We start from the raw sequence: 47,708 nt of genomic DNA, 5'->3' as shown, positions 1-47,708 counted from the left end.
AACATCACCCGCAGCCGCCTCGGACGCCTCACTCGCCAAGGCTTCCTCACCCAACCCGAACGAGGCCGCTACCAGAAACGGACTTAACGTCCACTCAACTTCGCTGAATATGCGGTTCGAGAACCTCCTGCAGGGCCTCCACGACTGGAGCGAGCTGTCTGCCCGCATGCGCGACGATGTGGTCGTGGCCGGCAGTCATGACTGAACTGAACAGCCCGCGCGATGCTGTCAGGGGTCCTCATGTGCCGTCCTCACAGGACGGTCCCACCGGGCCCAGCTCGCGTCGGAGGACACTGGTGGCCGTGTGGACGTGCGGCCCGCAGTCGAGCGGGCAATCCTGCCGCCGTACGATGAACAAGGCGCTGGACCGTGCGCGCCAGGGGTATCCACCGTCCGAGACGCTCGTTAGAGTGGCGGGCCGGTCTGCTGAAGAGGAGTGTGAGGTGCGTGGCTGCCACAGCTGACCACCTCAAGGCACTCCTCAACGCCCACGCCGCCGGCGACGAGGACCGCTTCTACAGCATCGCCCTCCAGGTGGCCGCGAAGTCTGCGCGCCAGGGTCACGGCAAAATCGCCGTCGAACTCCGCGAGATCATCGACGCCGCCCGCGCCGAGAAGATCCCCAGGGTCGCCCCGACCCCGGTCGTCCAGCCTCGGGGCGAACTCGCCAGCCTCCTCACCGCCGGCTACCCCGACGTTTGCCTTGACGACATGACCCTCGCCGACGACGTCCGCGTGCCCTTGGAGAAGGTCCTGCACGAGCAGCGCCAGCGCGCCCGCCTGGAGCGTTTCGGATTCACCCCCGTGCACCGCATCCTTCTCTCGGGGCCGCCCGGGACCGGCAAGAGCATGACCGCCGCCGCACTGGCCAAGGAACTCTCCCTGCCCCTGTTTACCATCCGCCTCGATGGACTGATCAGCCGCTTCATGGGAGAGACCGCCGCCAAGCTCCGCACCGTCTTCGAAGCCGCCGCCGAGACCCGCGCCGTCTACCTCTTCGACGAGTTCGACGCCCTCGGCGCCGAACGCACCGCCGGCAACGACGTCGGCGAAGCCCGCCGCATCCTCAACTCCTTCCTCCTCTTCCTCGACGAAGCCCCCTCCGAGAGCCTCGTCGTCGCCGCCACCAACCACCGCCACCTCCTCGACCGCGCACTCTTCCGCCGCTTCGACCTCGTCGTCCACTACGCACCACCCTCCCCACAACAGGCGATAGAGATCCTGCAACGACGCCTAGCCGCAATGGACACCACCGGCGTACTTTGGTCCGACCTGATCACCAAGGTCGACCAGCTCAGCCACGCCGAGCTGGTCAAGGCCGCCGAATCCGCGGCCAAACGCGCCATTCTCGGAGGCAACGACGTGGTCGACCAACACCTCTTGACCGAAGGACTGGACGAGCGGCACGCGCTGCGCCATGCCTGACCCGGTCCCGCCGCGGTTCACCCCGCACCTCCTGGTCCCCTGGAACCCGAAGACCCTCACCCCGCGGCCCAGCGGATCCCGTGCCCGCAGCGGCCCGTTCGTCGACCGCTCCGCAGACCGGCAGGGCCATGTCGATCGCCTTCTCGGTGGGCTCGAAGAGGCCCAGCACGCCGCCACAGCAGACCGCCGGACGGTGGAGGAAACCGAGCGGGCGAGCGGCTTCGCGATCCGGGTGGAGGCTGCCGGCGGGCACGACCTCGACGTCGACAAGCTCGCCAACTCCGGCCTGACGCTCATGAGCGTCAGCAAGGCCACCGACAACAGCCCGCAAGAAGCCGTCATCTGGATCCCCGATGACCGTGTCCAGGCCTTCGCCGACAAGATCAGCCAGTTCACCCAGGACACGACCGGCGGCAACCCGAGACAACAGAGCGCCGTCGCCAACGCCGAACGCATCCGGCACGCCCTCCTCAGCCAGCTCTGGCAGGAGGAGGCGCCTCTGCCGGAAGAGAACGAACACCGCTGGTGGGAACTATGGTTCAACCCGGACATCACTGACGCGGACCAAGTCGCCGCCCTCCACCGCATCGCCGCCGCCAACGGCTGGCCGATCGCTGACCGCTCGATCACCATCGGCGAGTACCGGGTCGCCCACGTCGCCACGACCAGCGCTCAGCTCAAGACCCTCCTCGCCACCAACGCCTGTCCCTCGGAAGTCCGGCGACCCAGCTTCGTCGAACAGATCCACTCCACCGCCCGCTTCCTCCAACGGGACTTCACCGCCGACCTCGCCGACCGACTGGAGCACGCCCCCGCCGACGCGCCCGTCGTCTGCATCCTCGACACCGGCATCCACCAGGAGCACCCACTCCTCAAGCAGGCCCTCGCCGGCCGCGCGCAGAGCGTCGTCCCCTACGAGGGACCCGACGACAACAACGGTCACGGAACCAACATGGCCGGCCTCGCCCTCCTCGGAGACCTCGCCACCGCCCTCGAAACGGGCGACACCATCCGACTCTCCCACGGCCTGCAAGCCGTCAAGATCCTCCCCAAACGAAGACACCACGGCGCCACCCCGCGCAGCCACGCGGAAGTCGCCGTCAACGCCGTCTCCAGCGCAGAAACCGGCTCGGCCGACCAGCCGCACGCCCGGGTCTTCTCCATGGCCGTCACCGACCACTCCACAGCCGAACGCAACGGCACCGACGGCCAGGCGACCCTTTGCTCCGCCTCGCTCGACGCACTCGCCGCCGGAACCGGCATCGCGGTCCACGACGACCGCATCGAACTCCTTGGAGCGCCCGATCCCGAGGCATCACGACTTATCGTCGTCTCGGCTGGCAACGTCCGCGAACACCCCATCACCCATCTCCGACAGGCAGACGGAAGCCTGCACCACCTCGGGCTCTGTGACATCTCCCGGATAGAAGACCCCTCCCAGGCATGGAACGTCCTGACCGTCGGCGCCTACACCGACCTGGCTCAACCCCCCCAGGACACCGACTTCGACGGATACCGGACCCTCGCCGCCGCCGGCGAACTCTCACCCTTCAGCCGCACCTCCGTCACCCTGCCGGCCAACACCCCGATCAAGCCGGACATCGTCCTCGAAGGCGGCAACCTCCTCGTCGACGCCGACGGCACCCTTACCGACCAGCACGACGTCGTCAGACTCACCACCACCCACAACGGCCTCGACCGACCGCTCACCACAGCCAACGCCACCAGCGCAGCCACCGCCCAGGCCGCACGACTGGCAGCCATGGCCCACGCCGCCTACCCCGCCCTCAGGCCTGAAACCATCCGGGCACTCCTCGTCCACGAGGCACGCTGGACCGCCGCCATGACCGACGGCATCCTCAAACCGAACGGCCGCCGTCACAGCGGCAAGGGCAACGGCACCAGGGACTTCGCGCTCAGCGTGCTGCGCCGCTACGGCTGGGGCGTGCCAACCGAGGAACGGGTCCTGTCCAGCGGGGCCAACGCAGTCACGATGATGATCCAGGGATCGCTCGTCCCTTTCCGTAAGGAGAAGAACGGCGTCCACCTGGGCGAGCTCAAGCTCCATCACCTGCCCTGGCCTCGCGAGCAGCTCCTCGACCTCGGCGCCACGCCGGTCGAGCTGCGCGTCACCCTCTCGTACTTCGTCGAACCGAATCCCGGCCGGCAGGGCGTCCTCGGCCAGCACACCTACGCGTCCCACCGGCTGCGGTTCGCGATCAAGGGTGTGGAGCACCTGGCCGACTTCGAAGCACGCGTTGCGAAGGACGCACAGGCCGAGGACGACGGCATGACCACGGTCGGAAAGTTCGAGGGCGACAAAGCCTGGCTCGTCGGCTCCAAAAACCGCAACCGCGGCTCCCTGCACGCTGACATCTGGCGCGGCACCGCGGCCGAGCTCGCCGACTGCGGAGCCCTGGCGGTCTACCCGACCGGCGGCTGGTGGAAGTCCCACAACAGATCCGACCGCGTCGGCGAGCCGGTCTCCTACGCCCTCCTCGTGTCCCTCACGACACCCGAGGTCGAGACCGACCTCTACACCCCGACCGCCGTTCGGCTCGACGTACCCATCCCGGCGGTCCTGGCCGCGCGAGTAGAGACAGCCTCCGGAGTCCCAGTGCAGCTGTCCCTGGGCTGGTAGACCGCAGCAGTGGTCTGGCGGCCCGGAGGGGCAGCCAGCCGCGGGGCTGAAGCCTGCCCTCCTGGGGGGACGCCGGCCAGGAGCGGCCTCGCCCGCCCGGGGAGGGATTCCGCCCGCGGCTGCCACTACGCCGCGAGCGGCAGGTCGTCGTCGTCACGGGGGACAGCCCGGAGCTGTCCTGCCTGGGCTTGGTCGAGTGCTCGGGCGAGGGCGTTGACGGCCTGGTCGGCGGAGTCTTTGAGGAGGTGGCCGTAGAGGTTGATGGTGACGGCGATGGTGGAGTGGCGCAGGGTCTTGGAGACGACGGCGATGGGGATGTTTTCGGCGATCATGATGCTGGCGGCGGTGTGCCTCAGGTCGTGAAGGCCGATGCGGGGCAGGCCGAGGGCGGTGGTGCGCTTGCGGAGCTGCTCGAGGACCCACTGGGGCCGCAGCGGTGTTCCGCCCGGGCGGGCGAAGACCAGCCCGTCCAGCCGGCCGTCAGGGTGGGCGTTCATCTGGAGGGCGGCCTGGCGGTGGAGGGCGGCCATGACTCTGGGGGAGAGGCTGATCCAGGCGCGGCTGGCCTCGGTCTTGGGCTCGCGGAGGTGGATCTTTCCGTTGTCGATGGCGGCGAGGGTCCAGCGGACGTAGAGCTTGCAGTCCATGAGGTGGACGTCCGACCAGTGCAGGGCGAGGACCTCGCCGCGGCGCATGCCGGTGCCGAGCATGACCTCGAACAGGTCGGTCAGCTGGTCCGCTCTGGTAGACCCCGCGCAACTCACCGTCCGGCACCGCCGCCATCTCCCACGCCGCCTTGGCACGGCTGCCGAAGCCGCCACGGCGCCGGACCCTGCGCCGGCCCGCCTTTGGCCTGAGGCGGGCGGCCGATCGTGCGTAGCGTGGTCAAGGGCAGCCGACAGGGCGCTGACTGCCGGCTGGCGGTCTCCCCACTTCTTGACGCGGTGATTCCATGATGGTGTCATTGATTCGTGCTGTATTCCCTGCCTGAGCTCGAAGATGCCGACCTGACTGTCCTTGCGGAGATCGAGGACATGCGGGATCGGCTGCGCCTGCATCTGCGCACGCCCCGACGATGGGAGGGGCAGCTGCGGCGCAACCTGACCGCGCGGGCGATCGCCGGGTCGAACACGATCGAGGGCTACGCGGCGAGCGTGTCGGACGTCGAGGACATCATGGTCGGAGAGGCCCCGATCGATGCGAGCGATACCGTCGCGGTCGAGATCGAGGGCTATCGGCAGGCGATGACCTACATCCAGCGTCTTGCCGAGGCCGGTGAGGACTTCGCGTACAGCAAGGGGCTGCTCAACGCGCTGCACTTCATGATGCAGGGCCACCACCTGGTCAAGCGGCCCGGCTGGTGGCGCACCGGACCGGTGTACGTCACGTCGGCCGAGGATCCCACCATCGCGGCCTACACCGCGCCGGACGCCGGCCTGGTCCCGGTGCTCACCGGTGAGCTGGTGGAGTGGCTGAACGAGCGTGACCTCGACGCGCCCGGACTGGTACGGGCGTCGATGGCGCACCTCAACCTGGTGGCGATCCACCCGTGGCCCGACGGCAACGGGCGGATGTCCCGCGCCCTGCACACCCTGGTCCTCGCGAGGGAAGGGATCATGGCACCGGAGTTCTCCAGCATCGAGGAGTGGCTCGGCCGGGCCCGCAACACCTACCGCTACTACGACGTCCTCGGTGAGGTCGGCGGCCCCGTCTGGACCCCCGAGCGCGACACCCTCCGGTGGGTCCGGTTCTGCCTGCGCGCCCACCACCAGCAGGCCCAGAGCGTCGAGCGGCAGGTGAACAGCACCCGCGAGGTCTGGACCGCACTCGACGAAGCCATCGAGCAGCGCGGCTGGCCCGACCGCATGCTCTACGCCCTCTACCCCGCGGCCATGGGCAACCGCCTGCGCCGGGCCACCTACCAGGCCGACGCCGAACTGAGCGAGCAGCAGGCCCAGCGCGACATCCGCGAACTCGTCCGCGCCGGCTGGCTCGCCGCGAAGGGCGAGGCCCAGGGCCGCTACTACCTTGCGGGCCCGGACCTCCCGGAGGAGATCACACGCGGAGTCCGTGAGCCCCGGCCGCTGCGCGATCCCTACGCGTGACCCGGCAGGGCGGAGGTGAAGCCGCCTCACCAGCCAGGCCTTTCTCACACCCTCCACCGCCCGCTATCACCGGCGCTCTGTTGCCATGTGGCCAGTGTTTCTCGGCGCAGCCCGGAGCTGTCACCGGGAACCGGGTGGCTTGGGCCACGCCGTTCCGTCTGCGGCGGCCGTGAGGATGTCTCCGAGGCGGAGCCAGGCGTTGGGGCCGGAGTTGCTGATCGGGCTGTCGGCGAATCGCTGCCAGGCCTCGTGGTCGTCTCCGAGTGCTGCTTCCACCAGGGCGAGCACGGTGGGATGTGTGCTGTCGTAGTGGTGCCCACGGGCCTTGAGTGCCGTCCAGGCGGGCAGGGCGAGGATGGTCTCGCTGGGATAGTCGGGTAGGGCGAGGACCTGCCGGGCCCACGCTTCGCGGTTGGCGGGGTTGCCGCCGAGCCGGCGGCGGAGCTCGCGGGTGAGGGTGTGGACGGCGTGGCGCGGATCGGAGTGGCGGGCGAGGAGTGAGGCGAACGCCGGTTCGCTGCGGTGGCCGTGCCAGGCGAAGGACAGCAGTGCCTTCTCCACGAGCGCGTCGTCGCCGGCATGCCGGTTAAGGTACGCGTCGAGCACCTCCGCGGTGACGGCGGACAGGCTCCGGACCGTCACTTCTTCGGGGTTGCCGAGGGCCGTGCGACGGGTCGCGGGCGGCTGCGGGGCGGGGTCGGCGACGATCCGCGTGATCGCGTTCAGGAGTTCGTCGAACTGCCGCCGGTCCTCCTGAGACTTGTAGTCGTACGACTGGGGGCCGGACCGGCCGCGGCAGGCGTCGCGGATCACCAGTCGAACGGTCGCTTCGACGGCCGGTGCGAGCTCGGGCAGGTGGACCAGCATGTCGCGGACCCAGCGCAGGTCGGACGCCGTGCTGATTCCGTAGAGGTCTTTCGGCTTCCAGGTCCGGAGGGCCTGCACGGCCGTTTCGGCGAAGTTCAGCCCCAAGTCGGCGAGTTCGTCCGCATGGCTTCGCCATGGATGGGGATCGCCGTAGGCGGGCTTGGCCTCGGCGGGGTTGAGGATGAGGCGCCAGCGTCCGTCGGCCGCGTGGCTCACCCAGGAGACGGCGGAGTCGGTGCCCCAGTCGGTGTCGAAGCCGTCGTCCCGTAGGTACAGGAACTCGATGTCCCTTCGATCGGCCTCGTCCAGGGCGGAGAGCTCGGCGGCGAAGTTCTGCCGGGCCTCCTCCTTCGAGGAACCGTCCTGGAGGAAGCCGCAGATCCGGGTCGTGAGCATGGCGGCGCCGAACCTGGAGAGGTCATCCAGCGCGATCTGCCTAAGGAGTTTCGGCTCGACCGTCCACGGCACGCTGCCGAGCAGTTGGTCGCGGATGACCCGGTTCGCCGTGGTGCCGGCGGTCCTGTCGATGAGCTGGGAGTGCCGGTCGGGGTGCTGTTCGAGCACGGCCGACCACATGCGGCCCCACGCGTCGAACGCTGCCCTGATCCGGTCGGACCAGGCGCCGGAATCCTCGTCTTCCAGACGCGTGCGGTCGGGGCCGTCGGGCAGGAGAGCGACGGCGGCCTCGAACACGGCGTCGTGGAGGCGTCCGGTACGCAGAACCACCTGTGCGGGCGTTGGCTCCTTGAGCAGTTCGGGCGTCATGTGCGGTGGTTGCGGTACCCGCCTGCGCAGTTCGTCGGCGACGGCCGCGCAGAGGTCGGCCGGCCGGTCGGCGGTGCCGAGGGAGCCGAGCCGGCGGTCGGAGCAGCGGCGCAACGCGTCGGCCCGCAGAGCCGGATCGCAGTCGGGGTGGATGAGCGCGAGGACCACCAGCGACGTCGACCCGGTGAGGTAATCGTACTCGCTCTCGCTCTGCCGCAGCCCGTTCGCCACCGCGGCCTCCAGCAGCCAGGCGGGTGCCGAATCCCGGTAGGACCTGGCAAGCAGCGCCGCGAGGAGCGCCCCGCCCTGCTGGCTGTCGGCCACGCCACGAGCCTGTTCGGCTGCCATCCGGGCCGCCGCGGACCCGGGATCGGCACCGGCCGCGAGTGTGGCCAGGAACTCCACAGGCAGCCGGGTTTCGTCGGTGGCCATTCCTTGCTTCCCTCTCCCAGGTGACTCGTCAGAGCCCATCCTGCTCCATCGGTCGGACAACCTGGGGGCGAACGACCCCGAGAGCGGCGCATCGGTCCCGTGGAGGACAACTCCTGGGCGTCTCAGGTACGGTGTCGGACAGGACCAGGTCCGGACCGCTGACAGCATCGGCGGAACCAGCTGCGGTCAGCAGACTTCCTCACCGTCCGGAGGCGCGTCAGCAGCGCGCCCACCAGCGGAACTCCACCCTCCTCGGCGCCGCCCTCCGTATGGCGCGCCTTCCACCGCACCGGAGTTCCCCGCATGCCAGAGCACCAACTCACTGCCTCACCGAGCGACTTCCTCTGCGAACACACCCCCAGCAAGAGCCGCGTCCTCGCGCTCCTTTCCCATGACGACGGGCCGGACTCCCTCCAGGCCGTCCTCACCTGCCGGGATGCCGAACTCGCCCACCGCGCGGCAGAACTGCTGCGCCGGACCCTGAGCCGGGCGGCGGGTGCCCTTCATACGGAGTCCGTGGACGGGCTGTGCGGGCAGCTGCCGGACGCTCCTGCGTCCTCACTCCGGCAAGCCGTGGCCCACGTGCTCGCCGGCACCTGGCCGGCCGCTGCCGGAACGCTCATTGCCTGGCCCGAAGGATCCGCGCACGAGGAACCTGGCCGGGAGGACGGCGCCGGCAGTGAGGGCGGCGACAACGACGAGGCCCCGGAGCCTGGCGGTCCCGCACCGGGTGAGGCGCGGCTGCGTGATCTGCCGGGCCAGGTCGTACGGATCACTTCGCTCCGTGAGTTCCACGTCCACGACCGGCAGGCCCTGCTGGACGCCGCGGGCGAACAGGGATGGGAACCGATGCCGGCCGATCAGCTCGACGATGACGACCCGCACGACGTGGTCGGCGCGGTCATGTGGCTCGCGGACCCGCCTGCCGACGTCGACGGGGCGGACGCCCTGACCGATCGCAGCCATCTTTCTCTGCTGCGGCGGAACAAGGGCGACGAGGTCGCCGAGTGGAGTGCCGAGCCGGTCGTGGCGGACTTCGGCCCCGGCCCGCGTGCCGCCAAGGCCGGGGAGCCTGCTGAGCACAGCCGTGGGGAGGAACTGCCCGATTTCGCGGCGCTCTTCCCTGTGGAGCCTCCGCACTGCGAGGACCCGGAGTGTGAGAAAGAGAGCTGCTTGTGGCAGCTGACTCCCCGCACGGCCGACCTTCTCCACACCGCGCTGTCGCTGCTGGCCGACGAGGCGTACGACGACGCCGAGGAACTCGGTGACGGGCGCCTCGTACCGGATGAGCACGAGGGCGGTTGGGGTGTGTTCCCGCGGCTGCCGAAGCTGACGTTCGCCACCGACCTCCAGTGGCGGCGCCGCTTCGCCCGCGCCGCCGACGACCTCGCCGACGACCTCGAACGCGGCCACTGGCCGCGGCCGACCTGCACCGCCGAGGAACTCGCCCTGCACCTCGCCATCGCGGACGCCGGCGACAGCGCCGACGAGCTCGGGGACGACTCCGACGGTACCGGGCACGGCGCGCACAGCACGCTGCCGGTCCACCGCGACGACTACGACTTCGGCGCTTGCACGGACATGTTCTTCCAGGACACCGACGTCCTCATGCTCTACAGCTCCCGCTTCGACGGCATCGAGGATCCCGACGGCGACGCCAACCGGCAGCTCGGTGTGGGGGACCTTCGCGCGCAGGCCTGGTTCGAACCGTTCGGGAACGTCACGGCCCGCGACCCCCACCGCGGCTTCCGCCGCTGAACGGCCGAGCCCGCGCCGGACGGCGGGCGGAGGCACCTTGCGTGCCTCCGCCCGCGGTCCGCGGCAACCGGAGAGGAAAGCCGACAGCGCATTTTCGGCCCGGCACGGCAGGTCGGGCGACCGGCCGGGCGGCTATGCGACGAGCGGCAGGTCGTCGTCGCCGCGGGGGACGGCGCGGAGCCGGTCCGTCTGGGCTTGGTCGAGGGCTCGGGCGAGGGCGTTGACGGCCTGGTCGGCGGAGTCCTTGAAGAGGTGGCCGTAGAGGTTGATAGTGGTGGCCAGGGTGGCGTGGCGCAGGGTCTTGGAGACGATGGCGATGGGGATGCCTTCGGCGATCATGATGCTGGCCGCCGTGTGCCGCAGGTCGTGCAGCCCGATCTTCGGGAGGTCGAGTTCGGCGGTGCGTTTGCGGAGCTGGTCGAGGACCCACTGGGGCCGCAGGGGCGATCCGTCCGCGTGGGCGAAGACGAGGCCCACGAGTCGGCTGTCGGGGTGGGCGGTCATCTGGAGGTCGGCCTGGCGGTGGAGAGCGGTCATGACTCTGGGGGAGAGGCTGATCCAGGCGCGGCTGGCCTCGGTCTTGGGCTGGTTGAAGTGGAGGTCGCCGTTGTCCACGGCGGACAGGGTCCAGCGGACGAACAGCTTGCGGTCGATGAGGTGGACGTCCGACCAGTGCAGGGCGAGGATCTCACCGCGGCGCATGCCGGTGCCGAGCAGGACCTCGAACAGGTCGGCCAGCTGGTCGGCGTACTGCTCGGCGTTGTGCCTCAGGAACGTCGCAGCCTGCGCCGGTGTCCAGCACGTGCGCTCGTCCGCGCGGGGCTTGGTGGGCACGCAGTGCTCGGCCGGGTTGAACTTCAGCCGCCAGGAGCGCACCGCGTGGTTCAGCGCGTTGCGCAGCGTCGAGACGACCCGGTACAGCGTGACCCGGCCCCGGCCGGCCTTGCGCTGCGCGGCCATCCAGGCCTCGATCTGCTTCGGCCGCAGGTCCAGCAGCCGGCAACGCCCGAACGCGGGGATCAAGTCCCTCTCCACGTAGGCCTTGTACCCGGCGTAGGTGTTCGCCGTGAGTTCCTCCTTCCGCGCCGTCAGCCACTCCCGCAGGTACTCCGCCACGGTGGTACGACGCTCCTCGTACGCCCCGCCCAGTTCACCCTCCAGCACCGCCGCCAACTCCTGCGCAGCCTCCGCCTCGGACGCGAACCCTCCCCGCCGCCGGGTACGCCGCCGGCCGTCCTGCGGCGCCAGATCGACGCAGTACGTCCACGACCCGTGCTCCGCCTCCTCCAGCAACCGCACACACCACGCACCCAACTGCCGCCCGCCCTCGCCCCGGCACCCACACCGCCGGTACACCCTGCCCCGCTGCGCACGCTGTTCCATGAACTTCCCCTTCTCCCGGACTGCCTGGTGGATCTGGGGCAAGAGTGGCTGCTGTGTCGGGTGTGGCGGCAGAGCGCGTTGGGCGGTGCGCGAAGCACTCAGAACCGCATGGCCAGGACACGCTCAAGACGACACACCGTCCGGAAGATCACTATCCGTATCCAGTGGGTAGTCGACCCTGATCCGACCGGACCGCCTCGTCTGGCCAAGGGCGATGCGCGACGGGCTGCGGCGGTCGGCAGAGGGGTCCTGCTGAAGGGCCGACAGATTGCTGTCACTCGCGGTGACGAAGGCGGCCCTGGGGACCTGGGGACCATCTGGGGACCAGTTTGGGACCGCGCCTGGTGAGCGCCTATGAGCGCCCGTGGGCGATAGCGGGCATCTATGTACGAACTTGAACCCACCTGGGCACCCGGCGGGTTCCGGCTCTGCCGATCGTGGATCTCCATGACGAGTTTCAACTTCCCTTGTTTTCAGTGCACTTGAGCAACAAAAAAGCCGAGGCCGTGAGGCCTCGGCTGTCGACACTAGTTGAACCCCTTGACTGGGGGTCAAGGGGTCGCAGGTTCAAATCCTGTCGTCCCGACAGTGATGTCGGAGCCCCGCTGACTGGACGGAAGTCCAGGCCAGCGGGGCTTTTGCCGTTTCCGAGGGCGGGTCAGCGTACGAGCCGCAGGTGGCGGCCGGGGGACTCCGGCGGGACCAGTGCGGGACCAGGGGCCGGGCGAGGGCCGCTCGGGTGCGCGCTCGGCGCGTCGCCGGCCAGCTCGATCGAGCGCCGGCCGGGGTGTAATGGTGGAGTCGGGTATTGAAACTGTCCGAATGCCTGCCGCATCAGGGATCCCAGGGGGACGGTTCGAGGTGTTGACGGCCCAGTTGCCGGCTGATGCTTCCTGGGCAGCCGGCAAGTTCACGCGATCGCTGTCGGCAAGTGATGCGAGACTCGGCCCCACGAAGCCCAATGATCCTAAAGATGACCTGCACCGCTACCTCAAAGGAGCCCGGGAAGCCATCATCTGGAAGCTGGACGGATATCCGAGTACGACATCCGCCGCCCCCTGACGCCGACTGGCACCAACCTCCTCGGCCTCGTCAAGCACCTCGCCGGCGTCGAGCTCGGGTACTTCGGCCCGACCTTCGGCCGCCCGCACAACGAATCCCTCCCCTGGCACGAGGAAGGCGCCGAGCCCAACTCGGACATGTGGGCACCCATCGACGAGTCGCGCGAGGACGTTCTCAGCCTCTACCACCGCGCCTGGGCGCACACGGACGCGACGATCGAGGCGGTACCGCTGGACGCGATGGGCCACGTCGCGTGGTGTGGCGACAGCGGAGACGTGACTCTTCAGCGGATCATGCTGCACATGACGACCGAAACGAACCGGCACGCCGGCCACGTCGACATCGTTCGCGAACTGATCGACGGCAAGGTCGGCATGCTGAAGGACAACAGCAACATGGATGGCGGCGACGAGGCGTGGTACCAAGATTACTGGAACCGACTGGAGGCGTCCGCCAAGGAGGCTCAGGCCAAGCAGAGCCGAGGTCGTTCGGGGACGCTGTGTCATGACGGCGTCGTCCCTGGCTGTTGTCGAGCGAAGCGGCGTGTGACGTCGGCGGCGTAGGCGGCCCAGTCCCCGGCGGCGGCTCGCTGCCATTTGACGGCGACGGTGATGTCTGTGCCGAGGGTGCGGGCGAGGACTGCGGCGGGCAGCTCGGTGGCGAGCTGGAATAGGGGGCGTTGAGCGCGTCTCCGCGAGTCGGATGCCGAGTTTGCGGAGGCGTTCGCCCATGGCCCAGGCGCTGATCGGGCGGCCGGGCTGGCCGCCAGGGAACAGCCAGGGCGAGTCCGTGCGTGCGAGGACGGCGTGGCTGCGGCGAAACGTGGCCTGCAGGATGGCCAAGTCTGCTACGAGTTCGGGCAGTTGGACGGGGACATCGCCGAGTCGGATGCGGACCGCTCCGTCGGTCTGCTCGATGTGGTCGACGGTCAGGCGGGAGATCGCTGCGGGCCACTGGGCATAGAGGAGCAAGAGCAGGCCGGCGAGGCGGTCTTCGGTTCGGATGGTGTCGTCGTGCAGCAGTCGGCGGGCTGTGCCCAGCGGGCCTCGTCGTCCATCGGCCGCGACGGGCCATTCCACCTCACGGCTGGGAAGCTGAGGTCGCGGGCGATCTTCTGGGAGAGGGCCCAGCGCACGAAGTTGCCTGCTTCCCGGCGGTGGCGCACGTCGTCGCTGGTCATCCAGTGTTCGAGGTCGATCTGGCGGCAGGTGGCGAGAGTCAGGTCCTGGTCGTCGAGCCAGTTGAGGAGGTGGACGGCTGCCCGCAGGTGCTGGCGGACGACTGTGAGCTGGGTGTGGGTGATGTCCTTGCCGCGGCAGCGGCGGCGAAGGCGGCGCAGGAGGTGCCAGGTCGCGTATCGGTGCAGGACTTTGCGTCCTTCGACGGTTGCGCGGGAGGCGACGAGATCTCTGACATGTCGTTCGAGGCGGACCAACTGCTCGTCCCGCTGCGGGTGGGTGCCGGTGGCCACGAGCACGCTGCGGATGTGCTCGACGACCTTGTCTTCCGGGAGTTCGTCCAGGGCCTCATGGGTCAGTGGTCGGCGGCCGGAACCGAGATCGGACCGGACGGTGGCGACGATGCCCTTCGAGAGCCAGCGCATTGCGGTGCCAGCGCGTTCGGTGCCAGCCAGAGCGTCGTGGAGAGCCTGCAGTTTCGGTGATATGGCGCCCGCATCATCGGCGAGGAGTTGGTGGGTCCGGTGCTTGAGAGTGCAGCGAGGACATGCCCTTGCTCGTCGCGGGTCGCCGGTTCGCGCCGGGCACCGCAGCGTGCGCATTCCTCGACACGCGACTCGGCGATGCAGTTGCGGCATACCCGCTCCCCGTCCAACGGCTTGTCGACGCGGACGACCCGGTGGCAGCGGGGACAGGCCGGCCGGACGACCCCGGCGACTCCCGCCTCATGCAGCAGGTCGATGAACTGCAGGATGGCGCGATGCGGTGCGAGACGGCCCTCGCCGGCGTAGGCCGGAGCCCCCCCGGGGACACCGCTCGGTCGCGTGTCAGCCTGGGCATGCAGAATGCGTCCATGATTGACAACTACCGGGCCGGTGACGTGCTGAAGCTGGAGTGCCCGTTCACCGAGACCACGGTCACCGAGGTCTCCCGCTCCTACGTTTCCGTGTGGTGGCCGTGGTTGGAGGTGGACCCGCAGGCCAAGAACATCAGGTGGAACGGCCGGCGGGCGATTCCAACGCCCGAGGCCGGCGAGTGGGAGATCTTCCGAACGGAACCGGCGGAGACTGCACTGAGGAAGGGTGACACGTGCCTCGTAGGGATCCCCGCGACCGTGGTGCACGTCCAGGCGGTCTATCACTTCGATCCGCCCCAGGTCACCGGCATGCTGCCGCGGCCCGCGTCCTACCTCGACCTCCTGCGGCAGGGTGACACCTATGACCCCGAGCTTGAGGACCAGACTTACGCGCTCGATCCGGCCGGCGGCGAACCGATCCGCATCGAGCTGCTTTTCCGCCCGTACGCATTCCTTGAACCAGGCGATGAGGTAGCCGACCGAAACGGGCGCGTCTGGCGGTTCGATGCGGCCTGGGACTGGCACCCCTTCGACGGTGAGCATTCGGGAACCCCGGCCTGGCCACTGGCTCTGCTCTCCCGCAACGGTGAGCCGACGCCGGAGGAAGTTGCGGCGGTTGCCCGGGCGACGGCGGTAGGCAGCCACGCGGAGGCGCTGGAACAGTGGACTGGACTCACTCTCGCGCAACCAGCTGCCCATCAGCAGTAAGCGACAGGACAGCGGGCGCTGGGCTCCGATCCGCTCGAACGGGCTCGCGGTGACAGTTCGGACTGCGACGTGACAGCTATCGCTGCGAGGCACGCTGCTCGGGCGGGCTGATGCGAGTCGTCCCGGCGCGTTGTCCACCGAGTGCGCGGGCGAGTTGGTCACGGAGTTGCTGGTTCTCCTCGGTAGGGCGCCGGATGCGGGCGTTGGCGGCTTCAAGGCGCCGCAGCAAGGATCCGTCGGAGGTGCGCTGACGTGCAGGAACCGGCGAGCCGGGGTCGCGGCGGTGTGCTGCCCGCAGCCGCTCGATCTCCTCTCGCAGGTCCGGCTGGGCATAGAGCCAGGACCGGGACACTGCGGCCCGCTTCGCGACGGTCTCGAAGGTCACCGGCTCGCCCGCCAGGTCGAGGGAACGGAGGGACTGGACGGCCTTGGCGCGGGTGTACTCGCTGCGGCGACGGGCGGCGTCGACGATGTGCTGGCTGTTGTCAGCTCGTATCGGCGCTCCCCTCCGGCCGTCCGAGGTCGTCTTCCGAACTGGTGATGATCTTCTCCAGATTGTTGAGGACTTGGCGGGTCATCTCGACCACGCGGGCTTGGCCGCGGGCCTCGGCGGCGGAGACGATCTGCAGCAACTGCTGCTTCTGCTCGCGGTGCTGCGGCAGGGACTCGGGGGTCGTGACGAACATCGGGCACGTCAGGCACGCGTTGGCATGCGGACAGGTCCGTTGCACCGGCAGGCCGCAGTAGCCGTTGGGCAGGGCCTGGGTCACGCGCCCGAGCCGCTGCTTGGCCCAGGTGGCCTCAGCAAGAGGGCCGTCGGGATCGACGGTGACGCTCTCGCCCTTGATGTTGACCTCGCGGGCCTTCTCCCAGTGCCGGCGAACCGTGGAGTCGTGCAGCCGGGCATAGTGGGCGGTCATCTCGCCGGAAGAGTGATCGAGAAGGGCGCGTACGACTTCCTGCGGGACGTCCCGGTTGATCAGCCTGGTTCCAGAAGTGTGGCGCCATCGGTGGGGCGTCAGATGGACCGGTCGGCCGTGTTCGTCCTGGACGTCGCATCGCTCCAGCCGGCGGTCGAGCCGGCCGCGGCAGGAGTGCGTGGTCAGTGGCCGAGTGCCGTCGGGGTTCATCCGGGGCGCCGGGAACAGCCATCGGCTGCCGCCGGGCCAACGCTCAAGGACGCGCTGCTGCTGGGCGGCGATGTCGCTCCCGGCCTCCTCGCCGATGGGGACCAGGGCTTCGCGTTTCATCTTCCGGTTGAGGTAGCGCAGGTGGGCGGCGCCGTCGGCGTCCCGGCTGATGCAGTCGAAGTCCAGGTGGCAGGCGTCGCCGACCCGCAGCCCGCAGCGCATGAGGATCAAGGTCAGGACACGGCCGTCGGGGGTGCAGACTCGCTCGCCGCTGTCCTCGACAGTCGGCAGGCCGGCCACCCACGTTCTCTTGTCGGGCTGGCTCGCTCGCTCCCAAAAGCCGTGGTGGCGCACGCACAGACCCTGCCGGCCCGCCCCGAAGCGACATCCGGCGACGGCGCACGCCGTCAGTTCCGACCGCCCGAGCGGATCGGGCCCGGGATCGGTGATGAAGGCTTCGACGTCCGGTTACCCTCGCCGCTGCCAGCGGTAGTAGTGGCCCCGGCAAAGCTGGCGGGTGCGGGGCTGGCGCGGACATCCAGGAACCCGGCACGAGCCCAGCCCGAAGATCAGTTCACCGGGCGCGGGGATGAACACGTCCACGCGGAACTCCGGCCGGACGGCGGCCATCAGCTTGCCGAGCAGGCCGACGCCGGGGGCCGGAGCGGCAGACATCGCGTCGCTCACCAGCACACCTCCCGGCCGGTCAGGAATCCCGCGGCCTCCAGGGCTCGGCGGGCGTCCTCCGCGGACAAGTGACCGTAAATGTCGTGCGTGGTGGCGATCGAGGAATGTCCGAGCAACGTACTGACCACTTCGATCGGCACCCCCTGCCGCAGAAGCAGGGTGGCCCGGGTGTGCCGGAACCAGTGGGGATCGAAGTCGAACCCAGTGTCCCGCCTCAGCCGCAGCACCAGGTCGTAGACGGAGGCGTAGGTCAGCGGATGACCGTAGGAGCCGCTCCACAGGTTGACGAACATGTAGTCGCTGTCCAGGTCGCCGTACTCACCGTGCAGATAGTCGGCGTAGAGCCGCACGATCTCGGGACCGACGGGAACGGTGCGGGGCGAGGCGGACTTGGCCCGTGCCCGGTTGTCGTTGACGCGCGGCGTCACGGTCAACGCGCCTTGCGCCACGGCCAGGTCCTCGTGCCGCAGGCCCAGGGCCTCGCCTATCCGGATCCCCGTCTCCCACAGGAGCGCGAACAGGAACCGGTCCCGCAGCCGGGTGCAGGCGTCCAGGATCGTCCGGGCCTGGGTGGCGGTCAGGAGCTGAGGACTCAAGAGAAGCTGGATGAAGCGACGGTCCACCCCGTCCTCGGTCAGGTGCGTGACGTACGAATGCCGCAGAGCGTGCGGGACCAGCTCCTTCGGCAGCCCGAGGGCGTCCCGGGACGACTCGAACCGATCGTTGATCGAGCCGGGCTGAAGACGCCCTCCCCGCTCCGTGATCCACAGAGCCGGGTGATCGGGGAACCCGAAACGCGGGCGGACGTCCTCGACGTAGTCCGCGACCGCATCGACCGCCCGGTCCGTCACCGACAGCACGTTCCTCCGGCGCGGCGGCTGACCCTTCTTCGCCTTGCCGTAGCGGACGTTGAGCGTGCCGTACCCGCCGAACTGGCGGGCCTGCGGGTTGCGTCCGAAGTCGACCACGTCGAGTTTGGAGGTCTCGGTCCGCCGAAGCCCCCATCCGTAGATGACCTTGAACAGCGTGGCGTCGCGGTAGGCCACCAGGGCGCCCTTGCGCTTGGCCCGCACCGCCCGGTCGGCCTGGTCGTCGGCGTAGTCGAGGAAGAGCTGCAGCTGTTCCCGGATGAACGGCTTCGCCTCCGGGACGCCCTCGTAGTCGGTGAGATGGGCGATGGTGTTCCACTCGTGGCAGACCGCCACCGGGAACGTGCCGAAGGCCTCCTCGCAAGCCGGCCCCCAGCCGCAGCGGCCGTCGATGAGGAACTCGCTGAACAGCCGCAACGTGCCCTGGTAGCTGCGGATCGTGGACGGCGCCAGGTGCTTCTCACCCGTCAGGGAGAGCGACCACTCGTCCACATGGGCCGGTACCCACTGCCACGGGTACTCGTTCGCGAAGTCCATGAACCGGCGTATGAGCCGTTCCCGGTCCTCAACCGTCTCGTTCTTCGGGCCCCGCGACTTCTGCTGAGCACGCCAGCCCCGCAGTCCAGGCCCTTTGCGGCAGCGGCGGCGCGGATCTGGGCCACCGTACCCATCTCGCCCGGCCGCACGACCTGGTGCTCGTCCAGCAGGAACACCGGCACCCGGGCGGTGTCGATCAGTTCCTCGATCTGGGGCTTCCCCGTGCGCTGCGCGGCCCGGGTGCAGCGGTTCGCCGACGTCTCCCGGATCCGGTGGGCCTCGTCGCAGATCAGGACGTCCAGCCCGGTGCGCTCGGCGGTCATGAAGCCGGCCACCTTTCCCGCGAGCAACTGGTCCGCCCCTACCTGCCGGTGTTCGGCGCGCTCGCGCAGCCTACGCCGGGGGTGGGGGGAGTCAGTGGCAGAGGGCTGCGTCCAGGGTGTCCGCCATGTGCTGTGCGCCGACCGCGTCGGGGATGGTGGTGACCGTGATGGCGGCGGCGCGGCCGTCGTCGGTGACGCCGTTGCGGGAGCGGTAGCCCGGGGAGGTTCCGCCGTGGCCCCAGGCGAGGCCGCCGCAGGAGAGTGGCCTGCTCTGCAGGCCCAGCCCGTAGCGGACTCCCGGGCCCAGGAGTTCGGCGGGGACGGTGGTGCGCATCTCGGCGAGCTGTGCCGCGGGCAGGAGCCGGCCGCCGAGGAGTGCGGCGAAGAACGAGAGGAGATCGGTGTTGGTGGAGACGATCGCCCCCGCCGCCCAGGCCATCGAGGAGTCCGTCCCGGTGTAGTCGATCGGGGGCGCGTCCGGCGAGCTGCGGTAGTAGCCCTGAGGGTGGGCCTCGTGGATGCCGGTGTCCCCGGGGACGGGGAAGTAGGTGTGGCGCAGGCCGATGCGGTCGATGACGCGCTTGGTGATCTCCTCGCCGACGGGCCGTCCGGTGACCTTCTGGATGAGGAGCCCGGCGACGATGTAGTTGGTGTTGCTGTACTCCCAGCCGGTACCCGCGGGGAACCTGGCCCTCTGGGCGAGGGCGCCGTCGAGGAGGTCGCGGGGTTCGAAGTAGCGGTACTGGATCGCGGCGTAGTCCGCGAGCGCGGGGGCGTCCATGTACTCGGGCAGGCCGCTGGTGTGCTGGAGCAGCTGGCGGACGGTGATGTTGCGTCCGTCGATGCCGTCGCCGCGGAGCAGGCCGGGGAGGTAGGTGTCGACGGGGGAGTCCAGGCCCACCTTTCCTTCGGCGACGAGCTGGAGGACGACGACGGCGGTGAAGGTCTTGGTGTTGCTGCCGGCGCGTACCTGCCCGTCCACGGGGACCTTGGCCCCGGTGGTGAGGTCGCCGACGCCGGCGGTGTAGGTGCGGGTGCGGCCGTCGCGGCCCTTGACGGAGGCCAGTGCGGCGGGCATGCCGTCGTCCTTCACCAGGGCGTTCAGGCCCGACTGGACGGTGTCCGGCCTGCCGCCCGCGAACGCCGCGGTCGGTGCCAGGGCCGTGGCCGCCACGACGCCGGCGGCCACGGAGGCCACGGCCGCCGCCAACCCGCGCCGGCCACGGCGGCGTCGGTCGGCCCGGTTGTGCTGTACGTACTCGTTCACGGAGCAACTCCTCTGCTGGAGGGGGGAATCGGTGGGACGAGCGGGTTCTGCGCGCAGGTGCGTGCAGAACCCGCTGGTCGTACCGGTGCGGACGCTCAGGCCGGATCGGGGAGGGTCAGCGGCACAGGGCGGAGTCCACCATGGCCGCCACGTGCTGCTTGGGTGCGTCACCCGGGATGGTGGTCACCGCGATGCTGACGGCGCGGCCGTCATCGGTGGCGCCCCCGGCGGTCTCGTAGCCCGGGATGGTCCCGCCGTGGCCCCAGTACAGGCCACCGCACGACAGCGGCCGGCTCATCAGGCCCAGCCCGTAGCGGGTGCCCGGACCCACCTCGTCGGCGGGGACGGTGGTGCGCATCTCGGCGAGCTGCGCCGCGGGCAGGAGCCGGCCGCCGAGGAGCGCGGCGAAGAACGAGTCGAGGTCGCTGTTGGTGGAGACGACGGCGCCCGCCGCCCAGCCCCAGGACGGGTCCAGGTCGGTGTAGTCGCGGAGCGAGCCGCCGGCGTCCCGGTTGTAGCCCTTGGGGTGGGCTTCGTGGATGCTCGTGTCCCCCGGGGTGGGGAAGTAGGTGTGGCGCAGCCCGATGCGGTCGACGATGCGCCGGTTGATCTCCTCACCGAGCGGCCGCCCGGTGACCTTCTGGATGATCAGGCCCGCCATCAGGTAGTTGGTGTTGCAGTACTCCCATCGCGTGCCCGGGGCGAAGTGGGCCTTCTGGGCGAGGGCCGTGTCGAGCAGTTCACGCGGTTCGTAGTACCGCTTCGGACTGGTGAGGATCGCGTCCTTGTCCACGTACTCGGGCAGGCCGCTGGTGTGCTGGAGCAGCTGGCGGACGGTGATGTTGCGTCCGTCGATGCCGTCGCCGCGGAGCAGGCCGGGGAGGTAGGTGTCGACGGGGGAGTCCAGGCCCACCTTTCCTTCGGCGACGAGCTGGAGGACGACGACGGCGGTGAAGGTCTTGGTGTTGCTGCCGGCGCGTACCTGCCCGTCCACGGGGACCTTGGCCCCGGTGGTGAGGTCGCCGACGCCGGCGGTGTAGGTGCGGGTGCGGCCGTCGCGGCCCTTGACGGAGGCCAGTGCGGCGGGCATGCCGTCGTCCTTCACCAGGGCGTTCAGGCCCGACTGGACGGTGTCCGGCCTGCCGCCCGCGAACGCCGCGGTCGGTGCCAGAGTCCCGGCTGCCATGACCCCGGCGGCCACGGCGGTCACGACCGCCACCGCCCGGTGTCGGCTGCCCCGGCGGGAGAGCGGGAAGCGGCTGTGCGGTGCATGCTCGTACACGAAAGGACCCCTCCGATGAATGGCGCCGGTGATTCCCGGCCTCGGTCAAGAGGACCATTCGGGGGAGGGGGAGTTCGTCCGCACCCGGGACGAAACGTGCCCGGGAGCAGGCTCCGGGGGTCGCACCCGGCCAGGACCGTGCTCCTGGCCGTTCGGTGCCGATCGGCACGGGCCGTTGGTGCGTGGCACGGCCGGCACCGGCCCCGTGGCCCCGCGACCGGGTGCACGGGGCCGGTGTCCGCAACCCCGCTCCACGGCAGCGCCGGTGGGGGTGGTGGAGGCGGCAGCGCCGGTGGAGGCGGTGGAGGCGATGGTGGCGGTGGGGCGGGTGCTCGGCATCGCCCACGGCCGGGTGGGTCAGGGGCAGAGGCCTCGGACGGCCTTGGCGATGCGGGTGATGCCTTCGGTGAGGGTGTCCTGGGCGGGGCTGAGGCTGACGCGGAAGCAGCGGGTGCGGTGCGGGTCGGCGGGGCCGTCGGGGAAGAAGTGGCGGCCGGGGACGATGAAGACCTTGTCCTGCTTGAGGCGTTCGTAGAGGGCCATGTCGTCGAAGCGGTCTTCGTCGATCCAGAACCAGCAGAACATCCCGCCGTCGCCGGAGTGCAGGCGCCAGGGCACGGACTCCGGCATGACCTCCTCGAAGAGCTTCTCGGCCAGGCGGCGGCGCTCCTGGTAGAAGGGCGAGACGGTGTGGGAGATCAGGTGGTCCAGGCGGCCCGAGGCCAGGGCGCGGGCCACCACCGACTGCTGCAACTGGGGGGCGTGCAGGGCCGAGTTGGCCAGGAAGGAGACCATCGGGGTGATCCAGCGCTCGGCGCCGACGGCGAAGGCGATGCGCTCGCCGGGGAGGCCGGCCTTGGAGAGGGTGAAGCAGTTGATCACGTGGTCGTCGAAGGGCGGGGGCGTCAGGGTCGGCGCGATCCGGGGGAACGGCTCGCCGTAGGCGTGGTCGAGCAGGAGCGGGACGTCCCGGCGGCGCGCGAGGTCGACGAGGGCGTCGAGTTCGGCGGCGTCGACCGCGCGGCCGGTCGGGTTGCCGGGGCTGGACAGCAGCAGCATCCCGGTGTCGGGCTGCGCCTCCAGCGCCTCGAAGTCGAAGGCGTAGCGGAAGCGGTGGGGGCCTTCGGGGACGGGCGTGGCGGGGACGCCGACCACGCCGCCCGGGTGGAGGCAGAGGCCCTGGTAGCCGGTGTAGTCCGGGGACATCGGCAGGACGACCTTGGTCCCGCCGGCGCCGGCCGGGCCGGGGCCGGCGAACAGCGCGGCGGCGGTGAAGCAGAGCATCTGGCTGCCGGGGCCGACGGCGACGTTGCGCGGGGTGAGGGACCAGCCGTACCGGGTGTTGAAGTAGTCGGTGATCGCGTCCACCAGGGCGGCCGAACCCCGGGACGGGCCGTACTGGCAGCTGGCCGAGGCGAAGTCCTCGGTCAGTGCCTCCTCGGTCAGGCTCCGCCACTCGGCGATCGCGTCCGGGATCGAGGCCGGGTTGCCGATGCCGAGGTTCAGCCAGTCGGCCGGGCCCGAGGCCGTGCTGACGGCGATGTCCTCCATGATGCTGCGGAGGCCCGAGAGCGTGGCCATCTTGCTGCCGATGAGGGACAGCGCCATGTGGAGGTTCCCTTCTGGGGGCGGGAGGGGGAGGGCGTGGGGGAGCGGACGGAACGGGAGAGGAGGGGCGGCCGGGGACCGGCGGTGTGCGCCGGTCCCCGGCCGGGTCGCGCAGGCGCCTGCGGTCAGGCAGCCTCTGCGGCCTCCACGGCTGCTGCGGCCGCCGCGGGTGCCGGGCGGTGCGCGGCGGTGCGTCCCCGGGGTGCGAGGGTCCGGCCGACCCAGGCCCCGAGCAGCGCCTGGACCATCGCGATCAGGAGGGCGACGGCCACGATGGCGGTGGCGAGCGGGGGGAGGCCGGCCAGTGCGGCGGTGGTCCGTGCGACCTCGCCCACCGGCGCACCGCCCAGGGCCTGCACGCCCAGCGGGACCGCCCAGCCGAGGGCGGCCGCCAGCGGGGCGGTGAGGTAGCCGCGGGAGGGGCGGGGCGTGCGGGCGAACCGGCTGGTGGCGCCGGCGGCGGCGCCGACCAGGAAGGGCACGAACCAGAGCCCGACCAGGGTGCCGAGGGCGGTGGCCGCCGTCCCGCCGACGAGCGTGACGATCGCGGCCGTCGCACGGCGCGGCCCGGGGGCGGTGTCCTCGGACGGGGCCGGCGCGGGGGCGGCCGCGGTCGGGTCCGTGGTCGCTTCCGTGGCCGCCGGTTCCCCGGCCGGGTCCGGGGGCGTCGTGGTGGTTCCGGTCGGCTTCGTCATGTCGGTCATCCTTCGCCTCGCAAGGTCCAGCGGATGTCGCCCGCGCCCTGTTCGTCGGCGGTGCGCAGGGGACGGAGCGAGCCGCTCCACCAGTCCGGGGCCAGGTTCTTGTACCAGGGGGAGGCCGGGTTGTCGCTCTGGCCGCCGGGGTAGATCGCGCGGGCGTCCGCGGTGCCGGCGGGGCTCCAGCCGACGACCATCCGCAGGCTGGGGCCGTAGTTCGAACTCAGGCCGTTCTCGGCCACGTTGACGGTCCACGGGCTGCCGCCCGCCGGGCGCGGCCCGTCGCCGAGCGCGGGGGCTCCGGTCAGCGAGGGCACCACCCGCTCGTGGATGCGCCCCCACTTCCACTCGCCGGGCTGCCCGCCGAGCCGGCCGTTCAGGTAGTCGACCGCTTCGGTGAAGGACGCGCGCATCGCGTCGGGCGCGGTGCGCCGGGGGCCGCCGGGGGCGGTGAAGGCGGGGTTCTCCGGGTCGGTGAAGGTCCACTTCTCCAGGTCCTGCATCAGCCCGACCGGGGTCCGCAGCAGGTCGAGACCGGCCGGGTCCACGTCCACCGGCACCTTGGCCGAGTCCCACCAGGGCTTGAAGACCTGCTCGACGTACCCGCCGTAGAAGGCGAACCAGATCGCGGCGGCCGGGGAGTCGGCGTCCATGGAGCAGTTCCACTCGGAGAGCAGCTTGCGGGCCGCCTCCTGCTGCGGCGTCAGCTGCGCGCCCTCCAGGGCCTGGAGCAGCTTGGGCACCATGCGCTGGGCGAGCTCGTCGGTGACGTCGTTCTGCAGGGCCGCGAACGAGTCCGCGGTGAGCTGCCGGCCGGGCTTGGACAGTTCGGCGAAGATGCGGTTGGTGCGGTAGCCGGTGTCGAAGTTCGCGGCGGGGCCGATGTAGTACGGGTAGTCCGGGCCGACCGGTCGCTGGTTGGCGGTGACCAGGAGTCCGGACGGCGGGTTGTAGACCTGGGGCACGGCGTCGAAGGGGATGGCGCCGACCACGTCCGACTCGCCGGTGCCCGGCAGCGGTCCGCGGGCGTCGCCCGAGGCGATCTGCGGGTACGAGCCCGGGGCGATCACCCCGATGTTGCCCTTCTTGTCGGCGTAGGCGAAGTTCTGCGCCGGGGCCTGCCAACTGTGCAGCGCGGTGCGGAAGCTGTTCCAGTCGGTGGCGGCGTTGAGGTCGAGCAGCGCGGCGAGGTTCTGCGACGGGCGGTTGCCCATCCATTCGACCGACGTGGTCTCGCCCTTCTCGGTCAGCAGCGGGCCGTGCACGGTCAGCCCGACCTCGACCGGGACGGGGGCGCCGCCGCGGACCGGCACCGTGTACTTCACCTTCTCCACGGGGTACCAGGCGCCCTTCCAGAAGTAGGCGTCCGGGTGCTGCGGGTCGGTCTTCTCGCGGTAGAAGAAGGTGGACTGGTTCTGGACCGCCGTCAGCGACCAGGAGACGTCGGCGTTGCGCCCGATGAGCACGGCCGGCATGCCGGGCAGGCTGGCGCCGGTGACGTCGTACCCGGGGGACTTGAGCGAGATCTCGTACCAGTACGAGGGGAGCGACAGCTTGAGGTGGGGGTCACCGGCGAGGATCGCGCCGCCACCGGTCGCCGGGCCGTTCGCCAGCCAGGCGTTGCTGTTGGGGTAGAGGTGGCGGGTGGTCTCCGGGAGCTTGGCCATGCCGCGCAGGACGGCGGTGGCGGCTTCGGCGGTGGACCCGCTGGTGTCGACGGCCGTCGTGGCCGTGGACGGCGCTGCGGCGGTCGCCGTCGCCGTCGCGGTGGCCGTCGGCTGAGCGGAGCCCGGGGTCGCGGGGGCGGCCGGAGTCGCCGGGGCGGCCGGGTCCGCGGCGGCCGGCGCCGCGGTGCCGTCGCCGGTGACGCCGGTGTGGCCGGCCGCCGAGGCCGCGTTGGCGTTCGGGCTGTGCAGGGGCGCGAGGCCGAGGTTCTGGTACGGGCCCGGGGCGTACGGGTGCTGCTCGTTGGCGGGCACGACCGGGAACCACTCCGAGGCCCGCTCCGCGCCGAGCGAGTTGCTCAGCAGCGCGTAGGTCAGCGGCCGGGTGTCGAAGCTCAGCGTCTGGGTGAGCACGCCCTGGACGACCAGGCTGTCCACCGGGGTCCAGCGTTCCGGCCGGACGCCGGTCAGCCCGTAGACGGTGGGCCACTGGCCGTTCCCGTCCAGCTCTTCCAGCCGCGCGTTGACCCCGGCCGCGTAGGCGGTGAGCGCCTTGGCGGCCTTGCTGTCGCGCGGGGTCGCCGCCCAGGTGGCCTCCGCGGTTCGGTGGATGCCGAGGGTCAGCTCGAAGACGTCCGAGTCGATGCCGGAGGGGCCGTTCAGTTCGGCGAGCCGGCCCTCGCCCAGGCGCCGCTGGGCGTCCATCTGGAACAGGCGGTACCGGGCGGCGAGGTAGCCCTGGGCGGTGAACAGGTCCTCGTCCGAGGTGGCGTGGACCGAGGCCACGCCGTCCGCGGTGAACGAGACGTCCACCGGGTGGTCGAGCCCGGGTATGCGGATCTGCTCGTTCTTCGCCGGACGGGCGTCCTCGGCCGACGGCCAGACGCCCCCGCCGGGCATCAGGGCCCGGCCGAGCGCCGGTACGGGGCCGAAGCCGACGCCGAACACGAACATCGTCACGCCGGCGGTGCACACGGCGCCCAGTACTCCCGCCGTGCGGCGGATCCTGGCTTTCATCACTCTCCTGTCACCCATGGCCGGCCGGTCAGCGCCGTGCACTGTTGCGGACCTTGATCCGCGTGTATTCGAGCAGTCCCCAGTAGCCGTACTCGACGCCCAGCCCGGAGGAGCGGACGCCGCCGAACGGCACGTCGGGACGCAGGTCCCCGTGGGTGTTGATCCACACGGTGCCGCTGTCGAGGAGCGGCGCGAGTTCCTCCGCCGCCTCCTGCGGCCCCCAGAGCGAGGCGCCGAGGCCGTAGCGGGTGGCGTTGGCCCGGCGGACGGCGTCGGCCGGGTCGTCGTACGCGATCACCGGGATGACCGGGCCGAACTGCTCCTCCACCTCCAGCTCGCAGCCCTCCGGCAGGTCGGTCACCACGGTCGGGGGGTAGAAGTGGCCCGGGCCGGGCAGCGGGGCACCGCCGGCCACGATCCGGGCGCCCCCTGCGACGGCGTCCTCGACCAGGGCGTGGACCCGGTCCCGCTGGACCCGGCTGACCAGCGGGCCGAACGCGGACTCCGGCTCGCTGCCGGGGCCGACGACCGCGGACCCGGCCAGGGCGGCCAGCGCCGAGACGAGGTCGCCGGCCAGCTCGCGCGGTGCGTAGACCCGCTTGACGGCGGCGCAGAACTGGCCGCTGTTGGCGAGGGCGGCGTGGAACAGTGCGGGTGCCACGGTGGTGAGGTCGGCGCCCGGGAGCACGATCGCCGCGTCGTTGCCGCCGAGTTCGAGGACCACCGGCAGCAGCCGGTCCGCCGCCTGGCGTGCGATCGCCTTGCCGGTCTCCACCGAGCCGGTGAAGGAGATCATGTCCACCGCGGGGTGCTCGGTGAGCGACCGGCCCAGCGAGTGGTCGCCGGAGACGACGTTGAGCACGCCCGGCGGCAGGCAGCCGCGGAGCAGTTCGCCCATCCGGAGCGTCGACAGCGGCGTCTCCGGGGAGGGCTTGACGACCACCGTGTTGCCGGCCAGCAGGGCCGGGGCGAACTTGCAGACCGACAGGATGATCGGGAAGTTGGACGGGGCGATGGCCGCGACCACGCCGTGCGGGACCCGCTCCAGCGTGATCCGGGCGCCGTCCTCGGCCGGCAACTCCTCGGCGTCCAGCTTCAGTTCGGCGGTGTGCCCGAACCAGTCGGCGGACAGCCGCACTTCGCCGCGGGCGGCGGCCAGCGGCTTGCCCTGCTCCCGGCTGAGCAGCCCGGCCACCTCCTCCAGGTGCGCCCCGAGGACGTCGCCGCAGGCGCGCAGGGCGGCCCGGCGCTCGGCCACCGGCACCGCCGCCCAGCCGGCCGCGGCCGCGGCGGCGGCGGTGACGGCGGCATCGAGCTGCTCGGGGGAACACGCGGGCGCGTGCGCGAAGGGCTCTCCGGTGGCCGGGTCCTCCACGGGCAGGACGGAGGCGCCGGGCACCGCCGCGCCGTCGATGGTCAGGGCGGGTGTCACGCCGAGGCCTCCGCTTCCGCGCCGCCGCCGGCGAGCCGGTCGCGCAGGCTCAGCGGGCGCATGTCGGTCCAGACCTCCTCGACGTGGGCGAGGCAGGCCTCCTTGTCGCCCTGCATCCCCGCGTCCCGCCAGCCGTTCGGCACCTCCCGGTCGAGCGGCCACACCGAATACTGCTCCTCGTGGTTCACCACGACCCGGAACAGCTCGGCGTCCGCCGGAATGTCATTCGTTCGACTACCCACTTGGATTCCCTCTTTCTTTTCCTGACGGAATTGCTAGAGTGTCGCCGGAGGCCGCACCGGCGGCTTCTCCGATAACTTCTCGAAAAGGTAATTCAGTGACGACGCAGAAGGATCAGATCGAGATTCCCACCGTCCGCTGGCCCGAGCGGGTGCCGGCCGGGGACTGGCTGCAGGGCTCGTCCGCCGTGGTGGTCCTGGGTGTCGACGTGGACGCCGAGTCGCCCGTGCTGGCCCGCGGGGAGCACTACATCGACCACCTGACGACGATGTCCCACCAGGCGTACGGCCCCCGCGTCGGGGTGCCGCGGATCCTCGACCTGCTGGACCGCTACGACCTTCCGGCTACGTTCTTCGTGCCCGGAGTTTCCGCCGAGCGGTGGCCTTCGGTGATGGATTCGGTGGCCGAAAAGGGGCACGAGATAGCGCTCCACGGATTTACCCACCGGCACCCGGTGCACCTTTCCGAAAGCGAGCAGCGGGAGGAGATCGAGCGCAGCCTGAAGACGTTCTCCCGATTCGGCGTGCAGCCGACCGGGTACCGCGCGCCGAACTGGGAGATGACCCGCTACACGCTCGACCTGCTCGGTGAGTACGGGCTGCGCTACGACTCCTCGCTGATGGACGACGACCGGCCGTACGCGGTGCGCAGCGGGGAGCACACGATCGCCGAGCTGCCGGTGCAGTGGCTGCTCGACGACTGGGAGCAGTACGCCTTCCTGCCCGAGCCGAACATCGGCCAGCTGATCGAGGCGCCGTCGAAGGTGGTGGACCTGTGGACCGCCGAGCTGGAGGCGATGCGCGGCTTCGGCTCGCTGTGCATGCTGACCGTGCACCCGTTCCTCACCGGACGCCCCTCGCGGCTGGCCGCCCTGGAGCAGTTCATCCGGTTCGTGCTGTCCCGGGGTGACGTGCGCTTCGCCCGTGCGGACGAGGTGGCCGAGCTGGTGCTCGCCGGGCAGCCGCAGCCGCAGCCGTAGCCGTACCGGCCGCCGCCGGCCGATCAACTCCGCCACCCCGCAGTGCTCGTGACGGCCTGCGGGGTGCGGAGTTCGGTCACGCAGGCCGTGACGAGGGCGGCCAGGCTGGAGACCGAACGCTCCTCGGGCAGGCCGGCGGCCTCGTAGGCGAGCGGGAGTTCGGTGCAGGCGGTGAGCACGGGGAGGTCGTGCTGCTGCCACAGGCCGTGCACCGCGGAGGCGAGCACGGTGCCGCCCTCGGCCAGTCGGTTGGCCTTCACCAGGACCCCGGCGCGGTGGATCTCGGACCGCAGCGGCTCCTCGGGGATCAGCAGCCGGTAGCCGAGTTCGGCCGCGCGCCGCTGGTAGATGCCGCTGTGCACGGTGCCGGTGGTCGCGGCCAGCCAGCCGCCCGCGGGGCTGGTGCGCATGGCGGCCCGGAGCGTGGCGTCGGCGATGTGCACGAGGGGCACCGGCAGCAGTCCCTGCAGCCGGTCGATGAAGGCGTGCGCGGTGTTGCAGGGCACGACGAGCAGATCGGCACCCCAGGCGACGAGTTGCTCCAGGGCGTTGCGGATCGGCAGCAGCGGTTCGTCCGAACCGGCGAGGATCGCCCCGGTGCGCTCCGGAATGCCGGGTTCGGACAGCATGACGATGCGGGGGTGCTCCTGGTCCGACTGCGCGGGCACGGCGAGCGAGAGCAGCCGGAGGAACTCCGCGGTAGCCGCCGGCCCCATGCCGCCGAGTACTCCAAGTGTCCGCGCGGGCGCTCCGGTTGTCGTTCCGGCGGCCGTTCGGTCGTCGACTGGTATCACGGTTCTGCCCCCCTGCGGATCCCTGCGGATCCCGGCATGGGTGCGGGAATCGCGGTGTCCGACGGAATGGATTAGCCGGGGGAGAAAGCCGGTGGCGCTCCCCGGTCCGGAAGTGACGGGGCGGTCCGCGATAGCCGTGCGGTCGCCATTGGGAGCCGCTGCGGGACACGCCCGAGAAGGTGGAGAAAATGCCCGGCAGGAAAGCCGGGTGGACCCGTCGCTGCGGCGTACGGTACCACAGGTGATCAGGAGGGCACCCCCGCCGAACGGGGGGTTCCGGTTCGGGAATCGGTGCACGCCAGGGGCCTGACGGCCACCGGAAGTTGATCTCTTGCGGAGGCAATCATGGACATGCTTGGATGCAAACAACTGCTCGACGGACCATGAGCTCGACTCGGCGCCGGACCGGGGTCTGCGGACCTCGCTAACCCGCCGATCAATCAAGCAAGTTGACGCTGGACCTATATGGCTCCTTGGGGGGAACCGTAGTGATTCAGGACGACAGCAGCACCATTGGCGCCCCCACCGGGGAGGCGCCCGCATTGTCGACGGTGACCCTTGCCGTCATCGACATCTGGTCGGACGTGCTCGAAGTGACGCCCGACACGATCGACGCCGAGACCTCGGATTTCTTCGAGCTCGGCGGTTACTCTCTGCTCGCGCTTCAGGCCATCGGACGCCTGCTGGCGACCCACGGCATCGAGCAGGACGCGGCTCTGGAGCTTGAGGGCCTGCTCCTCAACGAGCTCTTCGAGCAGCCGACCGCAGCCGCGCAGGCGGCCTGTTTCGTCGCCAACTTCCCCCAGTGACAGGCCTCCCGGCGCGTCCGGGAGTCCTCGTCGCTGTGCTTTCTTGCTGATCACCACCTGCCGGCCGGTCGTTCACCGGCCCGGTCAACGCCCGCGGTTCCCCGACGCTGCCGCCGGCGTGTCCCAGTGTGCCCAATCGCCCTGCCCTGCCCGGGCCGTGGGGCCGCGCTCTTCGATCTCCGTGCCTCGTCGGGTCGACGCCGATTCCTGTCCGGCCACCGTGCCGACAGGCTGCTGCGGCGTTCCCTCAGGAGGCTGACGCAAGGAAGGTTTCCGTTCATGACGACGCCCGACGTGACCCCCGCGTCGCCGAAGGACCTGTTCCGGCGAGCCAAGGTCACCGCCGCCGACGAACGCGTCTTCATTGTCAAGCTCCTTGTTGCGTACGGCATTTGGGCCGCAGGCGCGGTTCTCGCACTCGCCCCGGACGCGTGGCTGCCCCGAGTGCTCGGTGTCGTCCTGATGGGCGCCATGTACTCCCACTGGCTGGAGCTCCAGCACCAGTGCCTGCACCACTCGGCGTTCCGCCGCTCCCGCTGGCACCGGATCGTCGGCGTGCCGCTGGGCGTTCCCATGCTGGTGTCGTACAGCCACTACCGGGTGCGCCACCTCCAGCACCACCGCTACCTCGGCACGGACCAGGACTCGGAGTTCTTCGGCTTCGACTCGCGGCAGCCGGTCACCTGGTCGGCCCTGGTCCGCGAGGCGCTGGCCTTCGGCCGACTGGGCAGTGCGGTGGCCGACATCGTCCGCTGCTGGGCCGGCCGTTGGTCCTACGACATGGGCCAGATCTCCGAGCAGCGTGAGCGCGAAGTCGTCGCCGAGTACCGGATGTTCGCCCTGCCGATCGCGGGCGCCGTGGTGCTGACCCTGCTCGGGTACGGCGAGCCGGTGCTGTGGATCTGGGTGCTGCCGCTGCTGGTCGCGGTGCCGCTGCACTTCCTGGTCGAGCTGCCCGAGCACATCATGTGCGACAACTCCTCCACCGACGTGCTGCGCAACACCCGTTCCATCACCGGGAGTTGGTTCAGCACCTGGTACACCAACGGGAACAACCTGCACATCGAGCACCACGCCGCCATGGTGGTGCCGATCAACCAGCTGCGCGAGCGTCACGACGTCGTGCTGGCGCACGGGACGCACACCTCGCCCAGCTACCCGCAGTTCTTCAAGGCCATCGTGGCCGAGGCCCGGCGCAACGCGCGGGCCGGCCGCGCCGGGGGGACGGCGTGACGACCGCCCCCGCCCCGGCCGCCCCGGCGGTCGACCGGTTCCCGCTCACGCCAGGGCAGTTGGGCATGTGGTTCCTGGAGCGCATGTCGGGTTCGGCGGTCTACGTCGACCCGATGACCTTCCGGCTGACCGGCCCGCTCGACACCGCCGCGCTGCGGCGCGCGCTGGAGCTGCTGCGCGGCCGGCACGAGGCGCTGCGCACCACGTTCCCGCTGGTCGACGGCAGCCCGGTGCAGCAGGTCTCCGGCGAGTGCGGCATCGAGCTGCCCGTCCTGGACCTCTCCCGACTGCCCGAGGCCGAGCGGGAGTCCGAGCTGACCGCGGTGCTGGCGGCCGACCAGGCCACCCCCTTCGACCTCGCCCGCGGGCCCGTGCTGCGCGCCCTCGTGGTCGTGCTCGGCCCCGACGAGTACGTGCTGCGGCTCGCGCTGCACCACCTGGTCTCGGACGCGTGGTCCTGGTGGAACGTCCTGCTGCCGGAGCTCGCAGCCCTCTACGGCGCCGAACTCGACGGCACGGAAGCCGAGTTGGAAGCCCCGGGGGCCCAGTTCCCGGACTTCGTGCGCTGGCAGCGCGAGTGGAGCGAGGGCGCCGGCCACCAGCGCCAGCTGGCGTACTGGACGGAGCGGCTGACCGGCCTCGCCCCGGTGCCGCCGGTCCGCCCGGCCGACGCGCCGGCCGGGACCGTCACCGCCGTACCGACCGCCGCTGCCGCGCGGGCCACCGCTGCCGCTCCGGCCGGGGGCGCCGCCGTCGCGACCCAGTGGACCACCGTGCCCGGCGCCGTCCACGACTCGCTGCGGACCGTGTACCGGGACGAGCGGGTCACCCCGTTCATGCTGCTGCTGGCCGCCTTCGCCGTGGTGCTGCACCGCGGCAGCGGGGCCACCGACATCGCGGTGGGCACCCGCGCCGCCGTCCGCAGCCGCCCGGAGTTCGAGTCCGCGGTCGGGTTCTTCGTCAACCTCCTGGTCATCCGCACCGAGGTGGACCCCGGCGCGACCTTCCGTGACCTGCTCCGGGACGTCCGGCGCGCGGCCCTCGGGGCCTACGCGCACCGGGAGTTGCCGTTCGAGCGGGTCGTCGAGGGGCTGCGGCCGCGCCGCGGCGGAGGCTTCCGCTCCCCGGTGAACGTGCTCTTCTCGCACCAGAGCACCCCCGAGGTGCCGCCGGCCTTCCCCGGGCTGACCGCCCGGCTGCTCAACCACGACCCCGGCACCCTCTACGACCTCGACCTGGTCTTCTACGAGGAGGACGGCGACCTGCGCGCCCTGCTCAGCCACCGCCGGGCCCACTGCTCCGACCAGGACGCGGTGGCGCTGCTCGCGGAGCTCACCCGGGTCCTCGCCGAGGTCGCGCAGGACCCGGCGATCCCGCTGGACACACTCATGGCGACCACAGGGGTGCACCGTGCCGAATAGCTCCACACCCGCGCAGCCGGCCGCGGACACCACGGCGGACACCGCCCCGGACGCCACCGCCGGCACCGCCGCCGTCGCCCCGGAGGGCCTCGCCCCGCTGTCCGTCACCCAGGAGCAGCTGTGGCTGCTCGACCGCCTCGACCCGGGCAACGCCGCCTACAACTCCACCGTGCTCTGGCAGTTGGACGGGCCGCTGGACACCGAGGCGCTGCGCCGGGCCCTGGCCGCCGTCGTCCGCCGGCAGCAGCAGCTGCGGGCGGCCGTCGTCGCCGTCGACGGCGTCCCGTACCAGCGGGTGGCCGAGGACGTCCCGGTGCCGCTCACCGTCACCGACCTGACCGGCCTGCCCGAGGCGGAGCGCCCGGCGGCCGCCGAGCGGACCGTCGCCGACGCGGCCCACCGCCCCTTCGACCTGGGCCGACCCCCGCTGTTCCGGGTGGAGCTGGTCCGCACCGGGGCCGAGCGGCACGTGATGGCGCTGGTCATCCACCACATCGTCTCCGACGGCTGGTCCGTGCAGGTCCTGATCCAGGAGGTCGCGGACCTGTACGCGGGCGAGGTCACCGGTACCGAGGTGCCGCTGCCCGAACTGCCCGTCCAGTTCACCGACTACGCCCGGGAGCAGCGCGAACGGCTCGCCGGACCGCGCGGCGGCAAGCTGGTGGACTACTGGACCCGGCAGCTGGCCGGCGCCCCGGTCACCCTGGACCTGCCCACCGACCGGCCCCGGGCCGGCCACGCCGACTTCAGCGGCGACCGGTACGTCTTCCAGGTGCCCGCCGAGCTGCGCACCGCCCTCGGCGGGCTCGCCCGCGCCTCCCGGGCCAGCACCTTCATGGTCACCCTGGCGGCCTTCACGGCCCTGCTGCACCGGCTCACCGGCCAGGAGGACCTGCTGGTGGGCACGCCGGTCGGCAACCGGGACAAGCCCCAGTGGGGGCCGCTGGTCGGCTACTTCGCCGACACCCTGGTGATGCGCGGCGACCTCGCCGGCGACCCGACCTTCCGCGAGCTGCTGGGCCGCACCCGGACGGCCGCCCTGCAGGGCTTCGTCCACCGCGACCTGCCGTTCCGCTCCCTGGTCGAGGCGGTGCAGCCGGAGCGCGAGGTGGGCCGCAATCCGCTGTTCCAGGTGATGTTCATCCTGCAGAACATCCCGCCGCGCCGCCGCCGGGCCGAGCTGCCGGGCGTGGTGATGACCCGGCTGGACGACGTCCGCACCACCTCGATCTTCGACCTGCGGTTCGACCTGTTCGAGTTCGAGGACGAGATGCGCGGCCAACTGGAGTACAGCACGCGGCTGTTCGACCGCTCCACGATCGAGCGGACGGCCCGGCAGTACCTGGCGCTGCTCGCCGACGCGTGCGCCGACCCGGACCGCCCGGTCTCCGCGCTCGACCTGGGCGCCACCGACGCGGACCGGTCCGGCGCGGACGCCGCCGCGGGCTTCAACGACGACCTCGGGGGGTTCTGACATGTGCGGCGTCACCGGATACGCGGACCTGGCCGGCACCGGCCTCGCCGAGGGCGAGGACGTGCTCGACCGGATGACCGCCACCCTGCTGCACCGCGGCCCCGACTCCGGGGGCCGGCTGGTGCGCGGGGGAGTGGCACTGGGCTTCCGCCGGCTGAGCATCGTCGGCCTGGAGGACGGCGACCAGCCGATCCTCAACGAGGACGGCTCGGTCGCCATGGTCTGCAACGGCGAGATCTTCAACCACCGGGAGCTGCGCGCCGAACTGGAGGCCAAGGGGCACCGGTTCCGCACCCGCACCGACGTCGAGGTGATCGTCCACCTCTACGAGGAGTACGGCACCGGGCTGCTGGAGCGGCTGAACGGCCAGTTCGCCTTCGCCGTCCACGACACCCGGCGCGGCCGGCTCTTCCTGGCCCGCGACCACATGGGCATCCTGCCGATGTACTACGCGGTGGCCGGCGGCCGGCTCGTCTTCGGCTCGGAGATCAAGGCCGTCCTGGCGCACCCGTCGGTGCCCCGCCGGGCCGACCTGACCGGCCTCGACCAGGTGCTCACCTTCCCCGGGACGGTCGGCTCGCGCACCCTGTTCGAGGGGGTCAGCAGCCTGGAGAACGGCCACTTCCTGCTGGTCGAGGACGGGGCCGTCCGGGTCGAGAAGTACTGGGACCTGGACTACCCGGTGGACGTGCCGGGGGAGCCGGCCGAGCACCCCGACCGGTACTACGTGGACACCGTCCGCGAGCTGCTGGAGCAGTCGGTGCGCCGCCGGCTCCAGGCCGACGTCCCGGTCGGCTACTACCTCAGCGGCGGCCTCGACTCCTCCCTGATCGGCGCGCTCGTGCACCGCAACACCAGCGGGACGGTGCCGCGGTCGTTCTCCATCACCTTCCCCGACCGGGGCATCGACGAGTCCCGCCACCAGCGGCTGATGGCCCGCCACCTCGGCTCCGAGCACACCGAGACGGAGTTCCACCCGGGCGACATCGCGGCCGGACTGCGGCGGATGATCGGGCACGCCGAGTGCCCGGTGAAGGAGACGTACAACACCTGCTCCATGGCGCTGTCGGCCGCCGTCCGGGAGACCGGCACCCGGGTGATCCTCACCGGTGAGGGCGCCGACGAGCTGTTCGCCGGCTACCTCGGCTACCGCTTCGACCTGGGCGGGCGGCGGACGGCCGGCGGCGACCCCTTCGAGGAGGAGCTGCGCCGCACCATCTGGGGCGACCCGCACGTCTTCTACGAGCGCGACTACCACGCCTGGCGGGAGTCCAAGCTCGACCTGTACGCCCCCGCCCTGCGGGACGCCCACGCCGAGTTCGACTGCCTGGCCGGGCCCGTCGTCGACCCCGGGATGCTGCGCGGGCGCCACCCGGTGCACCAGCGCTCCTACCTCGACTTCAAGCTCCGGCTCTCCGACCACCTGCTCTCCGACCACGGGGACCGGATGGCGCTGGCCAACTCGGTGGAGGCCCGGTACCCGTTCCTCGACCCCGACCTGGTGCGGTTCGCCACGACGGTCCCGCCCCGCCTGAAGGTGACCGCGAGCACCGAGAAGTACGTGCTCAAGGAGGCCGCCCGCGGCCTGGTGCCCGACGAGATCATCCACCGGGAGAAGTTCGGGTTCCGGGCCCAGGGCAGCCCCGCCCTGCTGCGCGAGCGGATCGAGTGGGTCGAGGACCTGCTCTCCTACGACCGGATCAAGCGGCAGGGCTACTTCGACCCCGACGTGGTCGAGCACCTCAAGGAGCAGTACCGGCAGCCGGGTTACGAGGTCCATCCGCACCTCGGCGACGACCTGCTGCTGGTGGTCCTCACCTTCGGCGTGCTGCTCGACACCTTTTCCCTTCCTGACGCCTGATCACTTGGGTGGCCACAGGCCCCCCGTCCCTGGAGGAAGCTCGATGGCCTTCCACGCAGTCCACGGTCTCGTACAGCAGGCCGCCCAGCGCTTCGCCGACCACACCGCGGTCGAGTGCCCGCAAGGCCGGCTCAGCTACGCCGAGCTGGCATCCCGCTCGGACGAACTCGCCGTCGCCATCCGCGAGTCCGGCGCGGGTGCCGGCTGCGTGGTGCCGATCCTGGCCGAGGACCGGCGCGAGCTGGTCGTCGCGATCCTGGCGGTGCTGAAGGCGGGCGGCGTCTTCGTGCCGGTGGACCTGGCGGCCCCGCCGCTGCGGCTGCGCACCATGCTGACCGCCACCGCCCCCGAGTGGGTGATCGTCGGCGCCTCGGCCGCCGACCGCGCGGACGAGATCCTGGAGCCGTCCCTGCCGCTGGCCCGGCGCGTCCCGCTGGACCTCGCCGCCGAGCCCACCGGCGCGGCCCCGGAGCGGCTGCACGTGCCGGACCCGGACGACGCGGCGTACATCTTCTTCACCTCCGGCTCGACCGGGCAGCCCAAGGCGATCGTCGGCCGGATGCAGGGCATCGACCACTTCGTCCGCTGGGAGACCGAACTGCTGGGCGTGCAGCCGGGCACGAGGGTCAGCCAGCTGGCCTCGCCCGCCTTCGACGCGATCCTGCGCGACCTGTTCGTGCCGCTGACCACCGGCGGCACCGTGTGCGTCCCGCCGGCCGGCCTCGCCCTGGACGGGCCGGCCCTGGCCCGCTGGATCGACGAGGAGCGGATCGAGCTGGTCCACACCGTCCCCACCGTCTGGCGCGGCATGCTGCCGTCCCTCGCCAACGGCGGCCCCGAGCTGTCCGCGCTGCGCTGCGTGGCGCTGGCCGGCGAGCCGGTGGCGCCGAGCGACGCCGCCCAGTGGTTCGCCCGGTTCGGCGAGCGGATCAGCCTGCTCAACCTGTACGGGCCGAGCGAGACCACCATGACCAAGACCTTCCACTTCGTCACCCCGGCGGACACCGAGCGGTCGAGCATCCCGATCGGCAAGGCCATGCCCGGCGCCCGGGTGGTGCTGCTCGACGGCCGCAACAAGCCGTGCGCCGAGGGCGCCGTCGGCGAGATCCACATCCGCACGCCGTACATGTCGCTGGGCTACTTCCACCAGCCGGACGCCACCCGCGCCGCCTTCGTGCCCAACCCGCTCGGCACCGACCCGGAGGACTTCGTCTACCGGACCGGCGACTTCGCCCGCGCCCTGCCGGACGGCAGCCTGGAGTACGTCGGGCGGCGCGACCAGCAGATCAAGCTGGGCGGCGTCCGCGTCGAGCTCGGCGAGATCGAGCACCTGCTCCGCGCCCACCACGCGGTGAAGGACGCCGCCGTCACCGTCGTCCCCGACGACGAGGGCAACCCCGCCTACCTGTGCGCCTTCGTGGAGCCGGTCCAGCCCGTCGAGGCGGCCGTCCTGCGCGACCACCTGGCGCCCCGGGTGCCCGACTCCCACCTGCCCCGGGTGTTCGTCCCGCTGGAGCAGCTGCCGCGCACCATCAGCGGCAAGGTGGACCGCCGGGCGCTGCCCGTGCCGCTGCCGCCGCAGCAGCAGGTGGAGCAGGACTACGTGGCGCCGCGCACCGCCACCGAGGAGACCCTCGCCGGGATCTGGGCGAAGCTGCTGCCGGTGGACCGGCCGGGCGTGCAGCACGACTTCTTCCGCATCGGCGGCCACTCGCTGCTCGTCATGCGGCTGATCGCCGCGATCAGCGCCGAGTTCGGCGTGGACGTCCACCTCCAGAAGTTCCTGGCCGCCCCGACCATCGAGGGCCTGGCGGCCGAGATCGAGCAGACCCTGCTGACGTCCGGCTCCGACCTGGACGACCTGCTCGCGGACCTCGACGACCTGGACGAGGACGAGGCCGAGCGCCTGCTGGCCCAGAACGGCGGTAACTGACGTGACCACCACCCCCGACACCACGGCCACCGACACCACGGCCGCCCCCGAGCCGGCGGACTCCCTGGACCGCGCGGGCATCCGCGTCCTGGAGCGGCAGATCGAGGACGCCCTGCTCGCCGACGACCGGATCGCCGACTGCGCCGTCGTCTTCCAGGGCGTGTCCGTCGACTCCGTCCCGGCCGAGCACTGCGTGCGCTGCGGCATGGACGCCGCCTACCCCGGCACCCGGCTGGACCGGGACGGCGTCTGCGACCTGTGCCTGATGCACGCCGAGCACGGGTCCGAGATCCTCTCCTACTTCGGCGAGATCGACGAGTTCACCCGGATCCTGCGCGAGCGCGCGGAGGCGGCCGGCTCCGAGTACGACGCCCTGCTGCTGTTCAGCGGCGGCAAGGACAGCACCTACGTGCTGCACCAGCTCGTCCGGATGGGCCTGCGGGTGATGACCTTCACCTTCGACAACGGCTTCATCTCCCGGACGGCGCTGGAGAACGTCGAGACGATCACCAAGGCGCTGGGCATCGAGCACCTCACGATGACCCGGGCCGACCAGAACCGGATCTTCCTGCGCAGCCTGGAGCAGCACAAGAGCGTCTGCAACGGCTGCTTCCGGTCGCTGCTCGACCTCAGCCACCAGCTGGCCCACGAGCGCGGCATCCCGAGCATCGTCACCGGACTGTCCCGGGGCCAGATCATCGACGAGCGCCTGCTGTGGTTCTACCGCAACGGCGAGTTCGACCCGGCCCGCATCGAGCAGCAGCTGGAGGTCGGCCGCAAGGTCTACCACCAGGTCGGCTCCGACCTCTCGGACGGGGTGCTGGACCGCGTCGAGGTGGTCGACTACTACCGCTACTCCGACGTCACCAAGGACGACATCCGGGCCTTCCTGGCGAGCGCCGAGACGCTCTGGGCGGCGCCGAAGGACACCGGCTTCTGCAGCTCCAACTGCATGATCAACGACGTCGGCGTGTACGTGCACCGGCTGGAGCGCGGCTACCACAACTACGAGTCGCCGACCCGCTGGGAGGTCCGGCTCGGCCACCTCGCCCGGGACGAGGCCGACGCCGAGCTGCGCACCCCGGTCAACACCGGACGCGTCCGCTCCATGCTCGCCACCATCGGCTACACCGACCCGGGCGACCGCAGCCGGCTCGGCCGGCGGATGGCCGCGTACTACGCGCCCCGCACCGGGCTGACCCCGGACGCCGCCCGGGCCGCCGTCGGCGCCCGGCTGCCCGAGATCCTGCTGCCCGAGCACTGGGTGGAGCTGGCCGAGATCCCGCGGCAGGCCGACGGCGCCGTCGACCGGCGGGCCCTGCCCGACCCGGCCCCCGACACCGGCAAGCGGCTCGCCCCGGACGCCGAGGACGCGCGGACGGCCGACGACCGGCCCACCCCCGCCCAGCAGCTGCTGCTGGAGCAGGCCGGAGACGGCCTCGCTGGCCGGGCCCGCGCCCTGCTGCTCGACCTGCCGGAGGGCACCACCGCGGACACCGTCCGCAAGGCCGTGCTCGCCCTGGTCCAGCGCCACGACGGCCTGCGCGCCCGGTTCCGGCAGCAGGACGGCGGCTGGCGGCGCCAGGTGGCCGGGCTTGCCGGCGGCGTGCCGGTGGCCGTCCTCGACCTCACCGGGAAGGACCCCGGCCGCGTCCCCGCCGCCCTGCGGGTGGCGGCCCAGCGGCTGCGCGCCCGGCTGAACCCGGAGCAGGGACCGCTGTTCACCGCCGCGCTGGCCGAACAGCGCGACCGCGCACCCCAGTTGCTGCTGATCGCCCACGAGCTGGCCGCGGACGTCGACGGCTGGCGCCGGATGCTCGACGACCTCGGCGCCGCGCTCGGCCGGATCGCGGCCGGCGAGCCGGCCGGACTGCCCGCCGCGCCCGCCCCGCGGGCCGTGCCGGAGCCCGCCGCCCCGGCCCCGGTCACCGGTGACCTCTGGACCCCGCCCGCGACGCCGGCCGACGGCGCACCGGACCCGGTCCGCCGCACCGTGCTCGACGCCGCGGCCACCGCCGCGCTCACCGCCACCGGCACCCCGCTCGCCGCCCTGGTGGCGGCCGCCGTGACCCACGGGCTCACCGAGGCCTGCGGGGCGAGCGGCCTGCTGCTCGCCGTCGACGACCAGACGGGCGCGCTCCCGCACCCGGCCGGCCTGTTCGCGGTGACCGCTGCGGCCACCGAGCCCGGCAACGGGCCCGGGCAGACCCTGGAGCGGGTCCGCACGGCCCTCGCCACGCCCGTCGCCGCCCCCGCCGGCGCCGTCCCGGTCGGCATCACCCACCTCGGCGACCTCGACGCGCTGCCCGCGGCCGGCGGCCCGCTGCAGCACGCCGGCTCCGCCGACCACGACCTGGTCGCCCCGTTCGGCCCGCGCGCCCGGACGCCGTACGTCGTCGGCCACCTGCGCGACGGCCGGCTCCACCTCACCTGGACCGGCACCGCGGCCCCCGCCGCCGCGGCCGACGCCGCCGCCGCGGCCCTCGTCCAGCTCGCCGAGACGGCCGGGAAGGGCGCGGCATGACCGACACGTCGGAGAAGCTGCAGCGGCTCAAGGAGCAGTCGCCCGCCAAGTACGCCCTCCTGATGAGCCGCCTGCGCGAACGCGCCGCCGCGGCCCCCACCGGGATCATCCGCCGTCCCTCGGACGGCGGGGCACCGCTCTCCTACGCCCAGCAGCGGCTGTGGTTCCTCGCCCAGCTCAACCCGGGCGACACCGCGTACAACATGCCGTACGCGCTGCGCCTGCAGGGCCCGGTGGACCTCGACGTGGCCACCGCCGCCTTCCGGGCCCTGGTGCGCCGGCACGAGACCCTGCGCACCGCCTTCGGCTCGGTCGACGGCGAACCGGTGCAGCTCGTCACCGCGGCCGAGGCCGTCGACTGGCAGCCCGCGACCGTCGACCTGCGCGGCACCGCCGACGCCGAGGACGAGGTGCGGCGGCTCGCCGCCGCGCACGCGGCCGCCCCGTTCGACCTGAGCCGCGGCCCGCTGTTCCGGGTGACCCTCGTCCGGCTCACCGACGACGAGACCGTCGCCCTGATCAACCTGCACCACATCATCACCGACGACTGGTCGATGGGCGTGCTCACCCGGGAGTTCGCCACCGTCTACGCGGCCCTGCGGGACGGCGGCACGGACCCGCTGCCGCCGCTGGACGTCCAGTACGCCGACTACGCCCACTGGCAGCGCGGCCGCAGCGCGGAGAGCCGGGCCGAGGGCCTGGCCCACTGGCGCGAGCGCTTCCGCGGCGAACTGCCCAGCCTCGCGGTGCCGACCGACCGGGCCCGCCCGCCGGTGCAGACCTACGCCGGCCGCACCCGCTCCTTCCACCTGTCCGCCGAGGCGACCGCCGGCCTGCGCGCCGTCGCCGCCGGGACCGGCGCCACGCTGTTCATGACCCTGCTGGCCGGCTACACGGCCCTGCTCCACCGCTACTCCGGGCAGGACGACATCGTGGTCGGCACCTCGGTGGCGGGCCGCAACCGGCCCGAGACCGAGCCGCTCATCGGGTTCCTGGTGAACACCCTGGCGCTGCGCGGCGACCTGTCCGGCGACCCGGCCTTCGGCGAGCTGCTGGCCCGCACCAAGCAGGCCTGCCTGGCCGACTTCGCCCACCACGACGTGCCGTTCGAGCAGGTCGTCGAGGAGATCCAGCCGGACCGCGACCTCAGCCGCGCCCCGCTGTTCCAGACCATGCTCTCGCTGCACAACGTGCCGCGCGCCGCCCTCGACCTGGCCGACCTGCGCATCTCCCCGTTCACCGGGGAGGGCCGGCGCACCGCCATGTACGACCTCAGCCTCGACGTCGTCGACGAGGGCGAACGGCTGCGCTGCGACTGGGAGTACAACACCGACCTGTACGCCGACGCGACGATCGAGCGGATGGCCGGCCACTTCGAGCGGCTGCTCCGGGCAGCGGTGGCCGATCCGGGGCTGCGCCTGTCCGAACTGCCGCTGCTGTCGGAGGCCGAGCGCACCGAGGTGCTGACCCGGGACAACCGGATCTCCGTCGAGGTCGGCCCCGACGAGTGCGTCCACCGGCTGTTCGAAGAGCACGTCCGCGCCACCCCCGACGCCGTCGCCGTGGTGGACGGCGAGGACCGGGTCACCTACCGCGAACTCGACCGCCGGGCCGGCATCGTGGCCGCCCGGCTGCGCGCCCTCGGCGTCGGCCCGGAGGTCCGGGTCGGCCTGTGCGCACCGCGCTGCGCCGACTCGGTGGCCGCGGTGCTCGGCGTCCTGAAGGCCGGCGGCGCGTACGTGCCGCTCGACCCGGCCAACCCGGTGGACCGCCTGCGCTTCATCCTGACGGACGCCTCGGTCCGGCTGCTGCTCACCCGGCACGACATCGCCGGCACGGTGCCCGGCCTCACCGACGGGATGACCGTCGGCTGGTTCGACGACTGGCTGGCCGAGGCTGCCGGAACCGACGCCGCCGAGGCCGAGCCCGCGGACGCCCCGCAGCCGGTCTCCGGCAACCTGGCCTTCCTGGTGTACACCTCCGGTTCCACCGGCCGGGCCAAGGGCGCGATGCTCACCCACGGCGCGCTGATGAGCGCCTACCGCTCCTGGGAGCGGGTCTACGAGCTGGGCACCGTGGTGCACCGCCACCTCCAGGCCGCCAACATCGCCTTCGACGTGTTCACCGGCGACATGGTCCGCGCCCTGTGCTCCGGCGGCACCCTGGTGCTCTGCCACCGCGAGACGCTGCTGGACCCGGCCAAGCTGTACGACCTGCTCCAGCGCGAGCGCGTCGACTTCGCCGACCTCGTCCCCGTGGTGATCCGGCTGCTCAGCGCCCACGTCGCCGAACAGGGCAGGCTGCTGGACAACTTCAAGGTGCTGGCGGTCGGCGCGGACATCTGGTTCATGAGCGACTACTGGAACCTCAAGAAGCTCTGCCCGCCCGGCACCCGGCTGGTCAACTCGTACGGCATCACCGAGTCCACCGTGGACAGCGGCCTGTTCGAGACCCCGATGCCGGAGCGCTCCGAGGAGGAGCCGGTCCCGATCGGCCGGCCGCTGCCCAACACCCAGTTCTACGTCCTCGACGACCGGCTCCGGCCGGTGCCGGTCGGGGTCAACGGGACGCTGTACATCGGCGGCCTGGCGCTGGCCCGCGGCTACGTCGGCCGCCCCGCGCTGACCGCCGAGCGGTTCCTGCCGCACCCGTACAGCGAGCGGCCCGGCGACCGCCTCTACAACACCGGCGACCTCGCCCGGCTGCTGCCCACCGGCGACGTGGAGGTCCTGGGCCGGGTGGACCGCCAGGTGAAGATCCGCGGCTTCCGGATCGAGCTGGAGGAGGTCGAGTCGGTCCTCGGCAAGCACCCCGACGTGCAGGCCGCGGCGGTCGTCGTCCACGTGGACGCCAAGGGCGACCGCCGGCTCGCCGGGTACGTGGAGCCCCGCGCGGGCCGCACGCCCGAGCCGGTGGACCTCCAGGACCACCTGCGCACCCAACTGCCGTACTACATGGTCCCGTCCACCATCACGCTGCTCGACCGGATGCCGCTGAACGCCAACGGCAAGCACGACCGCAAGGCCCTGCCGGCGCCCGCCGAGGAGCCGGTCGAGCGGCCCGCGGCGGTGTTCGCCACGGCCACCGAGGAACTGGTCGCCGGGATCTGGGAGAAGGTCCTGGGGCAGCGGGACGTCACCGCCGAGGACGACTTCTTCCAACTCGGCGGGCACAGCCTGCTGGTGCCCCGGGTGCAGTTCGAACTGCGCCGCGCCTGCGCGGTGGACCTGCCGCTGATCGCCCTGTTCGAGGCGACCACGGTGCCCGAGCTGGCCCAGCGGGTGGACGCCGCCCGCACGGCGCCGGACACCGGCGCCGAAGCGGACGACCCGGCGGCGGGGCCGAGCGCACCGCCGGTGCTGGACCCGGAGATCAGGGTGGCGCCCGGTGCGCACCGCCCCCGCACCGGGGAGCCCGCGGCCGTCCTGCTGACCGGCGCCACCGGCTTCCTCGGCGCCCACCTGCTGGACGGGCTGCTGCGCGACACCCGGGCCACCGTCCACTGCCTGCTGCGGGCCGACGACCCCGAGGACGGCATGCGGCGGCTGGTGAAGGCCCTCGCCGACCTGGGACTTCCCGAGCCCGCGCCGGGCCGGGTCGTGGTGGAGCCCGGTGACCTGGCGCAGCCGCTGCTGGGCCTCACCGCCGAGCGCTTCGACGAACTCGCCCGGACCGTCGACGCCGTGCACCACAGCGGGGCCTGGGTGAGCTTCACCCTGCCGTACGCCACGCTGCGGGCCGCCAACGTCGACGGCACCCAGGAGGTGCTGCGACTGGCCGCGCGCGGCGGCGGCATCCCCGTGCACCACGTCTCCACGGCCTCGGTGCCCGAGCCGGGCACCGCCGCGGCGCCCGTCACCGGCGGCTACAACCAGAGCAAGTGGGCCGCCGAGCACCTGGCGGTGGCCGCCCGCGAGCGGGGCGTCCCGGTCGACGTGCACCGTCCCGACTACATCGGCGGGCACAGCGCCACCGGAATCGGCAACCCCAAGGACTTGATCTGGGCGATCATCAAGGGCAGTGTTCAGCTGGGGTGTTACCCCGACCTCGACCTTCCGGTGCAGCTCGTGCCGGTGGACCGGGTCGCCGGGGCCCTGCTGGCGCTCGCCTCCCGCACGGGAGCCGAGCCCGGCTCGTACGACCTGGCCCACCCCGAGCCCGTCGGGCTCGGCACGGTCTTCGCCTGGGTCACCGGCTACGGCTACCCGCTGCGCAAGGTCTCCTACGGCGACTGGCTGACCGCCCTCCGGGAGTCCGCCGAGACCTCCTGGGACAACGCCCTCTTCCCGTTCCTGCCGCTGTTCGCCGCCCCCGGCGACGGCGCGGCCCCCGCTTCCGCCCCCGGCGGCCTGGGGGCGGCCGTACCCGGCTCCGCCCGGTCGGCGTACCGGGAGTCCGGCACCGACTGCCCGCCGATCGACGAGCAGTTGCTGCACACGTACCTCACCGAGCTGGTCCGCAGCGGCTACCTGCAGGACCCCCGCCCGGCCCCGGACGACACCCCCCTGGAGAACGCATGACCAGCGCGACCACCGCGAAGCAGCGGCGCGCGGCCCCGCCCCCGGCAGCCGGCGAGCGGGTCGGCCCGTTCCTGCGGTCCCACCTCGCCCGGTCCAAGGGCTGGATCACGGCCCACCTGGCCGGCTCGGTGGTGTGGCACCTGCTGGCCGCGGCGGTCCCGGTCGTGATCGGCACCGCCTTCGACGCCCTGCTCGGCACCACCCCGGACCAGGGGCGGTTCGACACCATGGTGCTGGTGCTGCTGGCCCTGGTCGCGGTGCGCGGCGTCGCCGGCTTCGTCGCCACCTACTCGCTGGAGGCGTACGCCTGCGGCCTGGAGCGCGACGTGCGGTCCACGCTGTTCTCCGCGCTGCTCCAGAAGGGCCAGCAGTTCTTCAACCGGCGCCGGGTGGGCGACCTCTCGGCCCGGGTCACCGGTGACGCGCAGACCGTCAACCTGATGCTGTCGCCCGGCCTGGACCTCACCCTGGACATGCTGCTCGGCCTGATCGTGCCGATCGTGTTCATCGGCCTGATCGACGCCCGGCTGCTGCTGGTGCCGCTGGTGTTCCTGGTGCTGTTCGCCGTGGCGCTGGCCGAGTACGGCCGCCGGCTCGACCCGGCGGCCGGGGCCACCCGGGCCCGCTTCGGCGAGCTCAGCGCCCAGGTCTCGCAGACCATCGCCGGGATCGAGACCGTCGACGCCACCGGTCGGCGGGCCGCCGAGCAGCACCGGTTCATGGAGAAGGCGACGGCCTACCGGGACGCCTCGGTGCGCCAGGCCAAGGAGCAGGCCCTGTACCTGCCCACCCTGCTGCTGGTGGCCGCGCTGGCGGCGGGCCTGCTGCACGGCGCCCACCTGGTCTCCGACGGTTCGCTGACGGTCGGTCAGTTCGTCGGCTTCCTCGGGCTGATGGGCTCCCTGCGGGCGCCCACCCAGCTGGCCTCGTTCAGCATCGGCCTGATCTTCCTCGGGATCGCCGGCGCCCGGCGGATCCTGGAGGTCATCACCGACCGCGCCGGCTCCGAGGACACCGACGCCGGCCACCGCGGGCAGATCGAGGGCACGGTGGTCTTCGACAAGGTCTCCTTCGGGCACGGCGACAAGCCGGTCCTGGAGGACGTCTCCTTCACGGTGGAGCCGGGCATGACGGTGGCCCTGGTCGGGCCGACCGGCAGCGGCAAGTCCACGCTGCTGCAGCTGCTGAACCGGACGTACGCGCCGGACTCCGGCGAGGTGCTGGTCGACGGCGTGGCCACCACCGGCTGGCACGCCCAGACGCTGCGCTCGCAGATCTCGGTGATCGAGCAGGACGTGGTGCTGTTCTCCCGGTCCATCGCGGACAACCTGGCCTTCGGCGCGGACCGGGAGCTCACCCGGGCCGAACTGGAGGAGGCCGCGCGGGCCGCGCACGCCCACGAGTTCATCGCGGACACCGAGCACGGCTACGACACGATGGTCGGCGAGCGCGGGGCCACCCTGTCCGGTGGCCAGCGCCAGCGCATCGCCATCGCCCGCGCCCTGCTGGCCGACCCGCGGATCCTGGTCCTGGACGACTCCACCAGCGCGGTGGACAGCGCCACCGAGGAGCGGATCCAGCAGGCCGTCCGGCGGGCCGCGGCGGGCCGCACCACGTTCATGGTCACCCCCCGGCTGTCCCGGATCCGCAGCGCCGACCTGGTCCTGGTGCTGGACAAGGGCCGCATCGTCGGCCGCGGACGCCACGAGGAACTGCTGGAGAGCTGCGAGCTGTACCACCGGATCTTCGCGCCGCACCTGCAGGAGACGGCCGGCCGGTCCGGAGAGGGAGTCCACTGATGGCAGACATTCTCGACGGGATCACCGCCGACAGCTACGACCGGTCCTACGGCGACCGCGAACTGCTGCGCCGGATCAGGCCGCTGTTCGCCGCCAAGGGCGCCACGGTGGTGCTGATCGCGCTGGCCGTGGTCGGCGCGGCGGTGGCCGGGGCCGCGTTCCCCCTGCTGGTGGCCGACATCGTGGACAACGCCGCCCGCGAGAGCGTCGGCGACGCGGTGCTGCCGCTGACCGGGGCCGCGCTCGGCACCGGTCTGGTCGCCTGGCTGCTGACCTTCTTCCAGCAGCGGGCCGTCGGCGTGCTGGTCGGCGACGTCGTCCTGGAGATGCGCCGCCGCGCGTTCGAGGCGGTGCTCCGCCAGGACATGGCCTTCCACGACGACCAGGCGTCCGGGTCGGTGGCCAGCCGGATCACCGCCGACACGCA

Annotated in this window: 33 protein-coding genes and 2 pseudogenes (1 of these 35 only partly in view); 18 read left to right on the top strand and 17 right to left on the bottom strand. The window is 71.8% G+C overall.

Annotated elements, in window-relative coordinates:
• The 3 genes from ACZ7KX_RS35610 to ACZ7KX_RS35600 all read left to right on the top strand — a co-directional run.
• Positions 1–205 (top strand): hypothetical protein (locus ACZ7KX_RS35610; protein ID WP_470330131.1); only part of this gene is annotated, 205 nt, incomplete at its 5' end.
• A 242-nt stretch (positions 206–447) separates the two neighbouring features.
• Positions 448–1,425, top strand: a complete 978-nt coding sequence (locus tag ACZ7KX_RS35605; protein ID WP_470330130.1) for an AAA family ATPase — start codon at positions 448–450, stop codon at positions 1,423–1,425.
• The gene (locus ACZ7KX_RS35600) at positions 1,418–4,066 is read left to right on the top strand and encodes a S8 family peptidase (protein WP_470330129.1); all 2,649 of its coding nucleotides are present in this window, start codon (positions 1,418–1,420) and stop codon (positions 4,064–4,066) included. The genes ACZ7KX_RS35605 and ACZ7KX_RS35600 overlap by 8 nt, the downstream gene beginning before the upstream one ends.
• 125 nt (positions 4,067–4,191) lie before the next feature.
• Here the strand turns inward: ACZ7KX_RS35600 and ACZ7KX_RS35595 are convergent, their stop codons facing one another.
• Positions 4,192–4,830 carry a site-specific integrase gene (locus ACZ7KX_RS35595; RefSeq protein ID WP_470330128.1) on the bottom strand — a complete coding sequence of 213 codons (639 nt, stop codon included), beginning with the start codon at positions 4,828–4,830 and terminating at the stop codon, positions 4,192–4,194.
• 270 nt (positions 4,831–5,100) lie between these two features.
• On the opposite strand from ACZ7KX_RS35595, the gene ACZ7KX_RS35590 reads away from it, so the two are divergent.
• Positions 5,101–6,171, top strand: a complete 1,071-nt coding sequence (locus ACZ7KX_RS35590) for a Fic family protein (RefSeq protein WP_470330127.1) — start codon at positions 5,101–5,103, stop codon at positions 6,169–6,171.
• A 120-nt stretch (positions 6,172–6,291) separates the two neighbouring features.
• On the opposite strand, the gene ACZ7KX_RS35585 is transcribed toward ACZ7KX_RS35590, so the two are convergent.
• Positions 6,292–8,235: a hypothetical protein gene (locus tag ACZ7KX_RS35585; protein WP_470330126.1), complete on the bottom strand. Its 1,944-nt coding sequence runs from the start codon at positions 8,233–8,235 to the stop codon at positions 6,292–6,294.
• Positions 8,236–8,538: 303 nt separating this feature from the next.
• Between ACZ7KX_RS35585 and ACZ7KX_RS35580 the strand changes: the two genes are divergently transcribed.
• Positions 8,539–9,993: a hypothetical protein gene (locus tag ACZ7KX_RS35580; RefSeq protein WP_470330125.1), complete on the top strand. Its 1,455-nt coding sequence runs from the start codon at positions 8,539–8,541 to the stop codon at positions 9,991–9,993.
• Positions 9,994–10,125: 132 nt separating this feature from the next.
• On the opposite strand, the gene ACZ7KX_RS35575 is transcribed toward ACZ7KX_RS35580, so the two are convergent.
• The gene (locus ACZ7KX_RS35575; protein WP_470330124.1) at positions 10,126–11,292 is read right to left on the bottom strand and encodes a tyrosine-type recombinase/integrase; all 1,167 of its coding nucleotides are present in this window, start codon (positions 11,290–11,292) and stop codon (positions 10,126–10,128) included.
• A gap of 1,005 nt (positions 11,293–12,297) precedes the next feature.
• Here ACZ7KX_RS35575 and ACZ7KX_RS35570 point away from each other — a divergent pair.
• Positions 12,298–12,908 (top strand): annotated as a pseudogene (locus tag ACZ7KX_RS35570) (DinB family protein); the annotation flags it as partial.
• A 458-nt stretch (positions 12,909–13,366) separates the two neighbouring features.
• Here ACZ7KX_RS35570 and ACZ7KX_RS35565 read toward each other — a convergent pair.
• Positions 13,367–14,041, bottom strand: coding sequence for a hypothetical protein (locus tag ACZ7KX_RS35565; RefSeq protein WP_470330123.1), 675 nt, complete (start codon positions 14,039–14,041; stop codon positions 13,367–13,369).
• A 428-nt stretch (positions 14,042–14,469) separates the two neighbouring features.
• Here ACZ7KX_RS35565 and ACZ7KX_RS35560 point away from each other — a divergent pair, with 428 nt between their 5' ends.
• Positions 14,470–15,180, top strand: a complete 711-nt coding sequence (locus tag ACZ7KX_RS35560; protein WP_470330122.1) for a hypothetical protein — start codon at positions 14,470–14,472, stop codon at positions 15,178–15,180.
• Between the two features lie 76 nt (positions 15,181–15,256).
• Here ACZ7KX_RS35560 and ACZ7KX_RS35555 read toward each other — a convergent pair whose 3' ends face one another.
• The 12 genes and pseudogenes from ACZ7KX_RS35555 to ACZ7KX_RS35500 all read right to left on the bottom strand — a co-directional run bounded on the left by ACZ7KX_RS35555 (position 15,257) and on the right by ACZ7KX_RS35500 (position 27,936).
• The gene (locus tag ACZ7KX_RS35555; RefSeq protein ID WP_470330134.1) at positions 15,257–15,652 is read right to left on the bottom strand and encodes a DUF6262 family protein; all 396 of its coding nucleotides are present in this window, start codon (positions 15,650–15,652) and stop codon (positions 15,257–15,259) included.
• A 13-nt stretch (positions 15,653–15,665) separates the two neighbouring features.
• On the bottom strand, positions 15,666–16,610 hold the full coding sequence (locus ACZ7KX_RS35550) for a tyrosine-type recombinase/integrase (protein WP_470330121.1): 945 nt from the start codon (positions 16,608–16,610) through the stop codon (positions 15,666–15,668).
• Positions 16,611–16,778: 168 nt separating this feature from the next.
• Positions 16,779–16,997, bottom strand: a complete 219-nt coding sequence (locus tag ACZ7KX_RS35545; RefSeq protein ID WP_470330120.1) for a hypothetical protein — start codon at positions 16,995–16,997, stop codon at positions 16,779–16,781.
• Positions 16,994–18,403 (bottom strand): tyrosine-type recombinase/integrase, encoded by a 1,410-nt coding sequence (locus tag ACZ7KX_RS35540; protein ID WP_470330119.1) that lies wholly within the window; start codon positions 18,401–18,403, stop codon positions 16,994–16,996. The genes ACZ7KX_RS35545 and ACZ7KX_RS35540 overlap by 4 nt, the downstream gene beginning before the upstream one ends.
• Before the next feature lie 80 nt (positions 18,404–18,483).
• Positions 18,484–18,795 (bottom strand): annotated as a pseudogene (locus ACZ7KX_RS35535) (DNA/RNA helicase domain-containing protein); the annotation flags it as partial.
• A 22-nt stretch (positions 18,796–18,817) separates the two neighbouring features.
• Positions 18,818–19,993 carry a serine hydrolase domain-containing protein gene (locus tag ACZ7KX_RS35530; protein WP_470330118.1) on the bottom strand — a complete coding sequence of 392 codons (1,176 nt, stop codon included), beginning with the start codon at positions 19,991–19,993 and terminating at the stop codon, positions 18,818–18,820.
• Positions 19,994–20,108: 115 nt separating this feature from the next.
• Positions 20,109–21,179 (bottom strand): serine hydrolase domain-containing protein, encoded by a 1,071-nt coding sequence (locus ACZ7KX_RS35525; RefSeq protein ID WP_470330133.1) that lies wholly within the window; start codon positions 21,177–21,179, stop codon positions 20,109–20,111.
• A 453-nt stretch (positions 21,180–21,632) separates the two neighbouring features.
• Positions 21,633–22,883, bottom strand: a complete 1,251-nt coding sequence (locus ACZ7KX_RS35520) for a valine--pyruvate transaminase (RefSeq protein WP_470330117.1) — start codon at positions 22,881–22,883, stop codon at positions 21,633–21,635.
• 125 nt (positions 22,884–23,008) lie between these two features.
• A complete protein-coding gene (locus ACZ7KX_RS35515; RefSeq protein ID WP_470330116.1) occupies positions 23,009–23,578 on the bottom strand; it encodes a hypothetical protein in 570 nt (189 codons plus the stop codon).
• A gap of 5 nt (positions 23,579–23,583) precedes the next feature.
• Entirely contained in the window at positions 23,584–26,262 is a 2,679-nt protein-coding gene (locus ACZ7KX_RS35510) for a penicillin acylase family protein (protein ID WP_470330115.1), read from the bottom strand.
• Positions 26,263–26,290: 28 nt separating this feature from the next.
• Positions 26,291–27,694: an aldehyde dehydrogenase family protein gene (locus ACZ7KX_RS35505; protein ID WP_470330114.1), complete on the bottom strand. Its 1,404-nt coding sequence runs from the start codon at positions 27,692–27,694 to the stop codon at positions 26,291–26,293.
• On the bottom strand, positions 27,691–27,936 hold the full coding sequence (locus ACZ7KX_RS35500) for an MbtH family protein (RefSeq protein ID WP_350523449.1): 246 nt from the start codon (positions 27,934–27,936) through the stop codon (positions 27,691–27,693). Before ACZ7KX_RS35500 ends, ACZ7KX_RS35505 begins: the two co-directional genes overlap by 4 nt.
• A 95-nt stretch (positions 27,937–28,031) precedes the next feature.
• Between ACZ7KX_RS35500 and ACZ7KX_RS35495 the strand changes: the two genes are divergently transcribed.
• Positions 28,032–28,913 (top strand): polysaccharide deacetylase family protein, encoded by an 882-nt coding sequence (locus tag ACZ7KX_RS35495; RefSeq protein ID WP_470330113.1) that lies wholly within the window; start codon positions 28,032–28,034, stop codon positions 28,911–28,913.
• 23 nt (positions 28,914–28,936) lie between these two features.
• Here ACZ7KX_RS35495 and ACZ7KX_RS35490 read toward each other — a convergent pair whose 3' ends face one another.
• The gene (locus tag ACZ7KX_RS35490) at positions 28,937–29,707 is read right to left on the bottom strand and encodes an aspartate/glutamate racemase family protein (RefSeq protein WP_470330112.1); all 771 of its coding nucleotides are present in this window, start codon (positions 29,705–29,707) and stop codon (positions 28,937–28,939) included.
• A 488-nt stretch (positions 29,708–30,195) separates the two neighbouring features.
• Between ACZ7KX_RS35490 and ACZ7KX_RS35485 the strand changes: the two genes are divergently transcribed.
• From ACZ7KX_RS35485 to ACZ7KX_RS35440, 10 genes are all read left to right on the top strand, one after another.
• On the top strand, positions 30,196–30,516 hold the full coding sequence (locus tag ACZ7KX_RS35485; RefSeq protein WP_470330111.1) for a phosphopantetheine-binding protein: 321 nt from the start codon (positions 30,196–30,198) through the stop codon (positions 30,514–30,516).
• 279 nt (positions 30,517–30,795) lie between these two features.
• A complete protein-coding gene (locus ACZ7KX_RS35480) occupies positions 30,796–31,749 on the top strand; it encodes a fatty acid desaturase family protein (protein ID WP_470330110.1) in 954 nt (317 codons plus the stop codon).
• Positions 31,746–33,170 (top strand): condensation domain-containing protein, encoded by a 1,425-nt coding sequence (locus ACZ7KX_RS35475; protein WP_470330109.1) that lies wholly within the window; start codon positions 31,746–31,748, stop codon positions 33,168–33,170. The genes ACZ7KX_RS35480 and ACZ7KX_RS35475 overlap by 4 nt, the downstream gene beginning before the upstream one ends.
• On the top strand, positions 33,160–34,644 hold the full coding sequence (locus ACZ7KX_RS35470) for a condensation domain-containing protein (protein ID WP_470330108.1): 1,485 nt from the start codon (positions 33,160–33,162) through the stop codon (positions 34,642–34,644). The genes ACZ7KX_RS35475 and ACZ7KX_RS35470 overlap by 11 nt, the downstream gene beginning before the upstream one ends.
• Position 34,645: 1 nt before the next feature.
• The gene (gene asnB, locus ACZ7KX_RS35465) at positions 34,646–36,505 is read left to right on the top strand and encodes an asparagine synthase (glutamine-hydrolyzing) (protein ID WP_396552288.1); all 1,860 of its coding nucleotides are present in this window, start codon (positions 34,646–34,648) and stop codon (positions 36,503–36,505) included.
• 43 nt (positions 36,506–36,548) lie between these two features.
• Complete coding sequence (locus tag ACZ7KX_RS35460) at positions 36,549–38,438, top strand: non-ribosomal peptide synthetase (RefSeq protein WP_350523441.1); 1,890 nt, start codon at positions 36,549–36,551, stop codon at positions 38,436–38,438.
• A gap of 1 nt (position 38,439) precedes the next feature.
• Complete coding sequence (locus ACZ7KX_RS35455) at positions 38,440–40,962, top strand: condensation domain-containing protein (RefSeq protein ID WP_470330107.1); 2,523 nt, start codon at positions 38,440–38,442, stop codon at positions 40,960–40,962.
• A complete protein-coding gene (locus ACZ7KX_RS35450) occupies positions 40,959–45,482 on the top strand; it encodes a non-ribosomal peptide synthetase (RefSeq protein ID WP_470330106.1) in 4,524 nt (1,507 codons plus the stop codon). Before ACZ7KX_RS35455 ends, ACZ7KX_RS35450 begins: the two co-directional genes overlap by 4 nt.
• Positions 45,479–47,281, top strand: a complete 1,803-nt coding sequence (locus ACZ7KX_RS35445; protein WP_470330105.1) for an ABC transporter ATP-binding protein — start codon at positions 45,479–45,481, stop codon at positions 47,279–47,281. Before ACZ7KX_RS35450 ends, ACZ7KX_RS35445 begins: the two co-directional genes overlap by 4 nt.
• Positions 47,281–47,708, top strand: partial view of an ABC transporter ATP-binding protein gene (locus ACZ7KX_RS35440; protein WP_470330104.1) — the 5' portion only. 1,396 nt of this gene lie beyond the right edge of the window; the window shows 428 of its 1,824 coding nt (coding positions 1–428); it begins with the start codon at positions 47,281–47,283; the stop codon falls past the right edge of the window. The genes ACZ7KX_RS35445 and ACZ7KX_RS35440 overlap by 1 nt, the downstream gene beginning before the upstream one ends.

The sequence above is a fragment of the Kitasatospora sp. NPDC038210 genome, assembly GCF_055600605.1.
The sequence above is the reverse complement of the archived record's forward strand: the minus strand, read 5'-3'. Positions and strand labels throughout refer to the sequence as shown.

Coding starts and splice junctions, on each gene's coding strand:
- ACZ7KX_RS35510 (WP_470330115.1), bottom strand. CDS start 26,262: ATGAAAGCCAGGATCCGCCGCACGGCGGGAGTACTGGGCGCCGTGTGC.
- ACZ7KX_RS35560 (WP_470330122.1), top strand. CDS start 14,470: ATGATTGACAACTACCGGGCCGGTGACGTGCTGAAGCTGGAGTGCCCG.
- ACZ7KX_RS35520 (WP_470330117.1), bottom strand. CDS start 22,883: ATGGCGCTGTCCCTCATCGGCAGCAAGATGGCCACGCTCTCGGGCCTC.
- ACZ7KX_RS35540 (WP_470330119.1), bottom strand. CDS start 18,403: ATGGACTTCGCGAACGAGTACCCGTGGCAGTGGGTACCGGCCCATGTG.
- ACZ7KX_RS35600 (WP_470330129.1), top strand. CDS start 1,418: ATGCCTGACCCGGTCCCGCCGCGGTTCACCCCGCACCTCCTGGTCCCC.
- ACZ7KX_RS35445 (WP_470330105.1), top strand. CDS start 45,479: ATGACCAGCGCGACCACCGCGAAGCAGCGGCGCGCGGCCCCGCCCCCG.
- asnB (WP_396552288.1), top strand. CDS start 34,646: ATGTGCGGCGTCACCGGATACGCGGACCTGGCCGGCACCGGCCTCGCC.
- ACZ7KX_RS35585 (WP_470330126.1), bottom strand. CDS start 8,235: ATGGCCACCGACGAAACCCGGCTGCCTGTGGAGTTCCTGGCCACACTC.
- ACZ7KX_RS35460 (WP_350523441.1), top strand. CDS start 36,549: ATGGCCTTCCACGCAGTCCACGGTCTCGTACAGCAGGCCGCCCAGCGC.
- ACZ7KX_RS35480 (WP_470330110.1), top strand. CDS start 30,796: ATGACGACGCCCGACGTGACCCCCGCGTCGCCGAAGGACCTGTTCCGG.
- ACZ7KX_RS35515 (WP_470330116.1), bottom strand. CDS start 23,578: ATGACGAAGCCGACCGGAACCACCACGACGCCCCCGGACCCGGCCGGG.
- ACZ7KX_RS35450 (WP_470330106.1), top strand. CDS start 40,959: ATGACCGACACGTCGGAGAAGCTGCAGCGGCTCAAGGAGCAGTCGCCC.
- ACZ7KX_RS35565 (WP_470330123.1), bottom strand. CDS start 14,041: ATGCGCTGGCTCTCGAAGGGCATCGTCGCCACCGTCCGGTCCGATCTC.
- ACZ7KX_RS35580 (WP_470330125.1), top strand. CDS start 8,539: ATGCCAGAGCACCAACTCACTGCCTCACCGAGCGACTTCCTCTGCGAA.
- ACZ7KX_RS35525 (WP_470330133.1), bottom strand. CDS start 21,179: ATGGCAGCCGGGACTCTGGCACCGACCGCGGCGTTCGCGGGCGGCAGG.
- ACZ7KX_RS35590 (WP_470330127.1), top strand. CDS start 5,101: ATGCGGGATCGGCTGCGCCTGCATCTGCGCACGCCCCGACGATGGGAG.